We start from the raw sequence: 57,671 nt of genomic DNA, 5'->3' as shown, positions 1-57,671 counted from the left end.
CATCCTCTTCGATGACACGGTGCGCAACAATATCGCCTACGGCCGGCCGGACCTCTCGTTGGACAGGGTCGTGGAGGCCGCAAAGGCGGCTCACGCGCATGATTTCATCATGGGTCTCCCTCAAGGGTACGACAGCCCTATCGGTGAGGATGGAATCAAGCTCTCCGGCGGAGAGCGCCAGCGAATAGCAATAGCAAGAGCACTACTGAAGGACCCTCCTATCCTCATCCTGGATGAGGCCACATCCAATCTTGACTCCGATTCTGAGAAAGCGGTCCAGCAGGCTCTTGAAGAGCTTATGAAGGGCAGGACCACGCTGGTCGTGGCACACAGACTTTCTACAATCCGCAATGTAGACCGCGTCTATGTTCTTGTGAACGGACATGTAGCGGAAGAGGGAAGCCACGACGAACTCTTGGCCAGAAACGGAGAATTTGCAAGAATATATAACCTCCAGTTCGCAGTCGACGATTCCTCCCGTGAGGATACTCCCGCGGTCTCCGCAGTCCCTATTTAGAATGAGCGCCGCTTCATTACCGCTGAAGACTCTGCTGTCCATTCCCGCTGCGGGGTACCATGCGGTGCAGAAGGTGCGGGAAACCGCGTACCGCTGGGGATTGCTCGCGGCCAAAAAGGCGCCGGTCCGCATCGTGTCGGTGGGCAATCTTGTCCTTGGCGGCAGCGGGAAAACCCCTTTCGTGATTTACCTCGCGGACCTGCTCCAAACGCAAGGTTGGAAGCCTGCCGTGGTAAGTCGCGGCTACAAGGGTGCCAATCGGCTGCCCTATCTTGTGGTCGGAGACGGATCCAACCATGAGCCTGTGGTGGCTCCGTCTGTGTGCGGAGATGAGCCGTTTCTCATTGCGCATCGCCTTCCCCATGTGCCGGTGATAATAGGGCGCAGGAGGATAGATCCTGTCTTAGCGGCTGTGGAACTGTTCGACTGCGACATCATCGTTCTTGATGATGGGTTTCAGCATCTCCCGCTGCACAGGGATGTAGACGTAGTGCTGCTGACCGGTGCGGAAGATAGAATGTTTCCTCTCGGTTATTTGAGAGAGCCACTCTCCGCGCTCCGGCGGGCTCAGATGATAGTGTTGGTCGGCAGCGAAGCTGCGGTCCCTGCACCGGCCTTGCCCTACGTTCGAGGGCTGCCGGTGTTCACGAGTCAAGTTGCCCCCACAGCTCTTTTAATGGGAGACGGTTCCGGTAGCGCTGTCTCGCCGGATCTCTTGGCGGGTCAAGAGGTGATTCTGGCATCAGCGATAGCTCGTCCGGAGAGGTTTCGCACAACCGCGGAGAAGCTGGGCTGGAAGGTGATAGATCACTTGATCTTCAAGGATCATCATAGTTTCTCAGATAATGAACTCAGAGACATCCTTAGCCGAGCGGCCACCGCTGCAGTCGTCTTCACCGAGAAGGACTGGGTTAAACTCCCCGCTTGGTTCAAGGCGAACCCGCGGGTCGGGACCCTGCGAATAGACATGACGGTGGAACAAGAGGAAGAGTTCCGGGCAGTTCTGCAACGTTTCATGACCGCGAAACCGGTATCACCATGAACCCGGACGGCAAGCGAATACTTGTGATCAAGCCCAGCTCCCTGGGAGACGTGGTGCACACATTGCCTCTGGTGCACGCGATCAAACGCAATTATCCGTCGTGCCACATTGGATGGGTGATCCAAAATGGGTTCCGCGGAATCATAGAATACGACCCTGCGGTGGATGAAGTGATCCCGATATCTATCCCTTCCACCAGCGACCCTCAGGCTTCACGTGGAGCGTTCGTGCGAGCCGCGGCAGCCACTTTTCGGGCGCTCAGACAACTCAGGGGGAGGTTCAAAGCACGGCCGTACGATCTGGTATTGGATCTTCATGCGAGCTTCAGGAGCGGCTTGCTGGGACTGGCCAATCCCAACGGCTTCAGAGTCGGCTTTCATGACGCCAAAGAGCTGAACACAAGGTTTCAGAACCACCTCATACACACCGATAAGGCGCTTCCCCACGCTGTGGACAAGAACCTCGCCTTTGCCGCGTACTTGGGCTGCACGGTCTGCCCTGATGATTTCAGGGTGATTGTAAACCCCGCGGCTCGGGACAAAGTCCGCGCTTTCCTGAAGGAGCAAGGAGTAGAGTCGTCTGATCGCCTGGTTTACGCAAGCCCTGCCGCCCGATGGGCAACCAAGTTCTGGACCGTACATGGTTGGGCCGAATTGGCCGACTCCTTAATCGACCGGAAGAGCGCGCGGGTTGTCTTTGCGGGAAGCCCTCAAGACTCGGCCTACATAGAGACGATCGTGGAGCGCATGAAGTCTCCGGCCATTGTCGCAGCGGGAAAACTGTCTTTGGCCGAGGCTGTGGCGCTTATTGAAGCCGCGGACGTTTACGTGGGGGTGGATTCGGGACCCATGCACATTTCGGCCTTCGTCGGCACACCGGTTGTGGCCCTGTTCGGTCCGACCGATCCAGATAAGGTGGGTCCTTATGGTACCGGGCACCGCGTGGTCCAGGTACCGGGCCTGGATTGCCTTGGATGCCGGAAGCGGTCCTGCGCAAACAGGAGATGTTTAGAGGATTTGAAGCCTCAGGCTGTTTTTGACGAAACCGTCACATTGTTGGGGTGGTGAGACAATTCTTGCTTATGGACAAAGTACACCTTTGACGCCTCCGGGGTGATATTGCTTGGCTATTCGGCAGTGTATATTTTTATGATGACACTATACTTGGAGGTGACCGAACATGGTGATGGTTTATGAGACCTTGTTTCTGGCTGTGGCCGCGCTGATAGCCCCTCTGTTTGGCAAACACGCAGGCTATGAACTACATCGGAAACCCTTTGAGCTGGTAGGAGCATCGGGCCTTTTCTTCATGCTGACAGCAGCCTTCGGTGTGCTGCCGCTTGAGGGATTTGGCCTGGCGGCAGTTTGGCACTTTGCCAGCGTAGTATCCTATTTCATTGGATGGCTCGGTTTATTGGTGGGAGCGGTTTGGGAACTGGTGGACGTGCTCAGGACCCGCGAAGCCCATGAACACGTATAAAATCGAGACGCGTAAACAAGAAAACCCCTCTGAGCCTTCCTCAGAGGGGTTTTGTATTCTATCCGGACCTACATTCAGAAGGCTGAGAGGTCCATGGCGCCCAAGGCAGCGTGAAATCGCTTTTTCGTCATCTGCCTTGATTGGGCCCGGCGGGCACAGGCACGATTCTCTGTTGTGGCCCGGGATGATTGACCGGCCTGGGACCGCCTAAGTTCGGGCCTACAGGCTGATTGACGGGCTTCAATGAAGATCCCAATTGAGCCTGATTACCGCGGACAGGTGGCGGCAAAACCGCCCCCGGAGAGCCAACCGGTCCAGTGGGAGGCCCTTTCCGAGCCATTCGACGCGGAGGAGGCACCGGCATGCTGGGGAAAGCGCAGTCGCCGCCGTAGCAGGGCTTCGGAGGGTTTGGCGACTCGTATCGCGGCATGTAGTCCGCGGGAGAGCAGAAATTGCCAAGGCAGCTATTGTCCGGCGGGAAATAATACGGAGCAAAATAGGCCCAGGGACCGAATCGTTCCTCCGCACAAGCACCGGTTTGGAATCCTAAGAGGAACGCTATCATGACAAGCAATACTAGAGCTGACTTGAATATTATCATATGAGGGGCCTCCGAATAGATCCAGGGATCATGTTGGATATATTATATCAATTAGATCGCACGGTTGTCAATATATATAGATGTAATACTCTAGGGGTTCAGTTGCAGGTGAGGGAGGACCTTCATTTTTCGACTCCGCTGAAGAGCCGAGGAAGCCATGTGTGAGTAAACGTGGTAAGCCTGCCTTTCCGCGGAACGTGAGATCGCACTTCTCTCAATGACAGAGAAACAACCATTCCACCTGGTAGCTGAATGGTCCCTAATATACGAAAGGGATGAATCTCCACGTTCGCCGGCTGTACTGTTCGTACCCCGGGTAATGCCGGCCCAGCAGGCGTTCTTCCTTCACCGCTTTGATCACGTAGAGAATTATCACGCCAAGCCACAAGGGAAGAGCGAAGAGGCTTCCGAAATAGAGAATGTAGCCGCCCACGGCCATTATGGTCGCAGTGTACATCGGATGGCGTACCTTGGAATACACACCGGTGGTCACCAGCGTTCCACTTCTCCTGGGGGCTGCAAAAACCCTGAAATTTCTGCCAAGCGCGCGAAAACTCAGGTATCCCAGCAGCAGTCCTCCAAATCCAAGGAGCCCGCCGGCGATCTCCCTAAAAGGCGAATCCGATGGTGGAGACAACGAGTATTCGATGGGCGCGACGATGAGGGCAAGCACGGCCAGGGTCACATACCCGATGGATATTCCCTTGAAATCCGCGCCTCGCCGGTTCGGATCACGGTGGGCGCGAGTGAGGCCGAATTTGCCCTCGGTTTTTTGTCCCCGTTCGAGAAGTATCAGGTAAAGGATTCCCCAGTTGAGATTGTACACGGTCTTGAAGCCCAGCTTCTTCATCATGACGGCAACAGCCGGGGAGCGGTGGCCCGAAAAACAAGCGACAAGCACAGGACGGTCTCGCGGGACATCTTTGGCCGCGTCGATTACTCCCGCGCCCCAAGGAAAATTCTCGGCTCCTTGGAGTCGATTCCAGTGGAATTCTGCTTTTGTGCGAACGTCTACCACCCACGTATCTTCGGGAAGGGTGTTCAGGCGCCACGGAGATATGGGTTTGGCGCCGGCGGCCAGGGTGATCAATTCACCCCCCAGAATGAGGTTCATTACGGAAAAACCTGTCCCCATCCTGGCACCATTTTGACCATTGGCAAGTTCTTCATGCCGGATGCGTCTGACGACCAGCCATGTGTGCGCCACATAGAAAACGGAAAGTAGACCCCAGACGGCCAGTCCCGCGGAACTTCCTGTGATTATGCACAAGGCGAGGAGGCCCAGGACAATTGACGTAGTCAAAGGATGCAGTAGATGTGTGCCGTGAACTCTCGAAAAGAGATGCCCATCGGTGGATATGGAGGGGATAAAGACAAAATAAGACGCGAGGCTGAAAAGGGAAGGAACGAGAAGAAACCCGGCCGGTAAAGCCAGCGCCAGTACCAGGACGGTTTCGAATGTGCCCAGGTCCCTCGGTGAGAATCCCGTTTCAAAGCCCACAACGACGGCTACCGCTGCCGCCGCGATGTAGCACAGCCAAATGGGCAGGGGGCTTTCCTCCAACCATTCCCATCTTCGAGAAGAAGAGCTTGTCGTCTTGGATTCTATTTTGTCGGCCCTCCCATTCCCAATTAGTATGTCGCGTGCACAATAAATCTTACTAAAATACTAAGAAAAGCCAAGCGCTTTTCCGAACTAATAGCGGGGCAAGCACCTTACAGGTGTTAAAATAAGCAGCGTGTAACTAGCTGTCGGCCCCGGAGGGGCCTTGTGATAGTAGCCCGGCAATTCGGAGACTGTCTCATAATTATGACCCGGGCGGTCGTTTGGGTAGGGGCGGTTCGTGAACCGCCCGAAATCAGGGCGCTTCTCGAAGCGCCCCTACTCTGAATTCCGTCCATTTCAGGGTTTTGAGACATTTTCGTCATTGCCGGGTGAGCTGTGAACTAGAAACCTTTCTCGCGTCCCGGAGGGACGCCTGAAAAAAGAATCCTAGCATTCCCGCTTCTTGCGTCCCTCCGGGACGCGGGAGACTGTCTTGTGTCGCTTACCGGGCGATAAATCACCCGGCTACTATCAAAGTGTCCCTGCGGGACGCCAGGTTCATGGCAAGCGGCGAACCTTACTTTACGGCCTATGGGCAATCACCCCGTTACCCTATCCATCCCATAATGATGAAAACAAACCACCAGATAAGCATGGAAGCGGCAGCTATTCCAACCATGTCCAGGCCCTTCCTCTTGCCCACCAATAGCAGGATGAAGCCTGTTAGCAATCCCGAAGGAGCCAGCAGAGTGACCAACAGCCAGTCCAAAGGCGTAAAAGGAATCTTTTGGCTGGGCGGGTGTAGCTCCTGGTTGACGGTTTTACGGCAGCCGGGACAAGTGATGGCTTCATGCCCGGTAAAGGCCCCGCAAAAGGGACAATAAAGGCCGCGCACGGATGTTGTCCTCGGGGCCGCGGCTTCATCCACCGGCGGGGCGTCAGCCGAGGCCGGAGTAATGTCTACCGGGATCTGACTCTTTTCAGGGATGGTCAACTGTGTGCCGCATCCAAGGCATCTTCCCGCCAATCCCGCTTGATCGTCGGGGACCTCGAAGGAGGCTCCGCAGTCACAATGAAAACGAATACTCATACGTATTCAGCTCCGCGTATCTATTCCGATGAGAATAACAAGATCATGCAACCCTTGCAAGGACGTTGAATAATGTGATAATGTTAGCAATTCCGGGATCGCTTAGGTTTCCGAAAAGATTCCCGCCAAAGTGCGAGCAGGTAATCCGCTGATTCGAGTCCCTTTCTGAGCGATTCGAGTTCGCTTTCAAGCAACGAAGAAGGTTGGTGGCGGTTCCGGCGGGTCTCCGAAGGTGAGCCGGCTACGCGGTCGGAGCGGCGTTTGTGGCGGAGGAGATCGGCCCGAGGCCTCTTTGCCACGCTTGTAGAATATTCATCCAGGGCAAGCGGACTCTTATCGGCAAACGTCCGGCCGTAGTAAGTTCGGACTGACTTGCACAAGAAGTCTACGGGCATAATCTTTATTTTGTACGAAAGATGTCAAAGCTGAAAAATCGGACCGACCGACTCAGTCCGGAGGTATCATGACGGGTGCTGAACTGCGAGAAAAATTTCTGGAATACTTCGAGGAGAGGAGCCATGTCCGACTGCCTAGCTCGTCGCTAATACCGTCCGGGGATGCCACTCTACTTTTCACCAATGCTGGAATGGTCCAGTTCAAGAGTATTTTTACCGGTGAAGAGAAGCGGCCTTTCAACCGGGCAGTGACCGCTCAGAAGTGTCTCAGAGTTAGCGGGAAGCACAACGATCTGGAAAATGTGGGACATACTGCCAGGCACCACACTTTTTTTGAAATGCTGGGGAATTTCTCTTTTGGGGACTATTTCAAGAAAGATGCAATTGCATTCGGCTGGGAGTTTCTGACCGAGGTCGTAGGACTCCCCAAAGAACAGCTTCACGTGACAGTTTACCGGGACGACGATGAAGCCCTGGAACTCTGGCGCAAAGTCCTCGGTCCCAACGCCAACCCGATCGGAAAACTGGGAGAAAAAGACAATTTCTGGAGCATGGGTGACACAGGCCCTTGCGGCCCATGTTCAGAAATACATATCGACCTCGGCGAAGAGGTCGGGTGCGGCAGACCGGACTGCGCGCCCGGATGTGATTGTGACCGCTTTCTGGAACTGTGGAATCTGGTATTTATGCAGTTTGAAAGAGACTCGTCCGGCAAAATGACTGCTCTGCCCAAGCCATCCATCGATACCGGCCTGGGGCTCGAACGACTCGCCGCTGTGGTGCAAGGTGTGAAGAGCAACTGGGAGTCGGACCTGTTCCGGCCGATAATCCTGCGGATAGAGGAACTGTCCGGCAAGGAGTGCAAAGGTCGCGATTTGGATTCCATCGCCATCAGGGTGATCGCGGACCATAGCAGGGCAGCGGCGTTTCTCATCTCTGACGGTGTGTTGCCTTCCAACGAAGGTCGCGGATATGTGCTGCGCCGTATTCTGAGAAGAGCCATTCGTTACGGCAAATTCATAGGGTTGAATGAGCCCTTTCTTTATGACACCTCTCGAGTGGTGGTGGAGAACATGTCCTCCGCCTACCCTGAGCTGGAAACCCATGCGGTGCTGGTGGAAAAGGTGATTCGAAACGAAGAGGAACGTTTCCTCGAAACCCTGGCAAGGGGTTTGATTCTGTTCGAGGAGGAGGCCAAACGTGTTCGTGGCAGAGGGGAAAAGGTCCTCCCCGGCGACGTTGCATTTCGCCTTTACGACACATACGGCTTTCCGCCGGACCTTACAACGGATCTGGCCAGAGAAGCAGGACTTGTCGTCGACAATGCCGGATTTGATGCCGCAATGGCCGGGCAACGAGCCAAGGCCCGCCAGTCGTGGGACGGCATGAAGGGCGAAAACGGCGGACATCTGCGCGGACTGGTTGACCAGGGGATCGCAACTGAGTTCACCGGTTATGAAACCCTTGACGATACAGGCATCATTAAGGTCATTTTAAAGGACGGCGAGCAAGTCCTCGATGCAAATCCCGGCGAACGAGTGGAAGTCATTACCGACAGAACACCCTTTTATGGAGAATCGGGAGGACAGGTTGGAGATCGTGGAATCATAGGTCACAACGGAGACCAAATCCTGGTCGAAGACACTCAGAAGCCTATTCCCACCCTGATCGTCCATCGAGGGCTGGTCAAAGCCGGCAGCTTTAGAGTGGGCGACAAGGTAAACTTGAAGGTGGATGAGCCGGATCGGCGTTCCATCATGTCCAACCATTCAGCCACTCATCTCCTGCAATGGGCTCTCAGAGAGGTTCTGGGAGACCACGTGAAGCAGAGCGGCTCGCTGGTCGAAGCGCAAAGACTGCGATTCGACTTCACGCATTTCTCGTCCATTTCGCCGGAGGAATTGGCTCGAGTGGAAGATCTTGTGAACCGGAAGATACAAGAGAATGTTCAGGTTCAAGCTACAACCATGTCAATGACTGAGGCCACAGGGGAGGGCGCGATCGCACTTTTTGGCGAAAAATACGGGGACACTGTTCGCATGGTTTCTATGGGCGACTTCAGCAAGGAACTGTGTGGAGGCACGCATACTCGCAGAACCGGTGATATAGGCCTCTTCAAGATCACGAGTGAAGGTGGAATCGCGGCTGGTGTGCGTCGTATCGAAGCGGTTACGGGTAGAGGCTCTCTGGATTACGTTCGTTCCCTGGAGAATGAACTGGGTGAGCTTGCGGAACATCTTCGAGGCTCTCGCGGGGAGCTTGTCAGGAGGCTCGACAAGTTAATTGAAGAGAAGAAAGCCAAGGAACGCGAGGTGGAGGTTCTCAAGGCCAAGCTGGCCGCGGGTGTAACTAGGGACATCCTGGAAGGCGTTCGGGAAGTAGGCGGCGTCAAAGTACTGGCTCAAGTAGTCGAAGACGTGTCCAACCCGAAAGACCTCCGAGAATACGCGGATCGTGTCAAGGATAGGCTCGGTTCGGGAGTGGCGCTGCTGGGGGCCGAGGCCGACGGCAAGGCTCTCCTGATAGCTCTTGTGACCAAAGACCTCACGAAAAGGTTCAATGCAGGCGAGATCGCGAAGAAGGCTGCTATTGTTTTGGGCGGTTCAGGAGGCGGAAGGCGGGACATGGCCCAGGCCGGCGGCCCCAACGTTGCCGCGCTTGGCGATGCCTTGAAGACTATCGACGAATTCGTCACACCCTGATCGAGATTGAATAACGCCTCTGATTCTAATGGTGGATCCGGCACAAAACCTGGGCATCGGCCAGGTCCTGGTAGGATACGGTGAACGAAGCGAACCGCATCGCTCCGGAACCGAAGGGGAATCCCGCGTCCCGCGGGACGGTTCCCCTTGGTTACAGCATTATGGTTTCTCACATTTATCGTTCCGCCCGTTGATCCCGCCCAGTAATTGCATGGGGTTTCGCCTTTTACACGAGTTCTGTGACATAGTTTACGAAGCTGCAATCGAATAGACAGAATTCCCTCTTCTTTTCCACCGATCCACGCTGTGTTCTGCTGCCCCTGCGAGGTTTCATATGAGCCTCCCGAATTGGTTATCAATGGTCGTTTCAGCGCCTTTTCCAGGGGTTTTTGAAGGTACGGCACCAACGTCCCGCGTGGTAAACGTTTTGTCCGGTTGTTCGAGTAAGCCCAGCTTCAGTTCATCCTGGTCTTGTCCGTTGGACAAGGATTCGTATCACTCAATGGAAAGCGCATTGGTGAAAAATAGACCAGATGCTAAACGCCTGATAGATCGATCTGGAACATGCCCCGGCCGTGGGTTGCACACACGAGCGTCTCATTCATCCAGAAAAGCTCATAAACCGGACAGTTCGTAGGTCCCTCGTTCGTGGGAGACCAACTCGCCCCACCGTCTTCGCTGGTGAACACCCCAACCTCTGTGCCCAGATAGAGGAAATCTCTCTGCCTCGGATGGATCGCGAGCGTTCGCACGGGGGCTGCCGGCAATGCATTGCCTAGGCCTGTCCAAGTGCTGCCCCCATCAGTCGTCTTCCAGAGATTTGTGTTCTCGTAGCCGCCGAACATGACGTACACTACCTGATGATCGCTCGGATCGATTACAATCCGAGTGCAGAAGCGATTGGGCAGCTTGGCGACCGAACCATCGTCGTCAACCAACTGCCAGGATGGAGAACTATTAGTCCCGTTCGCGGTTTTGTACAATGCCCCGCCTAGGTATCCAACCCAAATAAGGTCCGGATTGCCCTGCGCAACTGCTATGGCACTTATGAACTGTCCGGTGCCCCCCTTAATGGAGGTCCATGAGGGGCCTGTCGAATTGGTGTTGGGAGTTCTGGGATCATTTGTTCGCCAGAGCGACAGCCCTCCGGCTAGAATACACTCAGGGTTGTTCGGATCCATTATGAAGGGGGAAATGAACAATGCGTTTTCGCTTTTCGCATCTGGAATAGTGAACGGTAATGGCTTCCAATCCCAGTATCCAATAGCGGTGTTCCAGAACACGCCGCAGATCTGGTTGTTCAGCCAATCGTCATCGTTTGCAGCGCCGTTTGAATTTCGGAAAAGCGTCAACTTCACATATTCGCCGTAGAAGTATCGGCCGTCCGATGGATCGGATGCTACAAATCCTCCGTCACCTCCAAATATGTTTGCCCATTTCGAGGCGCCCTGACCTGGGAGATAGCTGACGGTACCATTGTCCTGCGAGCCACCGACGATGGTGCCGGTGGTTGAGTTTCCCGCGCCTCCGTAGAACTGGGTGACACCATAGTTGTTCACGAGTTTGACCCAACCGAGAAGCCGTTCCTCATCCGATCCAACCGTGGTCACGTCAGCTGTCTTATAGATTCCTCCATCGTTCCCAAAGAAGACAGTTTTATTGGTTGCGCCGTCAAAGTGGGGATGAGACACTATGGCGTGGTGGTCGGCGTGAGCGGACGCGGCCTCATCCCACTTGCTGACCCTGCGCAGCGTATTGCCTCCATCGGTACTCCTCCACAGGTCTATACCTCCCACGATGACGTGATCGGAGTTGGTGGGATCGCCGGCCCATATCACGTTGTCATACCAACCCTGTTTTCCAAGAAATTTCGCGATGCTGCCCTCAACGCTCAGACCCTGCATCTGCTTATAGGTCTTGCCCCCATCAGTTGAGCGCCATATCTCCCCAGACTGGCCCTGGACAGAAGCATACACGATCGAAGGATTTTTGACGGAATAAGCAAGCTCCACTCTCCCGCTCCACACTCCGTTGGCGGCCGCTTGATGCCAGTTCACGCCTCCATCGTCCGACCAGTAACCTATCCCGTTTCTAAGGCCGCCTGCGACAGCACGGCGGCTTTCGGTAGGACTGAATTTCACATCGGCAATCTCGGCGACGAGGGTCCTCGTCCAGCCACTCCGGTCTCTGTCCGCACTCCTCCAGATGCCAGTATTGGTCGCTGCCAGCATCACGGAACCATCACTTGCGCAGGCGAGGCGATTGATGTAGTAAAAATCCGGCGTAACGGTCGAGCCAATTTGAGACCAATGAATTCCGTCTTGAGTCCTAAAGATCCCCGCGCCTCGAATAGCGTCCACGTTTGGGAATCCTTCACCGGTCCCTGCGTAAATGATATCCGGATTAGTGGGCTCCATGACCATGCAGCAGACGGCCAAGTTGGCCATAAAATCGTCCACAGGTGCCCACGATGCCCCGCCGTTGGAGCTGAACCACACCCCTCCTCCGACGCTTCCTATCCAAATGCTGTCAGGCCGTGCGGGATGTATCACTATGGAACGAGTTCGTCCACCCACGTTCCCGGGGCCGATGGATACCCAATTTGCCGCACCCGGCGCAATCCCCGCTCCAAGTGGCAGGAAAGGAGGCGCCAAGCTCTTTGCATCAATCGCCGGGCCGCTGGGGACCCCCGCGACCTGTGGTGCTCGTGCCCGTAGGCGCATGCTATCGAGCTGTCTAAGGGCATTCTGCTGGGCGTTCGGCGGAATCTCACCGCGATCGTTGACCAGTTGTAGACGTTGATATGCCACGCGCTGCCGCGGGCGGTCCGGGGCCTCCAGCTTACGAATGGCCTTGAGCAAAGCTTTCTCGGAGAGTTTACTGATATCCGCGTTGGTGAGTCCGAGTGCATTCTGCATGACTTCCAGCTGCCCTCTGGAAACACCCCTGGCCAAGGCGGCTTCTTCGTTGGTGCTGTCATAAATCATGTCCCTAACTCCTCTCTTTTGAGATGGCCATGTTCAAAACAACTAGCAGGACTCCCTCAGTCACGGCCTGAGCTGCTCAGGACGCACCTGCCTGCTCGGCCGCTCGCAATCCCACAATATTTGTCCCGTGAACAGGTCCCTCGCCCGCAATGTTCGGCTGCCTGCAAGGGGGGCGAACGGTGAGGCCGCGGCTGAAACAGTATAAAAAACGCGATCCCCCAAAACCGCAAAAGCTTCTATTTCTTGCGTTTCCGTGAATTCCAATATCGCGCTGGCTTTTTCAGTTCGAATCAGCTCGTACGTGCGGGGACCGACTGCGGTTCCGGTTTCACCGGTGGGTTTTTCCAGCATCAAGTATAAACCGTCCTCCGACAGAATAGGTGGTTCGGGGTGTGGGAGATCAATTTCAAATCGCTCGATCTGATCCGAGCGATCTGGTTCCGAGATCTTGAGAAGTGCCTTCCCGGTTCCCGGCTCGCGTGGGCCGGCCAGCACGGCGACCTTGGTGCCAACTGTCCAAGGCCCGCTTTGAAACGTATAGTTCCGTTTGTAGGCCAGGCCCGGAACTTCCGGAGTTTCTGTCGAGGGAACTGCTCTCCCGCCGATAATTTGGCTGGCCGCGCTCCCTGTTACCATATTCACTTGAACAACTCCGTGTTCGTTCTTTCGGGCCGCCTGCTCGATCTCTACAGGAGGGGGAGCACCTCCTTTGTATCGGCTACGGGCGCTCCATTCGATGGACAAACTGTCTCCCGACAAATGAACCTGGTATGAGAAGTCCTCTTTGGCTCGACTTAATACCGAAACCCACTCCGGCAGCTCGACTTTTTCCGAAACGAACGAAGGCTGGATATCGGGAGGACGGTACAGGGCTATTCGAAAGGCATTTGCCTGGTAAGACTCCGGGACCAATACCGCAAGCTCTGCTTCATGGGCCAGGAGGGGTCGCCCCACCTCGCTGGAGTGCCACACGACGCGGCCTGCGTCCAAATCAATCCCATCAATACCTACCGGAGCGGATTCCACGTACGCACGCTTAATCGCGAGGTCGGCCACGCCCAAGGGGAACGGAAAGGGGAAAATGGTTTCGCTTGTGCCTTTCATGTCCCATCTGCCTTTTAGTCGTGGAAGTACGCCGCACTTGGTCGGTTATGGCTGCATGCCGCTACACCGCAACGAGCCGAATGCAATATGCACCCATCACAAGCCAGAAGAGGGTTGCATACGATTTTTCGCCCAGTTCCCGGTTGATCTTGCGGCCCATCGTAGATGCCAGCGGCATAAGCGGCAACAGCCACAACATCAACGCCATAGCCGGCTCCTGTACTATTGATTCATTACAGAACACAGAGGCCTTTGTAACGTCTCCAGCCAGCGAAACTACGGATGCGGCTCCGACCAAATGGAAACGATCCAGCTCCAGTTTCCTGAGGGCAATTCCCTTGAGAGGGCCCGATGTCCCCGAGAAGCCGGACGTGGCCCCGGCAAAGAAAGCGAGGAATACCGACGACAAAGTTGTGTGCGGCCGACGCTCCTCCGTCGGTCCTACACGATTGCGGATTTCGTACAAAAAGGAAGCACCGATGGCGACGAAGACGGCCGATTCCACAATCCAGGTCGGCGCCCATGCCATCACTTTTGCCCCGAGCCCGGCTCCGATGATGGTGCAGAGAATCACCACCAGAGCCTTCCGAATCGGCATGGTCCTGCGATAAAGGATTACCTTCCAAACGTTGTTCATGGCCAGCAATAACGCTGCCATGGCTATCCCTTGCTTTCCTCCATAAAACAGAGCCAAAGTCGGCACCAATATTAATGATCCTCCCATCCCTGCCGACGCGGACAAAAGAAAAGCAAAACAAGATAGTGCTACAATTATAGGAAACATTTTGACCCAGCTATTGTATCACTGGTTTGGTACAGTTTCCGTTCCGCGGTCACCGGCAATTCTTGGTCGGACCGGAAACACACCCCCCAACAGACTCATGGCATGAGACGAGACTCACGTATCTGAGTACTCTGACAATGGAATTGCTCCCCCCTACTGTTTTGGCCAACAAAGTATGATTGGTTTGCGGGTTCCTTGGCCAACGACTAATTATCCGGTGCAGAAGTGCCTGTCACATTGTACTAGGCCATCTGCCTGCCTGCCAAAGAGTATGCGGCGTCCAGTGTCACTACATTGGATTCTCGCAGCCCTTAACTTGAACGGTCTATTCGTTCAATATCATGAATCAAACAATTTGTTTAGTCAACGGTAAATAAGATCGTGAAGGTAACCATTCAGATGCGCTGGGGAGAGGAGCCGAAGAATCAATTTTGTTGACCTGAAGAGAACCCCATCAGCCGAAATCGTCACCCCGGCGAAAGCCGGGTCCAGTCCCGCGCGGAACGCGGGATTGAAAAGACCGGATTCCGGCCTTCGCCTGAATGACGGCAAGAACTCCCGCACGTCAGTGAATGCTTACGTCGTGCAGTAGGCGTCCATATGAGTTTTACTCCTAAAAAACTTGATTTCAGACGCCTCTCGTCATAAAAAGCACGCTACTTGTTGGGTTGAGTCCAACGGATGGGAGGTTTCAAAATGGCGATAGGCAGAGCACACCTAACATTTTTCCTCGGGTTGGCCGCGCTCGTGCTGTTCCCTGCCCAAGTGCCGGCCGAAGGCGAAATCCTGGAGTTCCTCTGCCGATCTTGCGGGTACCGGGAGCGTTTCATTCAGGGGGCCGACCCCTCCGAGGAGGCCCGAAATATACAGAACATTATTGTTGTTTGCGAACGCAACCGGCAGATACGCAACATAAAGATTCCCGTAGATCCAAAACTGCCGGTACATGGTGAACCACTTCTCGCTCGCCAGTACGGCACCGGCCAATCCGATCTGCTCGGGCTGGAGTTGCCCAAGTTCCTTGTGCCGGGCAACACTTGTCCTCTATTTCCGATCACCGCGTATCTGGAGCAGAACATCTGCCCTGTGGACGGCCGGCCGGGAATAGAATTCAAGGTCGTCGGCGCCTTCTAGACCGATCACCCAAGAAAAGCAAAGGCCTAACATTGAAGATCCTATTCTGTGGAGAGACTTTTCCGGAAGCGCCGAAGATGCTCAAATCCCTTCTGCCGGACGACGAGATCATCGCGTGCCCCCCGCGGCATCTGATCGAAAAGGGACGAGAGGTCCATGTCATTATCCCTCTCATGCATCGCCTTGAACCTGAATTGATACGGACAACCGGCGCCACGCTGATTCATCAATGGGGAGTCGGTTTGGAGGGTGTGGACATCCCTGCCGCAACATCCCGGGGCATTCTGGTTTGCAATGTCCCTGCCGATGTTACGGCTAATGCCGATTCCACAGCGGAACATGCTGTCTTTCTCATGTTCGGATTGGCGCGACGAATCCATCAGTGCTTTAGGGCGTTCGACGAAGGCAGGTGGGGCGCGCCGCTCGGTGACGCGCTTCTCGGGCAAAGGGCACTTGTTGTCGGCCTGGGCATGGTAGGGAAAGCGCTTGTCCGCAAGCTGACCTCTCTGGGAATGACAGTTGAAGCCATTCGCCGAAGCCCCAATCCCGATGTTGAACAGGAAATCGGTCTGACAGAGGCAGGAGGGCTTCCTGATCTTTGTAGGATGGCTTCTCAAGCTGACTTTGTCATTTCCACCATATCCCTGAACGACCAAACAAGGGGGATTTTTGAAAAGGACCTGTTCAAGGCAATGAAGCCCACCGCGTTTTTAGTCAATGTCTCCAGAGGCCCGGTGGTGAATGAACAGGACTTGCTGGAAGCTTTGCAGCAAGGGTTAATTGCGGGGGCCGGCCTGGACGTTTATTGCCAAGAGCCTGTAGACCCTAATCATCCATTCCTCTCGATGGAAAACGTATTTGCAACTCCGCACGTGGCTGGTGCAACCCGCCAGAATTACGAGGGTATAAGCCGAGTCCTTGCTGAAAACATCCTGAAGTTCAAGGAAGGGAAGATGCCTCTATACTGCGTGAACAAAGACGACCTTCCAGCCGAGCAGGTCACGTCTCGGGAGACTCCACCATAAGCTTCGGTGTAACTCCGTCCCGGTCCAGCAGCTTAAGGAACCTATTGATCAACCTTCGCGGGAGGTCCTGCCTTTCCGCTGCCGGCATGCCCCCGAGCGGAACTTGGCCGCCGGCCATTTCCCGATGTCCGCCTGCGGACCCTGACGTTCCTATGAGCCTGCGCAGGACCACCCCGGCCTTCTTGGTCCGCGAACTGGATCTCGCCGAGATAATCATCGAGTTCTTGTTCTCTCCCATACACAAAGACCAACTGATACCCTCTATTCTAAGCAACAGATCGGCAAGCTCTGGGATTATGGCCTCCGAGAGTATTTTCCCAAGATATGACACGGCCACGTCCCGATAAAGGAGTGTTCGCGCCAGGCCTCGTTGGTAATCCACAAAGTACTCCGGCGACAGAGTAGGCTTCTCTATCCAGCCGAGGACTCGAGGATTAGTCAGAGGCGAGAGATAAATGAATGCGTTAAAATCTTGTTTGCTCGCGCCCCTTCCCAGCGCGTTGGTGTCGGTCTTGATCCCGTAGAGGAGTCCATTGGCCACCGACCGGGAAGGCACCAACCCGGCGGCTGCAATATACTCGGTTACGATGGTGGACGTAGCGCCGTAGTTGGGGCGGATGTCATGCACGTGGGCCTTCAAGGAGTGTTTCCTCAGAGGATGATGATCGATTACGATGAGCGGGCGTTCGCCTTTCCCGTCCATCAGGCTATTTCCCGTGCCGGGCTGAGCGTCTATCAAAGCCACGCCGAAATATTGCGAAGGGTCCAGCCGAGTCAACCGTGACGTCTTGATGCGCAATCGCTGGATCATTGCCTTGTTTTCCGCGCGAGTCACCACCCCGCCGTAGCCTATCACCGAACGCACGTTAAACTTCTTGTTCAGCAGAAAACTCATTCCGTTTGCGCCGGCAATGGTATCAGGATCAGGATTGTTGTGGCATAGCAGCAATACTCGGCGTTTACCCGCGCCTTCAAGAACCCGCTCCATTTCTTCCAGCTTTTCCGCTGACCTGCATAAATCGGAGCGCAGCGAGTTCATGGCATGGTCACCAATGGGACCTCGATCCCTCTATAAGGGCCCAAACCCCCAGGAGTTCCAACGGAACCGGGTCCATACAAAGATAATATAGTGCTCCACCTCGACGCCAACCAGAGTGGCAGGAGCACCTTTCGGATGATAATAGGATTTATTCGAAAATATTCAAATGAAGAATGGATATTTGCAGAAGGCCTGAAACGATCTCATTTTTAGGGAGGCGGGCACCTGGAACTGTGTCAGAATTCATCATCGCCGAGGAATTGAGTTACGCTGGGTGGTCCGGAGGCTACTGCCTCCAGGTTCCGAAGGAACAAGAGGGGCTGTTGTGCGCGCAGTGACCTCTTCAACTATGGGTGGTGGGCTGAATCGGATCCCGAAAATCACCTCTTGTCGCTTCGCGACCCGGACGCGTGGCGTCCGGGCCACCCCGCGTCATAGCAACTCCATGGGGCATGCGCCACCAAGAATAATGAAAATGGCCAGCAGATTTGGTGCGGCGGACCTGCCTGCTGGCTCATCCGTGCCATATCGGACTGGGCACTAGATTCTTGTTCTTAATCTTCAGTGTCTGGGGAGCTGAAAGAAGACATCATCTTCCGGACAACGCGCTCGCTGAGGAGCATACCTCGAATTGTCCCTTTGGAGCGCGCGAATCGGTTCTCTATCCACGCTTCCAAGGTGAGGTTTCTTTTCTCTCTAACGCGGATTGTGCCCTGCATTCGCAGTTTTTCCCCCGGCGGGGCCATGGTGTTGAGGTCCGGAAATTCCGTACCGGTAAGAATCGGCAGTACCTTTTTGCCTTGGAGGAGCTTGAGCAGCATGAATGTGCCGAACTGAGCGACCGCTTCCATCTGGAGATGACCCCCAAACAACGGCATGTCGACGAAATGGTCTTTCATTATGGGGTTTTCTTCGGGCGTCGGTACGGTGAAACTCCCGAACCCTATCATGCCGTCTCTCAGGTCGCCCATCTCCATCACGACTCGGTCCAAAAACAGGAAACTCGGGCCGTACATGTTCAGCGTTTTTCGAATTTCATCCTTGTCAAAGTCGCTCCATTCCCGATGTGTCGGCTCCGCGGTAGGCTTTTTCTGTCTGCGCGCCGCGAGCCCTATTTCCGACTGTCCGAGAAGATCTGCGTAGTACACTTGTCGGACATCGCCCGGCTGATATCGGCCCGCGTCAAGAAGTTCTCTGACCAGGATAACGCCGGACGCGTCTCTGACAAAATCCGAGATGATTTCCACCGCGCGCCTCAGGACGGGAAAAGTCCCATCTCTTCGCAACCGAACGAACAATTCATGCACCATGTTGGAAAGATCGGCCACATCCGATGAATCCTTTACCCCGGTCCATTGGTCTCGGCGAAAAACATCCAGATCCTCTACTAACTGCGGTAGTCCCTCAACCGCGGCCAGAGAATTCTCAAGCCTCGAAAATTCCGGAGCCAGGTCATCGGAAACCGAAGTTCGGCCCTGCAAATGCTCGATGTAATTGTGCAGAACCGCGATTTCTATTCCGGTGAAAAACTGGGAGGACTGCGTCCAAGCTTCGGGCAGTGCGGCCAAAAGGGTCCGCTTGCCGTGTCGAGCTAGGCGCACCGCAATTTGTTCGAGGCATTTCTTGGTCTGAGAGATGAAATACGGCAGATCTCCTCGGTAAGTGAGCGCGACAAATTGGGTTGCGTCGTCGCTCAAACCCGCCAGGCCGTTGACCGTATCCTGGAAGGAGATTGCGTTCACGTAATAGACGTCTCTGCGGACCGCGGTGGCCATGTCCGAAAAAGTCTGTTTGCCTTTGAGGATGTCTCCCACAGCCTTCATTACCGCAGGCTGACGAGGAAAACCACCGGCAACGGTATGAACGATCGCGTCGAGACGGGTTACACCTCGCTCTCGGAGCCAGGCTTCAATTTGCGAAAGATCGTTGAAGACTGTTTGTCGCTGATCGAAAGAGTATCGCAATGGGATGTCTATCAGAGTAATCCCCAGGTCGTTGAAGAAAGCCTGTTCCTTCGGGTCCTGCGGGCTCAGCGAGGTGCCGTAGACCTGCGCTCCTGCTTCCAAGGCGGCCTTCGCAATAGAAGCGCCGTACCCGCCGGCCCTTGCGCCAATTATGAGAATATTCTTCCCTTCAAGCATGGAAAACTTCCCCATTCTTGATTTAACTTCGAGGTCGGAATCTCTCAAACTACAATAGCCAAAGACCTTAGTCAACCTGCGGCCTGGGATGGAAGCCGCCGAGGCGGCGTTCTCGGCGGTGAAATGGTTTTCGACTTATCGCTTGACAAGGTGAAGCTTTTGCGGGACCGTTCGTTGATCCATCAACCAATAAAACCGGTGTCACGCCGGTAGCATCTGAACTTAAGGCTGCATGCTGAAAGGTCGAAAAATGCCTTGGAAGGAAGAAAAAAAGGCTCTGGCGAAGGAAGTTCTCGGGCTTCTATACGAAAACCGCATGATACGAACCTTCTATCGTGACCGTCCCCAGGGTTGGACATTGATTTCCGGACTGTACAGCCCCTTGTACATCCAGCTAAGACCTTTGGCGTCTTTTCCCGCGGTATTCGAAAAGGTGTGCAAGGCCATGTGCAGAATGGTCAAAGAAGAAGCGCCGGAAATAACCAGAGTCATCGGCATTGCCATGGCCGGAGTTCCCATCGCGGCAGGCATGGCCTTGGCCGGAGGCATCCCGGCCGGATTCACGAGAAAGATGGAAAACGTGAAATCCCTGGCCTCCTTCAAAGAAGCCATAACCAGTTACGGTGAACATGCCCTTCTGGAAGGGGAAATGCAGTCTCGCGACAGAATTGCCCTCGTGGACGACCTGGTAACTAGGTTCGACAGCAAGCTCATCGCTATGGAGCAAGTCAGACACGAGGTTCATCGGAGAGGTCTCGCAGACGTTGAATGCCGGAAGGTTTTGGTAGTCCTGGACCGCGAACAGGGAGGAATGGAAGCGGCCGCTTCAGCGGGGATAGACCTCCTCAGCCTAATTCAGTTCAAGACCACGGGCCTCCCATTGCTCGAAGGCATCATGCACAGAGTTGAGTGGGAAACCATCAAGCAATATCTTCACGACCCGGACCACTTCCAGCAAAAAGATGTTCAGGAGCAGATTGCCAAGCTTGCAGCGTCCTGACGGCCAGGCCGAGCCGCACGTACTACGGACCGCGTTACGTCGCATGCTTCGTCTCAGAAAGTCGGGCCGGAAGCCCTTTACTGAGCATAGATAGGTATGGTGGCTCCGGAACGGCCGCAAAGGCGCGCTGCGATACGAGCAGGCATGTCGTCGGTTTGGCCTTAGTCTTGCCGTTTGCCCGCTACTGTCAAACAAAGTTTGCGAAAACGAACCGTCAGGGCCAAAGATTATGGTTGACTGGCTGAACAGGGGAGGAGTATGCTTACCCACTAGGGTAAAATGTGGCTTTCCATGGGGGCGGTACTGCCTCCTTTCAGGCCACGGCGGTCGCTTCAATTCACAGCACAAGTGAACGCACGCCTAACCCGCTCGAAGAAGCTGGTGGTAGTGGGTCCGGCAAAGAGTTCCTCTGTGGTTCTCCCTTTTCCTGTAATGGTTCGGCAAAACATTTCCCAGATGCAAATTCCTAGCTTGCTGCGATGCTGGTACTGTCCGAGGAGCAGTCCGAAATTCTAGTGACGCAGTTTTTCAGGGATCATTTTTGGCTAAGAGGAGGGGTGGGATAGTGCTGGCATGGGTAGTCTACTTAGATGCTTACGGTTTCGGTGATTTGTCAGCGCGAGAGAATGCGCGGCATTTGTATGACAGACTAGCGAAGTGCTGGAGGAAAGCCCATGAAAGGGTGTTGAAGAATCATGCAGGACCAAACACTTTTTTTGCTTTTTCTGATTGCGCGTTCCTCGTCTATCAGTTTAGGCGTAATAATAAAAAATCAAAAGTGGAAGCGTTGAAGACTTGCCTCGAAGAGGTTGCTCTGATTATGGACACATTCATGAGCAGCGATCTCATTTTGCGGGGAGGCATAGCATGTGGTGAGATAGCCAGCGGCGATAATATACTGGTTGGACACCCCGTAACACGTGCGGCGAGCTACGAATCGTCAATGTCTATTCCATGCGTTATCTTGCCCGAATACGAGTTCAAGGAAATCAAAGACGAGCTGATGGAAGACGCTCATGATTTGAGAATTAAGCCAATCAAATTGAAAAACGCCGAGATGACAAGGGGCATTGTGGTGCTGCCATATCAAGAGAACCAATTCCTGAACCAAGCTAGACAGAAATGGGAACACTACTCATTAAATGGTCCATTCAAGGTGGCTAAGATATGGTACGAGACTATGGGGTATCTTGAGGAGGCAGATGGGGACGATGAATGAGATATCAGAGATCGCCTTGGCGTTAAGTAGAATACGGGACCTTATTCAAAAGCCGATACGTGACTTCAATTATTTCTTGGGACGTGAGAGAAAGTGGAAGACGCCCATTGAGGCTCGGTTGATAGCCACGGGAAAGCCCAACACATACAAAGCGAGACCTGTCGAAGAGAAGTTGTTGTGGGACTTAGTTCACAACCGTTTGGGTCATATAATAGTACGCAAGAACGACCGATTCAACGCTAATGCTCTAGTCGAGTCATACGTCTACCACCAGGATCAAGGAGAGGTGGACGCTCTGTGGGTAAACCAAAATCCAGAGAGTACATACTACCTTGTCACTTCTCTGATTCAAGCAGCACAGAAATTTCGTAAAGTTTTTTTGGATAAAAACCGTGTTGATCGCGCTGAGCAGTTAAAAACGCTCGCCAGTGCCGCTTTCACGGTCCTGTACGGGGCAAGAGGATCCGGCAAAACGTTTTTTCTTAATCATGTTATCTCCAAGTACACCAAAATCTTTGATGAAGCCAAGGTAATATGGGTGAGAGTTAATCTCGCCAGGGAATTCAGCAGCATTGAAGATTTGTTGCACATTGTCTATGCGCAGGCAGCCAAGATAGTACTGCGGTATTATGACGTACGATCAATCCGATGGGAGGAAGGGTCTCCGAAGCCAATCGGACTTGACCTCAGCGCGGAGTTAGACATTTGGTTATCCGAGGTTTCCGACATGGAAACAAGAAAAGATATGGGGGAAAAGGTCGCGTATTTGAAGTATTCCTTCATGCAGGCTGAAGAGGCACCGGAATCGGCAGATCCTGAAATCGTCCCCAAGTTGATCGGACGACGCGTTTTTGAACATGCAATGGCAAAAGGCTACGCGTTTATTCTGGTTTTGGATGGAGTGGACAGGCTGGAAGCTCTCCCCTATCATAAGCAGCGCTATCAGAAAGTCAAAAGGGGGCTGCGCCAGTTGCTTGCTGGGGTCAATAATTTGGGATGCCCTATCGTCGGCGTCGCCCGCACTGATACCTTGCGAGATCTTTCGGCCACGCGCGGCTCTTTTCCATCGAACTACTTCGAGGCGAGACTAAGAGCCGTCAACTTCAAGCGCATAGTTGAGCGCAGGATAAACTATATTAGTGGGGAGATGAAGGAGTTGTCAAAGCTGCCCGAATATTCAAATCTGGGGGACTGGCAGGCACATTTGAATGAGTTTTTGGATTATTTGAAACGAAGGAATCGAGAAGGCAAGAGTTGGTATCAAGTACTTGACGGAATCCATCCCGATAATAACAGAGCCAAAGTCAATGCCCTTCTTGTGCTGCATTACGAGTTCGCGAGAGTTGAGGAGAATAAGTCATATCTCTTGCTAGAATCGCTTCTAAGGGGAGGGTACGAGTTTCCTCGTGCGCACTATGTCTATAAACTGAAGCGGGACGGTTTGTTGGAGAGGACAGGTAGCAACAATCGATTCGAAACGAATCTATTGCCAAACATCTTTACTTTTCCGTTCACTTCTACGGGTCAAGGCGTGACATTTCCCACTGACGGACATGGGCTGCTGGCAGGGCTGAGAATTCTTCAGTTGGCAGCGGCTACCGAAAGGCTTAGGAAGGGCAAACAGAAACCTCCGTTACCGATTGCGGCCGACTTGATTGCATTGTGTAAGATTCTGTTTGAATATGAGGAGGAACTTCTACTGAACCTCATTGAAGAGTATGGCGAGTTTGAAATATTTTATTTGGGAGGCATGCATTACGACCAACCTTCTCATCGGTCACGCTGGACAATTAAGTGCTCTCTTAAGCTCGACATATTACTTTCTGACCTTATCTACGATGTGGCATATCTCAATTTGTGCTCCATGTGCACTCCCCTTGAAAGAAAGCGTGTGCCATGGAATAAGAACCCCTTTTTGCAGGCATCAAGCGTTAAGTCTGACGGGGTAGAGGAATGGGTGCTCTGTAAGATTACCAACGCTGTATCCTTTTTCCGACTCATAAAATCCGTTAATGAATATCAGGAAAAGCGGTGTCAGAAAACTAGCAAGGCCCTCGATGAGGACCAGAGAAAGGTATACGAGGAAGCGAGGAACCATTTGACCAGGGGTGTAGATGGACTTTCCCTACATGGTTTGTTCTCCTTCACGGCCACAATGCAGGCGAGCATTTTGAAGCAGTGCCAAACCATCTTAGATCCGTCGGAGCCGACACTGCCTCTGTCAATAGGCTCCAACCTACTCAAGAGACTGGATAATTACGAGAGAGCGTGGGCGACACACTGAATTGGTGGTGCGAATTGGGACACCACACATAATTCTTGAACCGAGTTGGCATGGCAAGTCCTGCACCGCTAATTGCGACGGGGCTTCCTCAGCGTGTCACTCGGGTTGATGATCCTACGTTTGTGAACTCCACAGCTCACAGTCCTTGCGCGCAAGGCGCTGAATTCGAGCTGGGAGTCTCCGAAAGCAAGAAATGAAATCAGGGGTCAGTTGAGATTTCACAGGTCGTCGAAGCCAATCTTGTCAGTCTTGCCCTCACGGTAATCTTGCAAGGCCTTGTCCGCCAGGCGCTCCAACGTCTCCTGCGACTCTTCCAGAGTCCGATCCCAGCTGGCTTCCCCTTCAATTTCTTCCAACAATTCTTGGGCGAGCTGATCCTGGAGTTCGTCTGAAAGCTCAGACGCCTTTTCAAAGGCACGTGTCAGAAGCTTGGTCACAGGGTACACCTCCTACTCAAAGGCTATCTTCATCCCCAAACTGTGTCAAGATGGCACGACGTGAGGCCGCATGCCTGACAAGCAAGCAGTGGCAAGCGGGCCATGTTTTGAAAAGCCTGAATTCCAGCAAGGGGGTTCGACGGACCTCACGAGGCTTCACCACCTGTTCCAGCCCCCGAGGCTGTCCCTGTTGGCTGCTCCAGCTTTCTCTTCCGGCCCTGCATGAGTACGTATAGGACTGGAATGAAGAACACCCCGAGTATGGTGACCCCAAGCATCCCGGCAAAGACTGCGGTCCCCACTGATTGCCGACTGACTGCGCCGGCACCTGATGCAGTCACCAGGGGTAGAACTCCTAGGATAAACGCAAACGAAGTCATCAGAATGGGTCGAAAGCGCAACTTCGATGCTTCGACCGCGGCTTCCAGGACGCCAACCCCCTTGGACCTGACTTCCCGCGCGAATTCAACTATGAGAATCGCATTCTTGGCCGCCAACCCCACCAGGAGCACAAGCCCCACTTGAGTGTAGACGTTGTTGTCCATGCCGCCTATCAGAAGGCCTACGGCAGCGCCGAGAACCGCCAAGGGGACGATCAAAACGACTGAAATGGGATCGGCCCAACTCTCGTACAGGGCTGCAAGGATGAGGATGACAACCAGTATTGCTGCTATGAAAGTTATGACGGCCTTCCCGGCGGCTTTCTTTTCCTGGTAAGCCATGTTCGTCCACTCGAAGGCCATCCCTGGAGGCAGCACCTTTGCCGCCAACTGTTCCATGATACTCAGGGCCTGGCCCGAGCTGTATCCCGGAGCGTTTTCACCCATTAGCTTCGCGGTCGGAAACAGGTTGTACCTGTCCACACGCATCGGGCCCACTTCGTACCGGGCGTTTAGGAGAGTGCCCAAAGGAATCATTTTCCCGTCTGTGTTTCTCATGAAAAGTTGCGAGATATCTTCCGGGGTACGCCGGAACATGCTGTCTCCCTGGACCCTGACTTGCCATGTTCTGCTGAATTTATTGAAATCATTTACATATGTCGACCCGAGGTACGTTTGCAGGGTGCTGAAAACGCTTTGGAGGGGAACCTTCAGTGCCAACGCCTTGGTTCGATCGATATCGAGATAAACGCTCGGATACGTCGAGCGAAACGTGGCGAACACGGATTCCAACTCCGGCTGTTGGTTGGCCGCCTGTGCCAATTGCGTGCCGGACTGCTCCAACTCCTGAAAGCCCAGGTCCCCCTTGTCAAGAAGCTGCATCTCGAACCCCCCGCCCGTTCCCAATCCGAGGACAGGCGGCAGGGTGTATGTGAATACCATTCCTTCGTATATTTTCTGAAACTTAGCCGAAAGTTCCTTCATGATTATTTCTCGGCTGCGTCCGTGCGCGAGGCGCTCTTCCCACGGTTTCAAAGGAACGAAGATTGTGGCCAGGTTGGATCGCGCTGCATCGATCATGGAATAGCCGACCAATGCGCCCCAGCCGAGCACACCGTCGGTCTGGCCGATCAAGGCGCCGGCCTCTTGCACGACCTTGTTGGTGCGATCCAGCGTCGCGCCGTCGGGCATCAGAACGTTGACGAGAACCAGCCCGTCATCTTCCAAAGGGAGGAACCCCGTAGGGACCTTGCCATACGTGATCGCAGTGAGCGCAACCAGCCCAACAAACAAGACCATCATGAGAGCAATGCGGCGCACCGCTATGGAAACGATGCGCGTGTACCATTCCGTGGTCCGGTTGAAACCACTATTGAAACCTCTAAAAAAGGCGTTCTTCTGTCCGTGCCCGGGTCGCAGAATCAGGGCGCACAGGGCCGGGCTCATTGTGAGCGCGTTGATCGCGCTGAAAAACATGGTAATGGCGATAGTGAGAGAGAACTGCCTGAACAGCTGGCCGGTGATGCCCCCGAGGAACGCGGGCGGCACAAAGACGGCCATAAGTACCAGGGTGATGCCGATGATCGCCCCGCTGACCTCCTCCATTGATCGGATAGCCGCGTCTTTGGGACTCAGGCCGAATTCCGCCATGTTGCGCTCAACATTCTCCACGACGACAATTGCGTCGTCCACCACCAGCCCGATCGCCAGGACAAGCCCGAAGAGGGTCACCATATTTATGGAGAAGCCCAACAGAGCCATGACTGCAAACGTGCCTATCAAGGCAACGGGAATGCTTATCATGGGAATCAAGGTTGCGCGCCAGCTCTGCAAAAAGATGAAAACCACTAAAACCACGAGCACAAATGCTTCGAACAACGTCTTGATCACTTCATGAATCGACGCGTTTACAAAATCGGCAATCTTGTAAAGGACACGGTATTCAAGGGCCGGAGGGAATGTTTTCTTGAGTTCCTCCAAGGCCCTGAGCACCTGATCGGTCACTTCTATCGCGTTGGAACCGGGGGACTGATAGACGATCATGGTGGCCGCAGGCCGGCCGTTGAAAAGAGACAAGAAGTCATAGGCCTTGCCGCCCAAATCTACTTTCCCTACGTCTCTGACTCGAATGGCCCGCGTACCTTCTCCGGTCTTGATAATGACATCCTCGAACTGTTCCACATCCGTAAGTCGGCCCAAGGTGTTTACGTTGAGCTGATAGATCTGATCCTTTGGTACGGGAGGCTGGCCGAGCTGCCCGGCTGCCACTTGCACGTTCTGCTGGCGCAATGCCCCAACCACATCGTCAATAGTGAGATCTCTGGCCCGCAGTTTGTCCGCATCCAGCCACAACCTCATGGAGTAATCCTTGCTCGGATACAAGGCAATGTTGCCGACTCCAGGTATTCGGCTCAACGGGTCCTTAAGGTTTATCGTCGCGTAATTGGTTATGAAGAGGTCGTCATACCGATTGTCCGGAGAAAACAGGCTAATGATAAGGACAAGGGCGCTCGACACCTTCTTGGTCGTCACGCCTTGCCGCTGAACGTCTTCGGGCAGTTGGGCCAGGGCCGCGGAGACGCGGTTTTGCGTGAGCACCGTGTTCATGTCAATGTTGGTGCCAAGATCAAAGGTGACATTCAACGTGTACGATCCATCAGCCGCACTCTGGCTCGACATGTAGAGCATGTTCTCGACGCCGTTTACCTGCTGTTCAATAGGAGCCGCGACCGTTTCCGCTATGACGCGTGGATCCGCGCCAGGATAGTAGGCGGATACTTGGACAACGGGCGGAACAATTTCGGGGTATTGCGCGATCGGGAGAGAGAAAATGGAAATGCCGCCCGCAAAGACGATAAGAATCGAGATGACCGAGGCGAAAATGGGCCTTTCAATGAAAAAGCGACTGAGCATGTCGGCCCTCCACTACTTTCCGGAATATGGTGTGTCCTTTTCGGGACCCTGAGGCGTGGAAGAGATGGGCGATTCCTTGGGGCTGACCTTGGCTCCAGGCCTTGCCCTTTGGATAGCGTTGATCACCACACGTTCATCCTTTGCCAACCCCTCGTCTATGACCCGGAGTGTTCCTTCGAGATGGCCGGTCTTGACCAGTTTTTGCTCAACAACGTTTTCCTTATTCACGACTAGCACGTACCTTCCGGCCTGGCCAATTCCCACTGCCAGTTCAGGTACCAGGAGAGCCTCCTTCTTCTGTATGGGAACTCTGACGCGTCCAAACAGCCCGGGTACCAGGAGGCCCTTTTCATTGGGAAAAATGGCCCTGACCTTGAGCGTTCCTGTACTTGGGTCAACTCGCGGTTCGGTGAAATCGACCTTTCCTTCATGGGGGAATCCGGTCTCATCAGCCAACTGGAGATAGGCAGGAGGCCTTTCCCTGTCAGTAGGTTTTTCGGTCCGAATGTTCGGCCACATTCGCATCAGCATTAGTATATCCCGCTCGCTAACGTCAAAATATACGTACACGGAATTGTCGTTAACAATCTCGGTGAGAAGCGTCTTTTCTCTCGCTCCGACCAGGTTCCCCACATCCACATAGTTACGGCTCACATTGCCGCTGATCGGAGCGATGACCCGAGTGTAGGCCAGATCGAGCTTTGCCTTCTCCAGATCGGCCTTGGCAATTCCTACCTGCGCGGCGGCGACCAGTTCTTCAGCTTTTTGCACGTCATATTGGAGCTGACTGATGGACGCGGAGGCAAGCAGCTGCTCCGCGCGCTTCAGATTTGCCTGCTTCAACTGGAAATCTGCCTGCTTTGCCCTCAGAGCAGCTTCAAATTGGTCAACCTGGGCCTGGAAGGGCCTCGGATCTATTATGAAGAGCAAGTCCTCTTTCTTGACCTCTGATCCGGGATCGAAATTAATGCGCTCCAACCAGCCCTCGACTCTGGCGCGAATCTCCACAAATTCCAACGCGGCAGTGGTCCCGGTGAATTCCAGGAATTGGGTCACTTCTTTGCTCAAGGGTTGGCTAACGATGACCTCAGCGGGAGGTGGCACAGCGACGTGGGCCTTTTCGCTGCAGCCGAAAATGCTCATTGAAGCCAAGGCGACAATAAGCAACACTCCTGATAATCTGATGGCTTTCATGAACCAAACTCCTGATTTCTATATGTGTAAGGATTTCACTACAGAAGTGCTGTTTGGGAGTCAATCAAAAACGCTCTTATTCCTTGTTTCAAGCCCTCATCGCCCGTAAATGCGTATGACCTGACTAAAAGGAGGCTTCAACTCCTTCCCACTGTGGAAGCTCACACAGGTCAAGGGTGTTAACATCCTTGCGAATTCTCCGTGGACAGCATTGGTCAGTGCGAGTATAGTACATGCTAGACGCAAGGTTCCCCGACCGGTAACATAGAGCCGGTTGAATGGACCAAAACGTAGGACGCGTGGCACCTCTGTTCAGAGACCGTTTTGGAGGCCGGACGAACGTGCCGGAGGCTGGATTTCCTGTATAATTGCAAGTTTCGAGTTCTGCGACAGGAGGGTAGTGTGAGAATCCGCGATTTAACGGGGCCATTGGGAAGGATGTTGGGGATGCCGGGTCGGGTACTCTCCGAAACCACCAATAGAGGCTTCAGGGGTTTTGTTAGGGAATGGCCGTCACTTTATGCCTTCTCTTGCTGGGCCCTGATCGGGACAACTTTGTTGTTCATGCTTTCAGGATGCGGCCGGTATAAAGAGGAGCTTGAGAGCGCCAAGCAGCAAATTGAAAAGCTGAACTCTGAGGTCACGAGATTGACTCAGGAGTCTGCCCGTTTGGACCAGGAAAAAAGTAGCCTAAGTGGTGATGCGAAGGCACTGTCAGATAAGAATACGAAAATGCAGCGAGAATTGGACGACCTGAATAAAGCCAAAGCAGCTCTTTCCACGGAAAATAACGAGCTTAAGAAGAAAAATAGCGTAGCCGAGGAGGAAATCGCTTCTCTAAAACGCGAAAAAGACCGGCTGGCCCAAGAGGTCGAGCAACTCAAGAAACGTGCGGCAGACCTAGAGCCACAACCGAAACCGCCTGCCCCCATGCCGGCCGAGGTCGGTCCACAGAGTGCAAAACAACCGAACGAACTCAGTCCCTGTGAAGCGGTACTTGCCTTCATGAAGGCAAGCGAAGGAATTGTTAGGCAGCAAAAAGGAGCAGACCGCACAAAATTGCTTGAACAGGCACACCAACAGTACGCCCCTAAAATGAAGGGAGCGCCTCCGAAAGCCGTGAAAGCCGCGGAAGATTGGGTGAAAGAGGGGACCAAATACTGGGATCGATCCCCTGAAGTTGCACTATCCCGCGTTCTTCAACTGAGGAACATTGCCCTGGAAGCTTGTGGAAAAGGTGCGGGAGAAGCCGGTTTCAAGTAATACGGCTGATTCCCTGCTGAGCTATCGAAGTCGACAATTTCCATAATAGAACGTTTTCCTGCTGCAACAAGAATTACATATTATGGCCAATTACGGGCCTGTCGGGCGCGATCGAGCGCGACGATTCGGGGGATTCTTATGCCAGCATTTCTGAAGCCGTCGCTCAACTGGCTGCTGGCCTTCTACTTTGTCCCCGGAAAATGAGTAACAGCGAATTACCAACGCCTCGAACATTCACGCTTTAATGGCCTCGTTCCATCAATGGTAACACCCCCGTATTGGGGTCGGAGCGGAGGAAACCAGAGGACTACAGATGCAGTCAAACCGAGGGGGTGTTACTCCTGCTTTTTGTTGGAATCCGTGACGTCGTGTTCGGAGGTCAGGCGTCTGGTGGTCTGTTCGAGCCTCTTGATAAGGGTTTCGATGAAAACCTGGTATATTTTGATTTTCAAGTCGGGGCTCTCGCGCTCCAGGACCTTCAGGTCCAGTTTCAGCACGATGCACGGGACGCGCGCTAACACATGGGCCGTACGAGCGGTGTTGGTCAGCGCTCCCATTTCGCCGAAACAAGCGCCTCGGTGCAGGTCGGTGATTTTGCGGTTATTCTTGATGACCCGCACAAGGCCTGAAAGAAGTATGTAAAATGTCGTGTCCACGTCTCCTTCCTTCAGTATCACCTGGGACCCTTCGTAGCGTATAAAGGTGCCGAACCGGATTATCTGTTCTATCTCCCTGCGGCTGAAGGTCCTGAAAAACTCTATGGGCCTGATCAGATCGACCTTTTTGCTCGCCTTCAGGTCTCTTACCGGGACACTTTTCCCTTTCAACGCGCCGTCAATTGCTTCGGCAAATTCCTTGCCGGATTTGTATCTTAGCTCCGGTTCCTTGTCCAAAGCCCGCTGAAACACGTGGTCCAGACCGGGTGTAAGGGCCGGATTAAAGGTCAAGACCGAAGGGGCCGCGGTATATCGTATATTGTCCATGAGTTCGTAAAGTGTGCGCCCCCCAAAAGGCCTTCTTCCGGTAAGCAGCTCAAAAAACACCACGCCCAGGGAGAAAAAATCGGTCTGCGGGGTCAGATCCAACCCCTTTGTCTGTTCCGGTGACATGTAGCTGGGGGTGCCCATAACCTGGAGTTCTCCCGACCTACTGGTGCTGGTGACCATGGCGATGCCGAAATCGGTGATCTTGATCCTGCGATCGCGTGTGAACATAAGATTCGCGGGCTTGACGTCCCGGTGGATCACGTCGTGGGAATGGGCGAAATCGAGGGCCAAACAGACCCTCTTGATCAATTCCGCCACTTTCGCGGGAGGCAATAGCCTTTCGGGTTTGTTGAAATTGGTGAGACTCTCGCCCTCCAGCAATTCCATTGCTATAAAGCAATAGTCCCCTTCTCGCCCCACGTCATAAACAGTAACAATATGGGGATGAATCAGGTTCCCGGCTATTCGGGCTTCCTCAAAGAACTTGTCGACTATGAATTTGAGATCTTTTTCCTCGTAAACAAGATCGAATCTTCTTGTCTTGAGGGCAACGAGCCGGCCTATCATCGGGTCTCGTGCGCGGAAGACCTCACCCATGTTTCCTCGGCCCAAGGTCCCAAGGATCTGATACCTGCCCATGGAGGTCGAGGGCTTTCCGTCGCGGTCGGACATGCTTTCGAGGTTGTTCACGGCAGTAATCACATTCCGTTATTGAATTGATTTCAGACCATTATAGCCCAAACGCCTTGGATAAGGAAGCCTCGGGTTGACATCGCGAGGATTGGAACCATAAACATATTATACCGTTTCGCTTTGGGTTTTATTGGTTGTGGCGTTTTCCGCCACGGAAGTTGATATCTAAATATTATTGCTGTGCCCGGCCTATTGGGAATGCGCATCAACAAGAGCCTCTAGCGGCACAATAAACGGGTGACGCTCAATGCCTCTATCCAAAGTGGTTAGAAACCTTGGCCGCTCCCAGGAGATCTTCGCGGTTCTGTTCCGACACGGCTTCGGCGATCTCCTGCAACGGATGGGGCTGCTTAAGTACCTGAGACTTACATGGCCCGGGCACAAGGGCCGCGAGGTTGAGCCACCGGCATTGAAGACGCCCGCTCAACGTTTTCGCCAGGCATTGGAAGATCTGGGCGGAGGGTTCGTCAAGCTTGGCCAGTTGTTGTCCACGCGGGCTGACATACTCCCGAAGAACTGGATTGAAGAGCTGAGCCACCTTCAAGATGAGGTTGCCCCTCTGGAGTTCGATCAGCTTTTGACCACGCTCGAATTCGATCTGGGTCCCCTGGCCGATAAATTTAGATTCCTCGATCCTAATCCCCTTGCTTCGGCTTCCATAGCCCAGGTTCACGCAGGAATCACTCGTGACGGCAACGAAGTGGTGGTCAAGATCCGCAAGCCGGGAACCAAAAAGACTCTGCTTCAAGACCTGGACATTCTTCAGGCTCTGGCGGAACTTCTGGCGAGACATGTCCCGGAGTCTTCCAATTACCGCCCTGTCCAGTTAGTGGAGGAGTATCGGGCCGCTCTGAAGCGGGAACTGGATTTTGCCTTGGAAGGGCGCAATCTTGATAGGTTTCGGTCCGACTTCGAGGCCTACCCAGGCATCGTATTCCCAAAGCCCCACTGGGAGCTTACTGCCGAGCGCGTCCTGACCATGGATCGAATCAGGGGGACCAAAATCTCTCTGATAACCGCTCTCCCCGGTGGAGAAACGGTCGCGCGCCGAATCGCGGAAACTCTCGCTGAGGCTATTCTCAGGCAAATATTGGAATTCGGCTTTTTCCACGGCGACCCTCATCCCGGCAACCTGATGTTGCTCGATGGAGAGAAGGTCTGCTTCCTCGATTGCGGCCTGGTGGGCCAATTGGACGAGCGAATGAGGGAAAATCTCATCGCCTTGGTATGGGCGGGCATTCGCCGGGAAGTCGATGTGGTGGCGGACATCCTGATACAGATGAACGCGGTTCCCGAAGACCTCGATCGAACTCAGTTCCTTAGAGAGGGGAATCTCTTTCTCGATCGTTTTTACAGGCTGCCTCTCAAACAAATTCACATCAGCTCCATAGTGGAAGAGGTCATGCACCTCATCAACAAATTCGGAATACAGGTGCCCAGCGACCTTCTGCTGGTGGGTAAGGCACTGATTACTCTCGAAGGTGTGGGGCGGAGTTTGGATCCTGATTTTGACGCGGTTGAAGTGGTCGGTCCGTTTGTCGGAGAAATTGCTCTGACGCATTACGGTCCGAAATTGTTGCGAAGAAGGCTGTTGGAGGGGTCCCGCGATATCCTTCGCCTATTAAGGGACCTGCCGGGAGACCTGCGCGAAATATCTCGCACGCTGCGTGAGAATCAATTCAAGATCATCGTTGAGCACAAGGGACCGAAGGGGTACTTTAGAGATTTGGACAGAGCCTCGAAGCGCATGGCCACGAGCATCATCATAGCGGCCCTTGTGATCGCTTCCGGGATGATAATCACGCCTTCGGGGGAACCTAGATTCATGGGGCTGCCGATCATAGGCATCATAGGCTTGGCTCTTGCCGCGGCCCTCTGGCTATGGTTGGTGTTCGATAGTTTCTGGAGGCGTTAACCCGAGACGGGCTGACTTTCGGGCGCAAACCAAATACTCGAAACATATCGCGGGCATTTGACATTTTGCTCCCCAAAGTGAGAATATACGGAGGACCACAGATCAATCGCCTCCCGCGAGGTCATGGAATCACATGTGTGAATCGAACGCATATTTGATCAAGGACGGAAAAGAACATCTCATAATGGAGAGCGTGACTTTCCTTAAGCCCGGTGATGGCGAAACGCTGCTGCGCAGCATGTTTGGAGAAGAGACCACCATACAGGCAAAGCTCAAGGAGATGGACCTCACCGGCCACCGGATAGTCCTGGAATCCACCTGATCTGGGAGTCGGACGTGATCCTGGTGCTGATAAACGCTCGCTTACGCGGGGAAGGTCCCCCCGAGAAAAAAGGAAATTTGTCACAGCAGAGTTCGCAGATGTGCAGCGCAGCCATCGTCATCGCGTGACCGTGGTCTTGCTCCGCGGTCTTTGCAGAGAGATGGCAATCTCAAAACCGGCGTAACGCAATGGGAAGCCGCCGCGTTTGGTTTCTGCTTGACACGGATTTCGCGGCTTTGTTAAACGGTAAGCAGGGCAAAAAGGGGTGATTGAGCCCATTCCCCAATGAGAGAGGCTTGGACCAGATGGCAGCAATGGAAGCCGTCATAGTCCTTAACGCGGGCTATGAATTCATGGGACTGATCTCGTGGCAACGCGCCATGACCCTCCTTTTTAACGGCAAGGTCGAAGTTGTCAAGGAATCCGAGAGAACGGTCAGGACGGTATCTCGAACTTTTCGAGTTCCCGCTGTAATTCGGCTCATCAAGTTCATCCGCCAAATTTACAGACGAGAGGTCCCGTTCTCCAGGAAGAACATCCTTGTGAGAGATGGTTATTTCTGCCAGTACTGCGGCCGGGATTTTACGTCCGGTGACCTGACCGTCGACCATGTAATCCCCAAGGTACAAGGGGGCGCCAACGACTGGAACAACGTGGTGGCTTGCTGCCGCTGCTGTAACATCAGAAAAGGCGGACGCACGCCCAGGCAGGCCGGCATGCAGTTGGTGAGAAAGCCCTTCAAGCCCACAATCATGGAATTTATAAATCTCTATTTGAAACGAAGATTCGGAGTCGGCCTCTCGGAAATTCTCGACTTCTGATTCGCGTATCACCGCTATCCGCGTTCATTGCGTGCCAACATCTTCGTTTGCAGCCGTTCACCAATGGAGTGAAGATCCGTCACTGTGGGGGTAGCGAAGAAATCTCTGCCTTCGAGCATTGAGATTATTTTCCAGCGAAACGAAGAATTTCGCGCCTCGGAATGGCGCAGACACGGCAATTCCAGTGCGAAAACACAGGGTCTACGGCACTACAGATTTTTTGATTGACACGGATTTGGCGTGTGATATGAGGGGAGCACTTCTCATCATACTTTTCCATCCCAGTGGAATAACACGAAACGGCCATTTAGATGCCGTTTTCGTGCTTTTAGGACTGTGCTCCCCCCAGATTGGAGAGACTACCAAATTTTGCGAGGTCAAAACTTCAGGCCAATATATTCACCACCACCGGTGGGACAGCGCCCACATCCAACCTCCGGTTACGACTTAAATACGATCTTCGATTCCTTGTCAAGATATTTTTTTGGTAATCTTTTGAGCAGTTGCGAGTTTTTTAGAGAATAGAGATTATCTAAACATCAACAATATCTTTAGATAAGAGAGACCAAAATCAGCCCCAAGAGCGTGTCCAAAGGCAAAAGGACCAAGTATAGCAATTCACCGTGACGGGGATGTCTTGGGCCGATTTGTAGGGGTGAGGCAGGCCTCGCCCAGGGCGCCGGACGCGGGATGTCGCCCCTACAGGAAGTGCGCCGTCCCTGGATTCATGTGGCGCGATAGTTCCGGTGTGGGGTCACGCAAAAGATTTACTTGACCAATATACGGCCGCGTTGAAAGAATCCCCTTACGGGCGTGCTGCCCCTTTGAGTTTCTGTGCCCTACGTCACGTTACAAATCATTGAAAGTCCCGGCAAATGGCCTTTGAATACAAACCATTTGAAGAGATAGCCGATGCGGTTCAAGGCCTGCACACACCCGGCCGCGTCGTGGCATTGGCGGTTCTGACTATTATTAGCTTCGGATTGATAGTTAATAGCTCTTGGAGGGCTACCCCGGACAGCGCTCTGTACTTGGAGCTAGGCGAATCGCTGGCTCACAGTCGAAGCTACACGTTCAACGGCGAACCCCACACCTATGTTCCTCCGGGGTTCCCCTCACTGGTGGCCGCGTCTGTTCGGATTTTTGGAGAAGGTTTTCTCACGTACCGCATCTTAATGGCCGTCATGGGATTGCTGGCCGCTGTGGCGGGATACTTTTTCGTTCGGCGGCTTTGCGGGCCGGATGTCGGCCTGCTGGTTGGTGGGCTTTTTGCCCTCAACCATGCTCTCTTGCACAATTCCACTTTCACCACGGCTGATGTGCCCTTTGCTCTTTTCACTCTGTTGGGGCTGAACGCGGTCCTGTCCGCGGCCAAGAATCCGCATAATCTTTCATGGACGATTGCTGCAGGCATACTCATTGGAATCCCTGCCCTGATTCGCGTCAATGGGTGGGGGGTGCCGCCGGCGGCCGCGATCTTTCTGTGGTACGCGTGGAAGGACACGACCAGGAGTAGCAAGTTGGTTATGGTCGCGGTCTTTTTGGTTTTTGCGTTCCTTGCCCCCGTGGGGTGGGTACTCTACAAAAGCTCATTTCCAGGGTCGTTCAATGAAGGGTCTTACCTCAACGCTGTTTCAGGGAGGACAGCGTGGATGCAGCTCTCAATAATTCTCACCTCCGCATGGAATTATGTAGCGGAAATCAATTACGCGCTCATTGGAGTGGTGGTAAAGACCAACTTCCTGGAGATCATCGTCCCCGCGATCACTCTTGTGGGAATGGTCGCGGCCTTCCTGAAAAGGGAGCGCTTCTTAGTCGTCTTGACTGCCATACAATTCGCCGGTCTCCTGTTGACCCCAGCGGGGAGCCGTTACGTGCTTGCCCTTATACCGGCATTGTACCTGTTCCTAGCTCTGGGACTGCTCCGGTTCAACAATTGGATTTCTTCGAAGCTGAATAATAGCGGCAGGGTGGGGCTGCAGCCGAAGTTTGTTTTGGTGGTATGTTTCGCGGTCATGGCGGTCCTCAACCTTGGACACAACGCTCTGACCATGGTGCAGGCCAGGAATCCTGTCGAGGCCGGTGGGGCTGAGACTTCGAGAGACCTGCCATTTTTTACCGCGGGTCGCTGGCTGCGTTCCCACGCCGCCAACGAAGTGGTCCTGACCATGCATCCCAGGGTGATCCATTACCTGTCGGGCCTACCTACCGCAGAGCTTGTGCGGTCCGGAGTTCCGGAAGACCAGGTTTGGGTTGACGCGCAGGATCAGATCCAAACTCTGATAACCACACGCCAGCCGACGTTCTTCTTTTCGGACGCCAAAGACACAAAACTATATCAGCAAGTGGCGGCAACCATCGAGCACATGGGCCTGAAATTGGAAGAAATTCCGGAAGCGCGATCGTCAGAGCGGTTTAGGTTGTGGAGAATCGTCAAGGATTCCCGACGACCAGTTTTTTGACTTACCTGCTATGAAATAGGGGGACTCTGCCGCATGTTAATTCTGGAGTTAGCCTCCAGAAAGTGATATAATTAATCCGCTCTTAAGTGTCTTTTTGCTTGACAAATATAAGGATAATTGAGCATTTCCCTCTCATTACAGAGGAACAAATTGCGGTCTCGAGGGAAATCGAAGGCGGAGAAGGTTCGTCATCGGTCGCGGAGTCCACGGATGATCAAGGCGGCGCTTCTGTTATTTCCAATAGTAGTGACAGGATCTCTTTTCCTGATCCTTTATAACAATACTTATCACGGGCGAATGATACTGATAGGTCTTGTGCTCTTGAACATGGGCATACTTATGGTTCGAGCGGGCCGCGGCCGTCTTCGGGACGCTCTGGCATGGGCAAGATTCTCCGCGCTGTGCCTGATAGGTGGCCTGGCCGCGTTATTGTTGGTGGAAGCTCTCTTCCCTCTGGTTCTGCCCCGCGAGTACAATCAAATCCTGGACCTGTCCAAGAGCTTCATCCACCGCGGGGAACCAAAGGTAGATCCCAGAACTGTTGTATTTGAGAACCCGGATCAAAGAATACGGCATCCCCAAAACGGGCCGTCCGAGGCCGAGTTGCGCGTCAAGTCCTGGCACACGCCAGGGCAGCCTTTCACCTACTATGGTTACGATCCCAATTCGATGAAGCACTACGTTAACAAGTTCCGATGGAATTCCCACGGGTATTTCGATCATGACTACGACTACACGCGGCCCGAGGGAGTCTATAGGATAGTAGTTATTGGCGACTCCTACGTTGAAGCGGCCCAGGTGCCTTTGAGCCGGTCCTTTCACAAGCTTGTGGAGGCCGATCTGAACACTGGGGCAGCTGTTTCGGACCTTCGCCCCAAGATTGAGGTTATCGCCCTGGGCAATTCCGGCACAGGCCAGGTCGAGCATTTCAAAGTCCTGCGAGAGCGCGCGGCCTTGTTCAAACCCGACATAGTGGCGGTAGCCCTGTGCAGCAACGACTTCTGTGACGACGATCCGCACCTGAAGGAGCAGCTTAGGCTGACAACCGGTGGAGTCCTGCCCCGGATTCGCAATTTGGTGAGCCACGGTTTCTTCGCTCTCGCGTTCGCAGAGAACCGGATCGAAGACCTTCGAAGAAACCGGGTCAACGTATGCCCTGAATTGCTTCAGTGGGCGGATTCCAGGATTCCCGAAGTCGAGGAGGCATGGGCGCGAACGTTGGGCACTATCCGAGCGTCCAGGGATTTTTGTCAAACACGCGGCCTGACCTTCCTGTTGGTTTATTTGGGATCGGATCTGGAAGTGAAATACGCGATTGATCCGGAAGGCACGATCGAGCGCCTCAAGGCCATGGGTGGACCTCACAAGCAGATTAAATGGGACATGAACAAATCGGTGAACAGGGTAAAGTCGTATTGCGAAGAAAATGACATTATTATGATCTCTCTGCTGGAACCCCTCATCGAGGCGCAAAAAGAGACCGGAAAACCTGTCTTTGGCGATCATTACACCATGTTCGGCCACCAGGTGGCTGCACAGGTCCTTGCACGAGCCATAGATTTCAGGCTGCAAACCCATGTAGCCGAAACACCCACCTTGAGGCGCACCGTTTCTCCGGAGTCCGGCGGTACAAACCGACCTACTTTAGACGCGTCGAGGACTGTTCAGCCTTCTGAGGTCAATTTCGTTCCTGCGTCGGCCGAGCAGGTCCCAGCCAGATAACTCCCGCACCTCTGAGCACTTCTTACCGCTGTGACTCGATCGGCAACAAGTCCCTTGCCTCGATAATTTCGACCGTGTTACCTTCGATGATAGTAATTCTACCGCAGGCTCAAGACAGGGGAGGGCGTGTTGAGACTCCATGCGATCGGCTTTGGTTCCCTCAACCTCGACGAATTCTGGGAGGTGGACCAAGATTTCTTGAGGGACCATGACCTTAATCCCGGGGAAGAGTACGTCAAGGACGTACAATGGTTCGCCCGAATCTACCCCGCCTTGCTAAGACAAGGAGCTTTGAAAGGGAGCGATCCCGGAGGCTCCGCGGCAAACATGATCGCGGCGCTCCGTAAGATGGGCTTGAATACCGGGTTTTACGGGGTCACCGGCAAGGACGACGCCATAGCGCTCAGACTGGAGGAGCTTGGACAGGCAGAAAATCTGAATATAGGGCAGGTCGATCTCCCGGCCGGAAGATGCCTTGCGCTTATCGACAAGAAGGATATCGCAAGGGACAGGGCCTTGGTGATCCTCCCCAATGCCAATGACTTGGCGGGCTCGGAAGGAATTGACCTGCCCTATTTCCAGCAGGCTCAATGGGTGCATCTTACTTCTTTCGTGTCGAGAAGACCTCTGGAAGCTCAGATAGCGCTGGTGAAGCAACTTCCCACCAACACACGGGTGAGTTTCGACCCTGGAGCGGTTTATTCCGCGTTCGGGTTGGATGAATTGAGGCCGCTTCTGGAGCGAACCGATGTCCTGTTCACAACCGAAGAAGAGTTGAACACCATGACCGGTGTCTCTTTCGTGGAACAGGGGGTTACTGCTTTGACTGAAATCGGCGTGAGAACAGTGATCCTAAAAATGGGGGCAAGAGGGTTAAAGGCATTTGAGGCCGGCCGCTGGTTTCACCAAGCGGCTGTGCCACCGGCAAATATGAAGGACCGAACGGGCGCTGGTGATGTTGCTGCGGCAGGGTTTGTGGCAGGCCTGATCCACTCGTTGTCCATACCGCAAGGTTTGGAACTGGCAGCTCTGGCTGCATCCCGAAGCATCGAAGGCTACGGCAGAAGCTGCTATCCGGACGCGGCTCTCTTGAATGGCTTTCTTTCGAAGCTAAAGCAGTCTAAGGCTCAGTCCATGAGCCCGTGAGGTACCCGTTCACTTACGTGCGGTGTGAAGAGATGCCTCTTGTGTGGTTGTGGGTTTCTTTATCTTTGAAAATCCCCCCTGACCCCCCTTTACTAAGGGGGGAATTGCACGTTGCCTCTTCACCCCCCTTTTCTAAAGGGGGGGAGGGGGGATTTTTCCCCCCTCAAAACTGAATGGATATGCCGTGAGCTGAAAGGGACGTGACTAGTAATTCTTTCCGATGATTGGAGGTTGTAAATGGACAGACGGCCGGGCCGGGTATTTATCACGGATTGCGAAGGACCAATTACCAAAAACGATAATGCGGCGGAGCTTGCTGAAGCCTTTATCCCGAGCGGCGATCGTTTCTTCCAGAAAATCAGCCTCTATGACGACTTTCTTGCCGAAGTGGTCCGCAAGCCCGGTTACAAGGCGGGGGACACATTGCGATTAATCCTCCCTTTTTTCAAGGCCTTCGGGCTTGACACCCACACGATGATTAGGGTTTCCCGGCGAAATATACAAATGATCCCACAGGCCGATTGCATGCTCCGCGAGATACTGGACCTTATGCCTGCGTACATAGTAAGTACGAGTTACGCACCCTATATACGCGCTGTTTGTGACGCCCTGGCCTTTCCGTTTATGAATACCTTTTCCACTGCAGTAAACCTCGACGATTACACCCTTAAGGAAAACGAAAAGAAAGTGCTGAAGGACCTCCACTCACGTATCGTGGATTTGCCGGATTTTGCAATTCCATCGAGCGCCAAATCAGCCGACGACCTGGCGGATAAGGATCGCGGGACCGTGGCTCAATTGGACGAAATCTTCTGGACAATCCTGCCGGGCATGGAAATTAACCGAATCATCGAGGAGGTCAACCCTGTCGGCGGGCATGAGAAGGCGCTTGCCATAGAGAAGATCGCGTCGCTGGAAGGAGCTGAGTTGCGTGACGTGTTTTACGTTGGCGACAGCATCACCGATGTGGAAGCGTTCCGCCTGGTCAAGGCTGCCGGCGGAATGGCCGTTTCTTTCAATGGAAACGACTGGGCGATCAAGGCGGCGTCGTTCGCTGTAACGTCTCGGAGCGCACTCCCCATAGGCTGGCTCGCTGTCATGTTCATAAACCAGGGAACGCGCGGCTTCGAAGATCTGATGATGAGCGAACTCGCGCCGGACAATCTGGAACGCATCTCAAGCTTCAGTTCCCGCGTCAGAAAAGAGGTTCGCACCGAAAAGATTGGAAGCCTGGGATAAGGACCGCGGAATGACATTCTTGAAACGGCGCCCTCCTAATGCTAAAATGTTAAAACGCGAACCTGGCCCGGACAGCGCGCACGATGACCTAAACGCTGCAAATGTTGCTGAATCCGATGAGAACATATCTGAGTGCAGAGAAAGAGACAACGGATGAACCACGCTCGTAGGCGTTGGATCACGCCTCGACTAGTTGTCCTGACGCGCAATAGATTAGAGGAAAGCGTTCTGGCAACCTGTAAAGGAAGCGCCTGGACGAAACTTAGCTCCGCATGGCGCTATAACGGTTGCTCCCAACGACAAAACTGCTCCATAGAGTGCCAAAGCATGGCCACCTCCTGACCGCTGGTTGAACTTGGTCTGTTAAGCATGCGGCCCCGCAATTCCATTTTCAAACCAACCCACTACCCCTCGTGCGTATTCCTTGACTTTCCACCTCTCTTTGTGGCTTATTAATGAGTTTATGAGTCCAAGTTCGGGCATCCGGAAGTCCGCCGGTGCACCGCTTCCCAAGGGGTACCAATGAAGCAGTACAAGACCGAAGACGTACGCAATGTGGTGGTCGTCTCCCACGCAGGCTCGGGAAAGACGACTTTGTGCGAGGCTATGCTTTTCGATTCCGGGGCCGTCGACCGCGTGGGGAAGGTCACGGACGGCACTTCGAATTTTGATTTCGATCCGGAAGAGATCAAACGGAACATTACCATAACCACGTCCCTATTTACCGTGGAGTGGAACAAGAAAAAGATAAATATATTGGATACACCCGGCGATCCCAACTTCGGAGCGGAGGTGACTGCCGGTGTCAGAGCCGCTGATATCGCTATCCTCGCGGTGGATGCGGTGGATTCGATTAAGCCTCTAACCGAGAAAGTCTGGGCCGCGATAGAGGCCGCAAATGCCCCTCGTTTGCTGGCCGTGACGAAAATGGACCGGGAAAGGGCCGACTTTGACAAGGTGTTAAACGATGTTAAGGAAGCCCTCCAGGTCAAACCTCTGGTCTTGCAGATCCCCATAGGCAAGGAGGCGGGTTTCAAAGGGGTCGTGGACCTGCTCTCCATGAAAGCCGTTTCCTTCGACGGGGATGGGAAGAACTATTCCAAAGCCGAAATTCCTGCAGACCTCGCGGACGAAGCGGCCTCACGGCGTGAGGTGCTTATCGAGGACCTGGCTGAAGTTGACGACGAGTTGATGGAACGATACCTGGAGGGCCAGGAACTGGGCGCTGATGAGCTGGCCTCAGCCCTCCGGCGAGGCATCCTGCAAAGGGTTTTTGTGCCGGTGTTTGCCTGTTCCGCCCTGATGAACAAGGGAATTCAGCCCATTCTGGACGTTATCGCCGACGCGTGCCCGTCTCCCGCGGATATGCCTCCGGTAGCCGGCGCCACACCGTGGGGAGACGAGCAAACAAGGTCCGCGTCACCCGACGAACCATTCTGCGCGTACGTCTTCAAGACCCTGGCCGACCCTTACGCGGGGAGGCTGACACTTTTCCGCATCTTTTCAGGTAAGTTGTCACCTGACTCGAACTTCTACAATGCTACTCGCCAGGCCAAAGAGCGTTTCGGACAGCTCCTGGCCATACAGGGGAAGCATCAAAAGCAGTTGGAGTCGGCTCAGGCCGGTGACATAGTTGCCGTAGCCAAACTTAAGGAAACCTTAACCGGGGACACCCTTTGTGATGAAAAGGCACCCTTGATTCTGCCTTCTTCAACCCTACCCCAGGCGGTCATTTCCTTTGCCATCGAGCCCAAGGCCAAAGGGGACGAAGAGAAGATCACCCAGAGCCTTGCCAAGTTGGCGGAGGAAGACCCGACATTGTCGGTGACGCGGGATCGCCAAACCAACGAATTCCTCATATCCGGAATGGGTCAGGTCCACATTGAGGTTACGGTCGACAAGCTGAAAAGAAAGTTCGGTGTGGATGTAAATCTCAAGACACCCAAGGTCCCATATAAGGAAACCATCAAGGGCAAGGCCAAGATCGAAGGAAAACTCAAGAAACAGACCGGTGGACGGGGTCAATTTGCCGTGGCCTGGCTCGATCTGGAACCCAGGAATAGAGGTGAAGGATTTGAGTTCGTCGACAAAATAGTCGGTGGCGCGATTCCCAGGCAATACATTCCAGCCGTGGAAAAAGGTGTTTTCGACGCGATGAACGCCGGCGCACTTGCCGGATTCCCTGTCATTGATGTTAGGGTCACGGTTTTTGACGGCAAGTACCATGATGTGGACTCCTCTGAACAAGCCTTCAAGATAGCGGCTTCCAAGGGGTTCAAGAAAGGTATGTTGCAGGCTAACCCTGTACTCCTGGAACCGATCATGAACATGGAAGTGACCGTGCCGGAGGAGTGCATGGGAGATGTCATGGGAGACCTCAACGCTCGGCGGGGGCGCATAATGGGCATGGATGCCAAGGGTGGCAGCCAGGCGATCAAAGCGCAGGTCCCTATGGCCGAGGTGCTGAAATACGCCTCGGACCTGACTTCAATGACGTCGGGCCGCGGCTTGTTTTCGATGGAGTTCTCTCACTACGAAGAAGTGCCCGCGCACATTTCCGATAAGATTATTGAAGCCTCCGGCAAACGAGCCGAAGAAGAGGACTGAGAAAGGAATTGCGGGGAGAACCTTTTTGTAAAAAGGTTCCTCCCCGCACCCCTCTCCAAAAACTTCTATATTATGGCCGGTTAGGCAGCTTCCGCTAACAGCGGAAGCTGCCTAACCGGCAAAACATGAAGCTTCTTGAAAGGGGTACCGAGGCAAACTGTTTCGCACAAAGAGGTTCCCACGAGAAGTTCGTTGAATGGGGAATTACGAGATGTCGTCAGGCACAATCATTGCCGTATGCACGAGCAAGAAAAAAGGAATCCCGAAATCCGATGTAGGCTCCGGGTTTCTCGAAGAAGGCTTCGGCCTCCAGGGGGATGCTCACGGAGGGGATTGGCACAGGCAGATCTCTCTGCTCTCCATTGAGCAGATCGGCACCATGAAGGCCAAGGGACTGGATGTCAAACCCGGCAGCTTTGCCGAGAACCTCACCACCGAAGGCTTCGACCTTGCCGCGGTTACGGTCGGGACACGCCTGAAGATTGGAGAATCCGCGCTGATTGAAGTCACCCAGATAGGCAAGGAATGCCACACTCGATGTGCCATCTATAACAAGGTCGGGGAATGCATAATGCCCGAACAAGGAGTATTCGCGAAGGTGGTGACCGGCGGCCTTGTCAAGTCAGGGGACTCCATTGATTTTGCCTAAACGGCCTTCGGCCTGATCTCGAATCCCAACTGCGAAAAGATTTCGCCATTCAGAAATTTGTAGAATTTTCGTCCGACAAGGTGGTTCGGTCCGGGCTCTCGCCTGAAACCACAATCGGCGGTCTTGCCCGTCCTACGTACGGGCAAGACCGCATCCTGTAGGGCGGTTGATTCAGAGGCTTGGCTGCACGCACCGCGCTGACGAAAGACTGACCAAATCCCTCTCCTCTTTTGCATGACCATCACCAGGTGACTTTGGACTGGCATTTCTGCGAAAGTATTTCGCATTCTGTCAAAAAATTAATACATTATTCAAGTGTTAACTCAGCTCCCTAATGTAATTGTTTAGTAAAATCACGCATCATCCAGATGGCACTTAACTTGCACACTTTCCCTGTGACACGCTGATCTCGAAAGGAGACAAAATGTCGCGCGACCCCGAACAGCTAAGAAAAGTAGAAAATATGCTGTTGATGGAAATGGAGCGCAACGGCCGCATCATGGTGAGGAGCATCGATAAGATCCACGCCAAGACAGGCCTCTCCTACACAGTAATTTCTGAAATGGCCGGGCAGTTGCAGAAAAGAACTTCCTACAAAAAGACCGCTTGATTCAGTTTTCTTACCCCGGTGATGGAAGCCCTGCTCTTGTTAGCGGGGCTTTTTCGTTTCTTCCTCGCGTGTGTTGGAAGGCTCGGCCCACGTCTGGAAGGGCGATTTGTTTGGTTGAGCTTAGAAGTTACACAAAACCATTCTGCCGCATAGAACTTAGAGTTCGCAGCAATGTAGGGGCACGGCCTGGAGGCTGTCTCAAAACTGATTGATACAGCGGACTCCTGGTATGCGGCGGGTAGCCCGGACGTTCGGTGGCACAGGCTTCCAGCCTGTCTATTAGAATGACCGGCAATCTCGCGTTCTGCGCGGGACGGTCCCACCCGCGGGTCGCGAAGCGACAGGAGGTCTGGTGGACGAACAAATTCGTGGACCTGCTATATTCATCCATGAATCAGTTGCAATACCGCAGGTCTAGACCTCTTGTGCCTGGGGCACCCGGAGGCAGTAGCCTCCGGGCTACCCTTCATTAGCCGCTGTAGTTCAATTCGTAGCACGATCTAAACCTGTCACCGACTTTTGAGACGGCCTCCATGCCGTGCTCTTACTCCGCGCCCTCTGCGCCCTCTGCGGTGAGAGATCTTATGCCTTCGCGGCTAAGGCGCCTCCGCAAGGGCGGATTTGGGGTTGACTTCCCGTCTGGCTCTGCGGTATATTGATCTCTGCGCGGGAATAACTCAGTGGTAGAGTGCAACCTTGCCAAGGTTGAAGTCGCGGGTTCAAATCCCGTTTCCCGCTCCACCCAGCAACCAATAATATTCAAAACGACCCTCGAAAAGCTGTATGCCAAGTGTTTGCGGCTTCGTCGGGGGTTTTAGGTTCTGGCGTTTCTCCATTTCCGAGCTTTATCCGGTCACGGGCCAGGTAGACGAGGATATCTTGTTCGGTGAGGCAAGGTAGGGTTTATGCCCTCGAACTTTGCTTCATGCCCGGCGCTGAACGGGTACTACCAGCACGTGATATTGATGGACCCTGGGGACGGCATGAGTTATCCTACCTCCCTTAGGATAGTTCAAATATGGCATCGGCAGTATGACACTCACGAGGAGGGGAGCACCACATGAGAGTCTGCAGGGTCGCCTTGATGTTTCTCGTCGGTTTGACGGTCTCCTTTAATCTGGCGCTTGCCGGAGTAGAGTTCGAGAAGTCGCCGCCGCTCACGGAGACCATCCGAATTCCTGTCGGGGAAGTGAAACCATCTGCCGAGACACAACTTCCACTGATCACCTGGGGGGGCGATATAGCGACAATTCTTGCCAACGGCAATTCCTCCAGCACCACCACGGAAAGCATTTTCGGCAAGAAGGGGTTGAAGTTCAAACTTGCCCGGATGGACGAATTCAAGAAGCAGGTGGAGTCATATCTACGGGGTGAGATGCCATATCTCCGAGGAACCATGGGAATGATCAACATGGCTTCCGAGCTTCTTTCGCAAGACCCTAGAACTCGGCCTATCGTGGTGTACCAGATGACCTGGTCCTCCGGCGGAGACTGTCTTGTCGCGAAAGAAGGAATCAAGTCGGTGAAGGACCTGAAAGGGAAGACCATCGCGCTCCAGGCTTATGGGCCCCATGTAGACTATCTCGGTAACCTCCTGAAAGGAGCCGGCCTGTCCACCAGGGATGTGCAAATACGGTGGACGACAGACCTCACAGGTGCCGAGAATACGCCTGCGAAAGCACTTCACCGGGCCGACGTCCAAGCTGCGCTGGTCATCATTCCCGACGGCTTGACCCTAACCTCCAACGGCACCGTGGGCACCGGCGCAGAGGGGTCCGTCAAAGGCGCCAGGATCCTTTTATCCACCAAGACGGCTAACCGCATTATCGCGGACGTCTATGCCGTGCGCTCCGACTACTTTGAGAAACACAAAGACAAAGTTCAGGCATTCGTGCACGGCTTGATGCTCGGCGAGCAACAATTGAAGGCCCTGGTAGCGGCCAAAGATAAACGGCCGGCAGATTTCAAGAACATGATCACCGCGGCTGCACGGATTCTTCTCGACAGCCCCCAGGCTGTCGCAGATGCCGAGGCCCTGTACGGGGATTGTGAGTACGTGGGATTCCAAGGCAATGTGAAGTTCTTCGGGGACCCGGAATGGCCCAGGTATTTTGTCAAGGTGACCGATGAGATCCAGTCCACCTTCGTCAGCATTGGCCTCCTGAACAAGAAGGTCCCGTTGGAGCATGCAAAATGGGATTTTGATAGGTTCAGGACAGGCCTTACGGGCATCGATACCGTGGAGAGCCCGCGGTTCAAAGCTGAAGAGGTTGCCCGGGTTGTGGAGAGAAGGCGCGCGATGGGAGCCATGGAAGAGGGAGAGTTGTTTTCCTTCGAGATATTCTTCAAACCCAACCAGAATACCTTTGAGGCAGAGATGTACGCGCCTGATTTCGATAGGGTGGTGCAGTTGGCTTCCACATATGGAGGAGCGATCATCATCGTGGAAGGTCACAGCGACCCGCTTGGGTATCTCACCAGAAAGAAAAAAGGTGCGACAGAGATCGAGCTGAAGAGGGTGGGGCAGGCTGCCAAGAACCTGAGCCTCACGCGCGCCTTAAGCGTGAGAGATGGCATTATGGCGTACGCGAAAGGCAAATACATATCCCTCGACCCCAGCCAGTTTAGCGTAGTGGGCCACGGCATCTATCAACCCAAGAACGGTATGTGCGGCAATGAACCATGCGCTCCTAAGACCCCCGAAGAGTGGCTTTCCAACATGAGAGTGGCCTTCAGGATTATTCAGGTCGAGGCGGAAAAGTCCGTGTTCTCTCCTCTTGAATGACAGAGGAACGGAGGCTCGTCATGAGAAAGTCCGTCCCTATCGCTCTGGCATTCGGAATGCTTCTGGTTATTTCGAGCCTGGTCGGCTGCCGGGAGGGCACTCCTCCCAGGACCCAGAACGAGGTTCCGGCGCAAACAGCCAAGACTGGCCTTCTCGATAGCGGCTGGCCGTATCTGACCAACGAAATCGGCCAGGTTGAGCCGGTGGAAAAGCTGACGAGACGGAACTTCGTGCTAATATTTGACGGCTCCGGCAGTATGAGCGAGCGAGAGTGTCTTGGAAAGGCCGGTTCCTACGCCGACAAGTGCGAGGCCGCCAAAGCAGCGGTGATGGAGTGGGCCAAGACGGTTCCTGAAGACGCAAACGTGGGGTTGGTGGCCTTCCATAATAATGGGTGGTCACAGCTCCCGCTACGAGGCCTGAATATAGGCGAAATAGCCAAGGTTCTCAGAACCGTGCAGCCGGGAGGGAATACTCCGCTCGGTCGTGCTTTCGAGATCGCCGGTCACATGCTGAAGAAACAGGGCGGCCGCCAACTTGGGTACGGGGAGTACACCATAGTGTCGGTCACCGATGGTATGGCCACAGATTCCAAGGAGCTTACCGAGCAGGTAAAACAAGTCTTGGAGAAGAGCCCTATCATCGTCAGCACCATTGGTTTCTGTATCGGAGATAAGCATGACCTCAATCAGAAGGGGCGCACAATCTACAAAACCGCCGATGACCCCGAGTCTCTCCGCAAGGGGCTGCTGGAGGTTCTGGCAGAGGCCGAAAAGTTCGATGTTGCTACCTTTAGTAAGTGACCGGACTGTTCACCCGTTGACCTGGCGGAGAGTGTATTCATGAACAGAAGGGTCGTTGGAGCTTTGCTGCTGCTGCTGGTCGGTGCGGTGGCGATCGTTGCGGCATGGTTCCTGCTACCGCTATTCAAGGAGATACAAGAGAAGGCGGCGACCGATGCACAGGACACCAAGGGTAAGATCTCCCTGGTGCTGGACAATTGGACGGGTTACTTCATCTTCCGATCAGCGGAAATGAAGAAACAGCTTCGGAGAGCCGGATGGCTGCTGTCATGCGAGGATGACAATGCCGACTATACCCGGCGAATGAAGAGGCTCAGGGATGGCGAGATAGACTTTGCCGTGGCAACGGTGGATTCATTCGTTGTGGATACCGCTGGATTCGGCGTGCCAGGAACGATCATCATGGTGATCGACGAATCCAAAGGCGGAGACGCCATCCTAGCGCGAAGCGATAAGGTGACGAGCCTGGATGACCTCAAGGGCCGGCCCAACATTGCGGTGTCCTTCACGCCTGACAGCCCCAGTCACTACCTGCTCAAGGCCGCATCGCATCATTTCCATGTTCCTGAACTGTTACCGCCGCCCGGGCCGCTCCGGATCGAAACCAAGGGGTCCACTGAAGCGCTCGCGAAACTCCTGCAAGGCAACACCGATGTGGCTGTCATGTGGGAGCCGGATGTGTCGCGGGCCTTGTCACAGCAAGGTATAGTGAAGATCCTGGGAACGGAGGATACCGAAAAGCTAATTGTAGACATACTTCTGGTGAACAGGAGGTTCGCCCAGAAGAATCCGGATGTGGTGAAACTGGTTCTCTCCGCGTACTTCGGGGTGCTCAAGGAGTTTCAGCAACAGCCGCAACTGCTACGCGAGCGACTTGTTGCGGAAACAGGGCTTCCCGAGGGTTCGGTGGATTCTATGCTCAAAGGAGTAAGATGGGTGAACCTAACAGAGAACTGCGAGCAGTGGTTTGGCATAGCCGGGCCAGGAATCTCCGGGCAGGAAGTTCTTGTAAACACCATTGAGTCTACCATCAGCACTCTGATACATGCGGGTGATTTTTCAACAAATCCCGTGCCATCGGGTGACGCGTACCGCTTGATCAACAGCTCGTACCTCAAGGATCTCTTTGTGAAGGGGATCACCGGGTTCAAATCCCCCGGCAAGGGAGAGCCTCCTGCCGACGCCAAAAGCTCCTTGCAAGCCCGGTTCACATCGCTTGACGAGGGCGGATGGCTTGCGCTCAGAGAAGTGGGCACGCTACGAGTTGACCCTGTCATATTTCAGAGTGGGTCCCATCAACTGGACTTTATGGCCAAGGAAGTCATCGATCAGGCGGTGGATATCTTGAAGCACTATCCCCATTTCAGAATGGTGGTTAAGGGCCACACAGGCACAGCGGGCGATCCCGCGCTGAACCAACGTCTCTCTCAGGAGAGGGCCGAGGCTGTGACCAGGTACCTTGAAGTTACCCACAACATCGATCCGAAGAGGATGAAGGCCGAGGGCTACGGAGGCGCTGTTCCGCTTCCGCGTAAACCGGATGAATCGGTGAGGGCGTGGGAATACAAGCTGCCCCGAGTGGAGATCGTACTGGTGCGAGACGAACTTTGACTGCACCTTTCTTTTCAAGAGAGCGCCCGAAACGCGGCCGTCAGCCGCATCCGGCCGGAGGTCCTCAGGCCTGACGGCCCGTCGAGTACATATGAGCAACCGACGATCAGAATCCTCCCAGTCGAACCGTCTTTCGGACGCGGCTATGCGGAGAGCTGTGCGTAATGAAGCTTTGACTCACCCTGCGACGATCTACCCGGGTGTCCTTGGAGTGCTCGGAGGGCTCGCGGGGGCGCTGTTCGCGTCACCCGCCTGTATTGTGTTTTCCTTGGGAATGCTCGTGTTCGGGGCCGGCAGCGCAATAGTCAATTTCTACTTTCGAGACACTATTATTGCACAGCGGTACGCACGTAAGCTCAAGGAGGAATGGGCCGAACAAGAGCGTAGGCGCGTTCTCGCCATACAAGAAGACCTCCAAAGCATCGCAGGAGCCGGCGTTGACGACCTTGTTCCCCAGGCCGTTGCCCAGTTCCAACAGATCAACGAGAAGTACGGCAGACTGCAAGCACTTCTGGAAGATGTCCCCGGCGGGCCCGAATTAAGCGGTAGGATTTCATTCGCTGCCGAACAGGTATATTTTAATGTCCTGGACAACCTGAGGAGCGTGTCGGCAGCGCTGAAAGGAGCGGCAACCATAGACTTCGACGACATCAGCCACCGCCTCGAGGCTCTCGCCGCAATCGAAAGGCCCACCGACGCCGACAAGCGCGAAGCAGAGACCTTGAAGAAACGGTTGCAGCTCCGAGATGCACATCTAGGAAAAGCCGACGCACTTCTGAGCCGCAACGAGGAAGCTATCACCGGGATTGACGAGATGACCGCAGTGATAGTGAGCGGAGACAAGACAGATGATCGATTTGCCATGGTAAATCCGGAGTCATCTGTGGAGCGTCTGAATGAGCTGGCGAGAAGTCTGAGCACGCAAGAAAAGGAAACCATGGTGTGATCTCTCGTCCGACCGAGAGCGGTAGCGCTTGCAGGACGTCACGAAGAAGGGCGAGTTCGAGGATCGTAGCGGACTCGGCTCGACCGTTGTCCGGAAACCCATCAAATTCTGCCGCCACTTCCGGTGAGTGGCCGGTTGCCGCATCGCAAGGTTCTTCAAGGGGGTTAATTCAATGAAACGTAGTGTTATCGTCGGCCTGGTCCTTGTGACCCTCATGTGCTGTAGTACCGGCATGGTTGCTGCCGCACCCACGTTCCGGGTTGCTTGGTCACATTACACCGGCTGGGAGCCTTGGCAGCTTGCCAGTGACAAGGGAATCCTCAAAAAATGGGCGGACAAGTACGACATCAAAATCGAGTTGGTTCTCATAAATGACTACATGGAGTCCATAAACCTTTACACGGCCGGCAAGTTTGACGCGTGCGCGATGACAAATATGGACGTGCTGACGATCCCGGCAGTGGGTGGGGTTAATTCAACTGCGCTGATCATCGGCGATTTCTCCAATGGCAATGACGGCATCGTCATGAAGAACGGCTCGACCGTCGGTGACCTTAAGGGTCGAGAAGTGAAACTGGTGGAACTCTCGGTGTCACATTACCTGTTAGCTCGCGCTTTGAGCATGAACAACATGAATGAGCGCGAAATGAAACTGGTCAACACATCCGATTCGGACATAGCCGCTGTTTTTGCTTCAGACCCCAACGGTGCGGCGGTTACCTGGAACCCGCCGCTTATGCAATGTCGGAACGTGAAAGGGGCCAAGCTTCTCTTCGATTCGAGCCAGATTCCGGGCGAGATCATAGATCTAATGGTTGTGCGAACCGACACGTCCGACAAGCTGAAGAAAGCGTTGGTCGGCGCCTGGTACGAGACCATGTTATTCATGGCCAACCCCGGCAAAGAGGGTAAGGAGGCCATTCAATCAATGGCCAAATTTGCAGGGGGCACGGAAGCGGAATTCCGGGCTCAATTGCGTACCACGAGGATGTTCTATGAGCCTGGTCAAGCAGCACAGTTCGCCAGGAGCGAAGACCTTAAGAAAACTATGGAATACGTGCGAAGCTTCTGCTTTGATCATGGCTTGTACGGGCAAGGGGCCGCTTCCAAGGACGCCATTGGGATACAGTTTCCGGATGGGTCCACGATGGGCGAGAGAAAGAATGTGAAATTGCACTTCGACGCGTCATACATGCAAATGGCAGCGGAAGGCAAGCTTTGAAGCGGAATGGCAGCAAACCGCGTGAGGAGCCCTTACTGTGAGAGAAGAAGGTCCACCGGCCCACGTTGAAAGCATGCCGGACAAGCCAAAGCCGGCCGCTCTCACTGAAAAGTAATGGGGCAACGGGAGCCGTCCTGTGAGAAGAATTCCGAGATTCTGGGGCCTTCATGCGCGGCCATCGCGATTTATGAAGCTGGTTCTAGGGTTGATCCCCTTTGCAATTCTCGTGGGGGGATACTTCATGGCCTCCCATGTGCGGTTGGACAGCAACCCCGACGACAAGCTCACCCCGTCCGCATCCAAAATGGTCGAGGCCGTTCACACCATGGCCTTCACTCGGGATACGCGCACCGGCCGGTTTCTCATGCTCACCGATACCCTGGCCAGCGTGCGGCGCATCGTCATAGGACTGGGATTGGCGTCAGTGGTGGGACTGATCTTGGGAATGGACAGCGGTGCATTCCCAGGGATCAGCGCGACCCTTATGCCTGTCATAAGATTTCTCTCCATCGTGCCTCCGCTGGCCGTTCTGCCCATTTTGTTCGTCGTCTTCGGGGTAGGCGAACTAGGCAAAGTCATGCTGATCTTTCTGGGATCGGTGTTCGTAATCACCCGTGACGTGCAGCAAGAGACGGAGCAGATCCCGAAAGAACAGATCGTCAAGGCATTGACGCTGGGCGCGTCCCAGATGCAAGTGCTGTACACGGTACTGCTACCGCAAATCATGCCCAGACTGCTCATTGCAGTGCGACTCAGTCTTGGGGCTGCTTGGTTGTTCCTGATCGCTTCGGAGGCTATAGCGTCAACCGATGGCCTGGGATACCGGATATTTTTGATGAGGCGCTATCTCGCCATGGACGTGATCATCCCTTATGTCTTGTGGATAACGTTCCTGGGATTCTGTATGGACGCGTTACTGAGGTTGGTCGTAAGCTGGAAGTATCGTTGGTTCGTCGCTTCCCAATGAAGTACCGGAGCATGCCCGTAAAACCCGGAAATGGAAAGATCCTTGTCATCAGCGATCTGTACAAGTCGTACGGAGACAAGGCTATTCTCGACAATGTGGACCTTTGCGTCACCGCGGGGGAACTGTGCACGATCGTCGGTCCCAGCGGCTGCGGAAAGACGACCCTTCTCCGGATAATCCTTGGAGAAGAGCTGTCATCGAAGGGGGAAGTGCTCATCAACGGTGAGCCCGTAGGATTTCCAGGACCGGAGCGCGGGATAGTCTACCAAAAATACTCGCTGTTCCCGCACCTGACGGTTCTGGAAAATGTAATGCTGGGCAAGACACTGAGTGCGGGGTTTCTTGCCGGACTTCTCCGACGCAACGGGTTTCGTGAGGAAGCAATGTACTTCCTCGAAAAAGTCAAGCTTTCGGAACACTGGGCGAAATTTCCTCACGAATTGTCGGGGGGTATGCAGCAGCGTGCGGCCATAGCCCAGTCCTTGATCATGAAGCCACACATTCTCCTGATGGACGAGCCGTTCGGCGCGCTGGACCCGGGAACCAGAGAGCAGATGCAGCTCTTTCTCCTGGAACTTTGGGAAGAGTTCGAGATGACGGTATTCTTTGTCACCCATGATTTGGAAGAAGCCGTGTTTCTGGGAACGCGAATCATAGTGCTTTCACAATATTACCGAGACGGCAGGCACGTCGCTCCCAACCATAGGGGCGCTCGAATAGTCTCCGACTACCCCTTGGCCCGCAGAGCCACGTCAACGGTCGTGAAAGAAACCGCCGAGTTTGGAAGACTGATCCAGCAAATCAGAAGAGAGGGCTTCGATCCCCAGTACTGTCAGCATGTGAGCGAATTCAACCTGAGACACCCGGACTCCTTCCAGACATTGTCAGAAGAAGAAATGGAGCGGAATTAGCAAACGGCTTCATTGCACGTTCGTCGCTCACGCTAAGCTCGATCCGGGCTGCATGAATTTTGTATGCAAACGCCTCTTTCGGGGGTCTGTCATTTTTACCCGCAGCCGGACAGAGACCCTTTCTTCACACGGGAATCCCAACAGCGCGCGTCATGGTGATAGCGGGCCGCGGTAAAGGTAAGCCAAAACTATTTTATTATGGCCCCTTCATCCACGGATAGCTTCTTTTCAAATTCGTCCCAGAACTCTTGTTCCGACCTGCGCCAGTCAGATCCGAAGCGTTTGTCGAAAACAGTAATCACCTCGTCAAGTGCCTTCCTCCACACGGACTGATAGTTCAGCTTCAAAACATCCTCGAGAAACGGGATCAATGACCCGAGCTTGTTCTTGGGCAGGTAGGCTCGAGCCCCAAGCTCAATGGATTGTTTCATCGTGTCGGGGCTCAGGGCGTGCGCGGTGAGCATCACAACCGGAAAACCCGAAGTCGTGGCAATTTTGAGCAGGTCGAATCCCCTTACGCCCATGATGTCGAGGACTACCAAATCATATGTGTAGGAAACGAGATGCTCCATTCCCTTTTCATAAGTCGTGACCGTGTGAAGCATCAGATCGGGAACATCTGCAAGTTCCTCGCTTATGATGTCCAACACATCTTGTTCGTCATCTACGACAAGGATCATTTTGCCGCTTAAGGTTTCGGAAGTCGGCATGAAATACCCCCTAAGAGATTTGAAATTTCGTCAAGCAAGCCGCAAAACGGGAACTATGATGCCGCTTGCAGGGTCGAGCTTATTTAAGTGGAAGATCGGTCGCGGGATTGCTCCCCTGGCCCCGAAAAATCACACGGCATTGTATGCCACAAGACCTTGAATAATCAAAGCCGGCGCCTCAAGGGTCTGCGGAGTGTTGGTCCCGACACAGAATCAAGGCTTGGTCATGTCAACTTACCACATCGCCCCGGACAGCGTGAAACGAATTCTCCGCGGTTCGCGCTTTGCGGGGTCATGATACCCTTGCATTTGCTTTTCAACGGCCGCCGCGGGTCCTATAATCGATAAATTCGGAGGACGGATTCATGTGCGGACGATTCGTATTGATGACGCCGGGGAAGAGCCTGGCAAAACTTTTCGGGCTTGAAGAAGAGCCTGACCTGGGACCTCGGTACAACATCGCACCCACGCAGCAGGTTGCAATCATCAGGCGAGGCCCGGAAACGCTCAGGCGCCGGCTTAGCCTGGTAAGGTGGGGGCTGGTTCCGTTCTGGGCAAAAGATATCTCCATAGGCTCCAGACTGATCAACGCGCGGGCCGAGAGCCTCCCCGATAAGGCTGCGTTCCGCTTGGCCTTCAAGAAGCGGCGGTGCCTTGTCCCCAGCGATGGCTTCTATGAATGGGAAAAGGGAAAGGCCGGGCAACGGCGCCCCTACTTTATCACATCCGCGGACGAGGAACCGTTTGCTTTCGCCGGACTTTGGGAGAGCTGGACATCGCCGGAAAAGGAAGTCATCGAATCCTGCACCATTCTCACCACAGACTCCAATGAACTGGTACTGCAAGTTCATGATCGTATGCCCGTCATTTTAGACGCAAAGGACTATGATATCTGGCTCGATCCGGACAATCAGGAACCGGACTTATTGACACCGCTCTTCAAACCCTTTCCTGCCGAGAAGATGAAGAGCAGACCTGTCAATCCGAAAGTGAACAAGGCCTCCTATGACGCACCGGATTGCATCGAACCGATCTTTCCGGATGAACGCGCGTGACCCTTGGCAGAATTTCCGCCTCGTGGAGCCCCCCTCTTGCTCCAAAAAAAACCGGGATGATTGTCCCGGCATTTAAAAGGTTTAGTTAGGTGTCGTGCGTCCTTAGTTTAAGGAGCACTAATAACATAGCAGATAGTCACATGGTTTGTCAAGTGGTTTAGCCCAGCCTGTGGCTCAACGCATTTGAGATGAGCCAAGAGCAGACCTAGCCCGTCACCCTCTCTCGGGCCGGTCTGCTATCGCCTCGGCTACACGATTACCAATCCAGTTATCTTCAGCGGCTATGGACATCCTACTAATAGGCACTCTGTTAGAACGAAAGGAGCCGCCACTATGGAGCCAACCACATCCAACAGACCATCAGAGCTTCTGGCTGCGGTTCTTGCCGGCCTCACCGGCTCTGTCGCGCAGAATGTCCCTGAAACTCCTCCGGACGTCGCGGGAGTGCACCATGCATTCGCAGGCACGCAATTGGTCGCGGTGGATGCCTCAGCTGCTGCAAAAGCAGGTTGGGGCCCGGACGCATTTACAAGAAACAGTCCGACCACCAGGACAACCATTACGCCGATATATCGTTCAATTTTCATGCTAAAGCCTCCATCTCATGCTTTAGATATTCCTGTGCACAACAGTCCTTCAATTTATTCCAATGTAGATGCGGTTTTTTTCAAAAGGATTCGAGCGGGCCTGAACGCCTTCGATTTTCTTCATGTCCGAACAGGATTTGGAGGGACTTTTTGCCAACAGGGACGTGGAATTTCGTGCTCCAATGCAATAGAATGCGGCCAATCTTAGCACTTCCATCTGAGGAGAAGATTCATGGAATTTTGGATTGGACTCTCTGTTGGAATGCATCTGGGCAAGGCAATTGCTGATTATTTGGAGAAGTTCGTTGAGGCCTGCGGGCTTTTGGACCCTGCCACGGCGAAGAAGGCGAAAGAAAAGATCGAACGGACGGGTGAGCTAGCCGATATAGTTGAAAAGTTAGTGGTTTAGAGAGTAACAGGCTTTGACTGGGGGGCAGGGCTGCTCTTGGCCCATGTGTATGCCTGCACCAGCACGCGCCAGGCCAAGATGAGCCAAGAGCAGACCTGATAATCATAAAAAGGCGCCTCTGAGTCGGGGGGTGTGATATCCCCGACTTGCCATTAACCAAAGGAGGCGCCCAATGGAAGTGTATGCGGCGATTGATCTTCATGCAAGCAACAGTTTT

General features: G+C 53.9%; 43 protein-coding genes and 1 tRNA gene (1 of these 44 running past the window's edge). 31 read left to right on the top strand and 13 right to left on the bottom strand.

Going from position 1 to position 57,671, the window contains the following annotated elements; all coding sequences use genetic code 11:
* From HY913_13175 to HY913_13160, 4 genes are all read left to right on the top strand, one after another.
* On the top strand, positions 1-517 hold the 3' portion of the coding sequence (locus HY913_13175; GenBank protein MBI4964224.1) for an ABC transporter ATP-binding protein. Its footprint begins 1,250 nt before the window's first position; only the last 517 of its 1,767 coding nucleotides appear in the window; the start codon falls outside the window, past its left edge; its stop codon occupies positions 515-517.
* A gap of 1 nt (position 518) precedes the next feature.
* Entirely contained in the window at positions 519-1,559 is a 1,041-nt protein-coding gene (lpxK, locus tag HY913_13170) for a tetraacyldisaccharide 4'-kinase (protein MBI4964223.1), read from the top strand.
* The gene (locus HY913_13165) at positions 1,556-2,626 is read left to right on the top strand and encodes a glycosyltransferase family 9 protein (GenBank protein ID MBI4964222.1); all 1,071 of its coding nucleotides are present in this window, start codon (positions 1,556-1,558) and stop codon (positions 2,624-2,626) included. The genes lpxK and HY913_13165 overlap by 4 nt, the downstream gene beginning before the upstream one ends.
* Before the next feature lie 112 nt (positions 2,627-2,738).
* Positions 2,739-3,038, top strand: coding sequence for a hypothetical protein (locus HY913_13160; GenBank protein MBI4964221.1), 300 nt, complete (start codon positions 2,739-2,741; stop codon positions 3,036-3,038).
* A gap of 860 nt (positions 3,039-3,898) precedes the next feature.
* Here the strand turns inward: HY913_13160 and HY913_13155 are convergent.
* On the bottom strand, positions 3,899-5,203 hold the full coding sequence (locus tag HY913_13155; GenBank protein ID MBI4964220.1) for a hypothetical protein: 1,305 nt from the start codon (positions 5,201-5,203) through the stop codon (positions 3,899-3,901).
* Positions 5,204-5,792: 589 nt separating this feature from the next.
* Positions 5,793-6,275 (bottom strand): hypothetical protein, encoded by a 483-nt coding sequence (locus HY913_13150; protein MBI4964219.1) that lies wholly within the window; start codon positions 6,273-6,275, stop codon positions 5,793-5,795.
* 463 nt (positions 6,276-6,738) lie between these two features.
* On the opposite strand from HY913_13150, the gene alaS reads away from it, so the two are divergent.
* On the top strand, positions 6,739-9,372 hold the full coding sequence (alaS, locus tag HY913_13145) for an alanine--tRNA ligase (protein MBI4964218.1): 2,634 nt from the start codon (positions 6,739-6,741) through the stop codon (positions 9,370-9,372).
* Between the two features lie 536 nt (positions 9,373-9,908).
* Here the strand turns inward: alaS and HY913_13140 are convergent.
* The 3 genes from HY913_13140 to HY913_13130 all read right to left on the bottom strand — a co-directional run bounded on the left by HY913_13140 (position 9,909) and on the right by HY913_13130 (position 14,247).
* Entirely contained in the window at positions 9,909-12,359 is a 2,451-nt protein-coding gene (locus HY913_13140; GenBank protein MBI4964217.1) for a hypothetical protein, read from the bottom strand.
* A gap of 60 nt (positions 12,360-12,419) precedes the next feature.
* A complete protein-coding gene (locus HY913_13135) occupies positions 12,420-13,463 on the bottom strand; it encodes a hypothetical protein (GenBank protein MBI4964216.1) in 1,044 nt (347 codons plus the stop codon).
* Positions 13,464-13,524: 61 nt separating this feature from the next.
* The gene (locus tag HY913_13130) at positions 13,525-14,247 is read right to left on the bottom strand and encodes a sulfite exporter TauE/SafE family protein (protein ID MBI4964215.1); all 723 of its coding nucleotides are present in this window, start codon (positions 14,245-14,247) and stop codon (positions 13,525-13,527) included.
* A gap of 696 nt (positions 14,248-14,943) precedes the next feature.
* On the opposite strand from HY913_13130, the gene HY913_13125 reads away from it, so the two are divergent.
* The gene (locus HY913_13125) at positions 14,944-15,381 is read left to right on the top strand and encodes a hypothetical protein (GenBank protein MBI4964214.1); all 438 of its coding nucleotides are present in this window, start codon (positions 14,944-14,946) and stop codon (positions 15,379-15,381) included.
* 77 nt (positions 15,382-15,458) lie between these two features.
* Positions 15,459-16,406 carry a hydroxyacid dehydrogenase gene (locus HY913_13120; GenBank protein ID MBI4964213.1) on the top strand — a complete coding sequence of 316 codons (948 nt, stop codon included), beginning with the start codon at positions 15,459-15,461 and terminating at the stop codon, positions 16,404-16,406.
* Here HY913_13120 and HY913_13115 read toward each other — a convergent pair.
* Positions 16,381-17,445 carry a DHH family phosphoesterase gene (locus HY913_13115; protein ID MBI4964212.1) on the bottom strand — a complete coding sequence of 355 codons (1,065 nt, stop codon included), beginning with the start codon at positions 17,443-17,445 and terminating at the stop codon, positions 16,381-16,383. The genes HY913_13120 and HY913_13115 overlap by 26 nt on opposite strands.
* A gap of 554 nt (positions 17,446-17,999) precedes the next feature.
* Positions 18,000-19,586, bottom strand: a complete 1,587-nt coding sequence (locus HY913_13110) for a hypothetical protein (protein ID MBI4964211.1) — start codon at positions 19,584-19,586, stop codon at positions 18,000-18,002.
* A gap of 250 nt (positions 19,587-19,836) precedes the next feature.
* Here HY913_13110 and HY913_13105 point away from each other — a divergent pair, with 250 nt between their 5' ends.
* The 3 genes from HY913_13105 to HY913_13095 all read left to right on the top strand — a co-directional run bounded on the left by HY913_13105 (position 19,837) and on the right by HY913_13095 (position 24,089).
* Complete coding sequence (locus HY913_13105; GenBank protein ID MBI4964210.1) at positions 19,837-20,586, top strand: hypothetical protein; 750 nt, start codon at positions 19,837-19,839, stop codon at positions 20,584-20,586.
* A 541-nt stretch (positions 20,587-21,127) separates the two neighbouring features.
* Positions 21,128-21,805, top strand: coding sequence for a hypothetical protein (locus tag HY913_13100; GenBank protein ID MBI4964209.1), 678 nt, complete (start codon positions 21,128-21,130; stop codon positions 21,803-21,805).
* Positions 21,798-24,089, top strand: coding sequence for a hypothetical protein (locus tag HY913_13095; protein MBI4964208.1), 2,292 nt, complete (start codon positions 21,798-21,800; stop codon positions 24,087-24,089). Before HY913_13100 ends, HY913_13095 begins: the two co-directional genes overlap by 8 nt.
* Positions 24,090-24,307: 218 nt before the next feature.
* Here HY913_13095 and HY913_13090 read toward each other — a convergent pair whose 3' ends face one another.
* From HY913_13090 to HY913_13080, 3 genes are all read right to left on the bottom strand, one after another.
* Positions 24,308-24,526, bottom strand: a complete 219-nt coding sequence (locus HY913_13090; GenBank protein MBI4964207.1) for a hypothetical protein — start codon at positions 24,524-24,526, stop codon at positions 24,308-24,310.
* A gap of 146 nt (positions 24,527-24,672) precedes the next feature.
* The gene (locus HY913_13085; GenBank protein ID MBI4964206.1) at positions 24,673-27,819 is read right to left on the bottom strand and encodes a multidrug efflux RND transporter permease subunit; all 3,147 of its coding nucleotides are present in this window, start codon (positions 27,817-27,819) and stop codon (positions 24,673-24,675) included.
* Between the two features lie 12 nt (positions 27,820-27,831).
* Entirely contained in the window at positions 27,832-29,013 is a 1,182-nt protein-coding gene (locus HY913_13080) for an efflux RND transporter periplasmic adaptor subunit (GenBank protein ID MBI4964205.1), read from the bottom strand.
* Positions 29,014-29,415: 402 nt separating this feature from the next.
* On the opposite strand from HY913_13080, the gene HY913_13075 reads away from it, so the two are divergent.
* Positions 29,416-30,276 (top strand): hypothetical protein, encoded by an 861-nt coding sequence (locus HY913_13075; protein MBI4964204.1) that lies wholly within the window; start codon positions 29,416-29,418, stop codon positions 30,274-30,276.
* Positions 30,277-30,611: 335 nt separating this feature from the next.
* On the opposite strand, the gene HY913_13070 is transcribed toward HY913_13075, so the two are convergent.
* Positions 30,612-31,952 carry a protein kinase gene (locus tag HY913_13070; protein MBI4964203.1) on the bottom strand — a complete coding sequence of 447 codons (1,341 nt, stop codon included), beginning with the start codon at positions 31,950-31,952 and terminating at the stop codon, positions 30,612-30,614.
* A 250-nt stretch (positions 31,953-32,202) separates the two neighbouring features.
* On the opposite strand from HY913_13070, the gene HY913_13065 reads away from it, so the two are divergent.
* The 18 genes from HY913_13065 (at position 32,203) to HY913_12980 (ending at position 54,693) form a co-directional block, all read left to right on the top strand.
* Positions 32,203-33,870, top strand: a complete 1,668-nt coding sequence (locus HY913_13065) for an AarF/ABC1/UbiB kinase family protein (GenBank protein MBI4964202.1) — start codon at positions 32,203-32,205, stop codon at positions 33,868-33,870.
* A 133-nt stretch (positions 33,871-34,003) separates the two neighbouring features.
* Positions 34,004-34,192, top strand: a complete 189-nt coding sequence (locus tag HY913_13060; GenBank protein ID MBI4964201.1) for a CooT family nickel-binding protein — start codon at positions 34,004-34,006, stop codon at positions 34,190-34,192.
* 305 nt (positions 34,193-34,497) lie between these two features.
* Entirely contained in the window at positions 34,498-35,013 is a 516-nt protein-coding gene (locus HY913_13055; GenBank protein MBI4964200.1) for an HNH endonuclease, read from the top strand.
* Positions 35,014-35,888: 875 nt separating this feature from the next.
* Complete coding sequence (locus tag HY913_13050) at positions 35,889-37,475, top strand: glycosyltransferase family 39 protein (protein ID MBI4964199.1); 1,587 nt, start codon at positions 35,889-35,891, stop codon at positions 37,473-37,475.
* A 210-nt stretch (positions 37,476-37,685) separates the two neighbouring features.
* A complete protein-coding gene (locus HY913_13045; protein MBI4964198.1) occupies positions 37,686-39,197 on the top strand; it encodes an SGNH/GDSL hydrolase family protein in 1,512 nt (503 codons plus the stop codon).
* 129 nt (positions 39,198-39,326) lie between these two features.
* Complete coding sequence (locus HY913_13040) at positions 39,327-40,343, top strand: hypothetical protein (protein ID MBI4964197.1); 1,017 nt, start codon at positions 39,327-39,329, stop codon at positions 40,341-40,343.
* 237 nt (positions 40,344-40,580) lie between these two features.
* A complete protein-coding gene (locus tag HY913_13035; protein MBI4964196.1) occupies positions 40,581-41,582 on the top strand; it encodes a hypothetical protein in 1,002 nt (333 codons plus the stop codon).
* A 522-nt stretch (positions 41,583-42,104) separates the two neighbouring features.
* A complete protein-coding gene (fusA, locus tag HY913_13030; protein MBI4964195.1) occupies positions 42,105-44,189 on the top strand; it encodes an elongation factor G in 2,085 nt (694 codons plus the stop codon).
* Positions 44,190-44,400: 211 nt separating this feature from the next.
* Positions 44,401-44,838, top strand: coding sequence for an MOSC domain-containing protein (locus HY913_13025; GenBank protein ID MBI4964194.1), 438 nt, complete (start codon positions 44,401-44,403; stop codon positions 44,836-44,838).
* A gap of 424 nt (positions 44,839-45,262) precedes the next feature.
* A complete protein-coding gene (locus HY913_13020) occupies positions 45,263-45,448 on the top strand; it encodes a hypothetical protein (GenBank protein MBI4964193.1) in 186 nt (61 codons plus the stop codon).
* A 666-nt stretch (positions 45,449-46,114) separates the two neighbouring features.
* Positions 46,115-46,189 (top strand) — tRNA-Gly (locus HY913_13015).
* 319 nt (positions 46,190-46,508) lie between these two features.
* Positions 46,509-48,233: an ABC transporter substrate-binding protein gene (locus tag HY913_13010; GenBank protein ID MBI4964192.1), complete on the top strand. Its 1,725-nt coding sequence runs from the start codon at positions 46,509-46,511 to the stop codon at positions 48,231-48,233.
* A gap of 20 nt (positions 48,234-48,253) precedes the next feature.
* Positions 48,254-49,036: a VWA domain-containing protein gene (locus HY913_13005; protein ID MBI4964191.1), complete on the top strand. Its 783-nt coding sequence runs from the start codon at positions 48,254-48,256 to the stop codon at positions 49,034-49,036.
* Positions 49,037-49,075: 39 nt separating this feature from the next.
* Complete coding sequence (locus HY913_13000; protein ID MBI4964190.1) at positions 49,076-50,647, top strand: OmpA family protein; 1,572 nt, start codon at positions 49,076-49,078, stop codon at positions 50,645-50,647.
* A 145-nt stretch (positions 50,648-50,792) separates the two neighbouring features.
* Positions 50,793-51,593: a hypothetical protein gene (locus HY913_12995; protein MBI4964189.1), complete on the top strand. Its 801-nt coding sequence runs from the start codon at positions 50,793-50,795 to the stop codon at positions 51,591-51,593.
* Positions 51,594-51,765: 172 nt separating this feature from the next.
* Positions 51,766-52,815, top strand: a complete 1,050-nt coding sequence (locus HY913_12990; GenBank protein ID MBI4964188.1) for a lipid kinase — start codon at positions 51,766-51,768, stop codon at positions 52,813-52,815.
* 187 nt (positions 52,816-53,002) lie between these two features.
* Entirely contained in the window at positions 53,003-53,782 is a 780-nt protein-coding gene (locus HY913_12985) for an ABC transporter permease (GenBank protein MBI4964187.1), read from the top strand.
* Between the two features lie 11 nt (positions 53,783-53,793).
* Complete coding sequence (locus HY913_12980; protein MBI4964186.1) at positions 53,794-54,693, top strand: ABC transporter ATP-binding protein; 900 nt, start codon at positions 53,794-53,796, stop codon at positions 54,691-54,693.
* 188 nt (positions 54,694-54,881) lie between these two features.
* Here HY913_12980 and HY913_12975 read toward each other — a convergent pair whose 3' ends face one another.
* Positions 54,882-55,403: a response regulator gene (locus HY913_12975; GenBank protein ID MBI4964185.1), complete on the bottom strand. Its 522-nt coding sequence runs from the start codon at positions 55,401-55,403 to the stop codon at positions 54,882-54,884.
* A 365-nt stretch (positions 55,404-55,768) separates the two neighbouring features.
* Here HY913_12975 and HY913_12970 point away from each other — a divergent pair, with 365 nt between their 5' ends.
* Entirely contained in the window at positions 55,769-56,458 is a 690-nt protein-coding gene (locus HY913_12970) for an SOS response-associated peptidase (GenBank protein ID MBI4964184.1), read from the top strand.
* A 281-nt stretch (positions 56,459-56,739) separates the two neighbouring features.
* On the opposite strand, the gene HY913_12965 is transcribed toward HY913_12970, so the two are convergent.
* Positions 56,740-57,045, bottom strand: coding sequence for a hypothetical protein (locus HY913_12965; protein ID MBI4964183.1), 306 nt, complete (start codon positions 57,043-57,045; stop codon positions 56,740-56,742).
* A 232-nt stretch (positions 57,046-57,277) separates the two neighbouring features.
* Between HY913_12965 and HY913_12960 the strand changes: the two genes are divergently transcribed.
* A complete protein-coding gene (locus tag HY913_12960) occupies positions 57,278-57,454 on the top strand; it encodes a hypothetical protein (protein ID MBI4964182.1) in 177 nt (58 codons plus the stop codon).
* The last annotated feature ends 217 nt before the right edge of the window (positions 57,455-57,671 follow it).

Origin of the sequence: Desulfomonile tiedjei (assembly GCA_016212925.1) — a bacterium.
GTDB lineage: Bacteria > Desulfobacterota > Desulfomonilia > Desulfomonilales > Desulfomonilaceae > JACRDF01.
Note: the sequence above shows the minus strand (reverse complement) of the source record. Positions and strands in the feature narration are given on the sequence as shown.

Coding starts and splice junctions, on each gene's coding strand:
- HY913_13005 (MBI4964191.1), top strand. CDS start 48,254: ATGAGAAAGTCCGTCCCTATCGCTCTGGCATTCGGAATGCTTCTGGTT.
- lpxK (MBI4964223.1), top strand. CDS start 519: ATGAGCGCCGCTTCATTACCGCTGAAGACTCTGCTGTCCATTCCCGCT.
- HY913_13135 (MBI4964216.1), bottom strand. CDS start 13,463: ATGAAAGGCACAAGCGAAACCATTTTCCCCTTTCCGTTCCCCTTGGGC.
- HY913_13150 (MBI4964219.1), bottom strand. CDS start 6,275: ATGAGTATTCGTTTTCATTGTGACTGCGGAGCCTCCTTCGAGGTCCCC.
- HY913_13065 (MBI4964202.1), top strand. CDS start 32,203: ATGCCTCTATCCAAAGTGGTTAGAAACCTTGGCCGCTCCCAGGAGATC.
- HY913_12970 (MBI4964184.1), top strand. CDS start 55,769: ATGTGCGGACGATTCGTATTGATGACGCCGGGGAAGAGCCTGGCAAAA.
- HY913_13105 (MBI4964210.1), top strand. CDS start 19,837: ATGCCTTGGAAGGAAGAAAAAAAGGCTCTGGCGAAGGAAGTTCTCGGG.
- HY913_13125 (MBI4964214.1), top strand. CDS start 14,944: ATGGCGATAGGCAGAGCACACCTAACATTTTTCCTCGGGTTGGCCGCG.
- HY913_12965 (MBI4964183.1), bottom strand. CDS start 57,045: ATGAAAATTGAACGATATATCGGCGTAATGGTTGTCCTGGTGGTCGGA.
- HY913_13035 (MBI4964196.1), top strand. CDS start 40,581: ATGGACAGACGGCCGGGCCGGGTATTTATCACGGATTGCGAAGGACCA.
- HY913_13000 (MBI4964190.1), top strand. CDS start 49,076: ATGAACAGAAGGGTCGTTGGAGCTTTGCTGCTGCTGCTGGTCGGTGCG.
- HY913_13120 (MBI4964213.1), top strand. CDS start 15,459: ATGCTCAAATCCCTTCTGCCGGACGACGAGATCATCGCGTGCCCCCCG.
- HY913_13140 (MBI4964217.1), bottom strand. CDS start 12,359: ATGATTTATGACAGCACCAACGAAGAAGCCGCCTTGGCCAGGGGTGTT.
- HY913_13080 (MBI4964205.1), bottom strand. CDS start 29,013: ATGAAAGCCATCAGATTATCAGGAGTGTTGCTTATTGTCGCCTTGGCT.
- HY913_12995 (MBI4964189.1), top strand. CDS start 50,793: ATGCGGAGAGCTGTGCGTAATGAAGCTTTGACTCACCCTGCGACGATC.
- HY913_12985 (MBI4964187.1), top strand. CDS start 53,003: ATGAAGCTGGTTCTAGGGTTGATCCCCTTTGCAATTCTCGTGGGGGGA.
- HY913_13130 (MBI4964215.1), bottom strand. CDS start 14,247: ATGTTTCCTATAATTGTAGCACTATCTTGTTTTGCTTTTCTTTTGTCC.
- HY913_13115 (MBI4964212.1), bottom strand. CDS start 17,445: ATGAACTCGCTGCGCTCCGATTTATGCAGGTCAGCGGAAAAGCTGGAA.
- HY913_13085 (MBI4964206.1), bottom strand. CDS start 27,819: ATGCTCAGTCGCTTTTTCATTGAAAGGCCCATTTTCGCCTCGGTCATC.
- HY913_13095 (MBI4964208.1), top strand. CDS start 21,798: ATGAATGAGATATCAGAGATCGCCTTGGCGTTAAGTAGAATACGGGAC.
- HY913_13110 (MBI4964211.1), bottom strand. CDS start 19,586: ATGCTTGAAGGGAAGAATATTCTCATAATTGGCGCAAGGGCCGGCGGG.
- HY913_13160 (MBI4964221.1), top strand. CDS start 2,739: ATGGTGATGGTTTATGAGACCTTGTTTCTGGCTGTGGCCGCGCTGATA.
- HY913_13165 (MBI4964222.1), top strand. CDS start 1,556: ATGAACCCGGACGGCAAGCGAATACTTGTGATCAAGCCCAGCTCCCTG.
- fusA (MBI4964195.1), top strand. CDS start 42,105: ATGAAGCAGTACAAGACCGAAGACGTACGCAATGTGGTGGTCGTCTCC.
- HY913_13025 (MBI4964194.1), top strand. CDS start 44,401: ATGTCGTCAGGCACAATCATTGCCGTATGCACGAGCAAGAAAAAAGGA.
- HY913_13050 (MBI4964199.1), top strand. CDS start 35,889: ATGGCCTTTGAATACAAACCATTTGAAGAGATAGCCGATGCGGTTCAA.
- HY913_13045 (MBI4964198.1), top strand. CDS start 37,686: ATGATCAAGGCGGCGCTTCTGTTATTTCCAATAGTAGTGACAGGATCT.
- HY913_12980 (MBI4964186.1), top strand. CDS start 53,794: ATGCCCGTAAAACCCGGAAATGGAAAGATCCTTGTCATCAGCGATCTG.
- HY913_12960 (MBI4964182.1), top strand. CDS start 57,278: ATGGAATTTTGGATTGGACTCTCTGTTGGAATGCATCTGGGCAAGGCA.
- HY913_13060 (MBI4964201.1), top strand. CDS start 34,004: ATGTGTGAATCGAACGCATATTTGATCAAGGACGGAAAAGAACATCTC.
- HY913_12975 (MBI4964185.1), bottom strand. CDS start 55,403: ATGCCGACTTCCGAAACCTTAAGCGGCAAAATGATCCTTGTCGTAGAT.
- HY913_13055 (MBI4964200.1), top strand. CDS start 34,498: ATGGCAGCAATGGAAGCCGTCATAGTCCTTAACGCGGGCTATGAATTC.
- alaS (MBI4964218.1), top strand. CDS start 6,739: ATGACGGGTGCTGAACTGCGAGAAAAATTTCTGGAATACTTCGAGGAG.
- HY913_13010 (MBI4964192.1), top strand. CDS start 46,509: ATGAGAGTCTGCAGGGTCGCCTTGATGTTTCTCGTCGGTTTGACGGTC.
- HY913_12990 (MBI4964188.1), top strand. CDS start 51,766: ATGAAACGTAGTGTTATCGTCGGCCTGGTCCTTGTGACCCTCATGTGC.
- HY913_13020 (MBI4964193.1), top strand. CDS start 45,263: ATGTCGCGCGACCCCGAACAGCTAAGAAAAGTAGAAAATATGCTGTTG.